Consider the following 57,671-nt stretch of genomic DNA (forward strand, 5'->3'; position numbering starts at 1 on the left):
AACCACATTGGTGCTGATAAGCGGCTGTATAATACCATTGGCATCCGTTTTAGGATAATACGGGTTCATAAGCGTGTAACGCTGGAAGTCGCCATAAGGAGAGTTATCCGCCCGATTGGCGCCTACCGTCAATACGTTACTGAAGGAGAAGTTTTTCACCCTATACAGCAAGTCTATTGCTCCTGAAGTAGTTCTTCTATCAGAGCCCTTCATGGCACCGGTAACATTATTATACATAAGATCAACGCCGTAGCGCAGATAAGCATCGCCGCCTTCGAGTCTTAAAGAGTGTCGTTGTCCAACTCCCATTCTAACCGGTTGTGCGAGCCAATCGGTATTCACTCCCCTTTCGACCAGGGATGCAACTTCGCTACGCCTTTTGAGCAGGCTTGCCTGTTCGGTGGGATATACCGAATAGTAAATATTAGCCGCATCTTCAACCTGCAATTTTTCTGTTGCATTGGTAAGATTATAGCTACTCAGGTCGGGCGCTTCCATATTGAGGCTTCCATTGTAAGTTATCTGCAGCTTACCTGCAGCAGGGCGAATGGTTTCGATAACCACAATACCATTTGCGGCCCTGGCACCGTAGATAGCTTTTGCCGCAGCGTCTTTGAGTATCGTAGCAGATTTCACCCTATATGGATCGAGGTCGATGATCTTTTGAAGGGAGGTTTCAAACCCATCAAGAATAAAAAGCGGCAGATTGGGATTGGTGCCATACTCCCCATTGAGATCGGGGAAACCAGATTGCCCTCTCAACTGAATATCCGGCATACGATTGGGATCGGAACCGAACTGGATGTTATCAAGCACCTGGAATGCAGGGTCCAGGTTTTTAAGACTTTGGATAATATTCTGGTTACTTACTTTTACCAGTTCTTCCTGGCTGAAAGTAGTAGTAGATCCGGTGAAGGTAGATGCCTTCCTGTTATACATACCCGTCACCACAATGTCCTTCATTGATTCAACAGATACCGACAGCTTGATGTTCAGGAAAGTAATTGACCCAACGGTTATTTCGGAGGTAATAAAACCAAGAGACGATATTACCAGAACAGCGCCTGGATTAACAGAAATAGAGAACAGTCCCTGTTTGTCGGTTGTAGTGCCCTGTTTCGCTCCTTTCACTACCACACTTGCCCCTTCGACAGGTTCGGCTGTACGTGCGTCGGTAACCCGCCCTTTGATAAGACTTGCTGCCGCATTGGCAGCGCCATACAAAGCTTCGGCAGTAATGACGGGAGCTTCGCGAACAGTGATTGTTTTGCCCGACACCTCGTATTTATAGCCTTTAGCTTTCAAAAAGCGATCGAGGACTTCATTTACCGGTTTGGCTGTTACATCGATATTGATATTACCGGCTTTGTTCAAGGTTTCTTCGTCGTATTTAAAGAGGTAGCCCGTTTGCCTCGTTATTTCCCTAAAAAGCGCAGTATACCCGACATTATCAGCGTGGAGAGAGACCAGTGTATTGGCACTCAGGAAAACAGTGTTTTCTTCGAGACGATAGAGGATAGGTTGTTCTTTCAATACTTTCGCCAGGAAAGCCTGGAGCGACATATTGGTAACAGAGACGGTAACAGGTCTTGACCTGGCGAGTACATTTACCGGTGCGGCGAAATAGATGCCTGTTTGCCGCTCAACTTCGGTCAAGACTTCCTTCAGGGAAACGTTTTTGACACTCACAGTTACCTCCTGCGCCAATGGTCTTGCGGAAACAGAGAGGCATGCAGCCAGCAGGAAGACACTAAGCAATTTCATAATACAAAAGATTTTGACGCCTTTCGACATTCCTTGCTGTGTTGCCACGGGGTACGTTCTTCCGGAAGCAGGTTGTCCCGGGTAATACAGCTGAGAAAAAGGAACATCATGCTTTAGGCTGTAAGCAGTTTTTAGCATAACTTGGTTCTGTTTTGGTTAAAAAATGTGCACACCATGCCTTGACTAACCAAACGATCGACCGGGAGTGGCGCAATCACTTCCGGTTTTGTTTTTAGTCAATTTCATTGATCCATACGGTTTGAATACTTACATAGCAGTTAGGTTTAGTTATTTATATATTATAGTCAAAAGTTATCAGGGTAATACTACCAAATGCCTGTCCCCATCCATCCTGAAATTAACACCCCATTCTTCCAGAGCATGTAATACCGAAGACAGTTTTACCCGGCGGCTAATTTTACCTGCAAACATGATATCGGGGACGTTTCCTTCATATGTTACTTCTATATCATACCACCGTTCGAGCTGGCGCATTACTTCCCGAAGGTTACTACCTTCGAGATTAAAGGCTCCATTTTTCCAGGCCACGACTGTATTTACATCGATATTATTATTCACGGTGATCTTATCGGGGCTGTGCCGGCTACCGTTCTCTTCCCGGCTTACCTGTGCCTGTTGCAACGGCTTCAACAATACCGTTTGTTCGTTACCGGATAGAGATGCCGTTACCGAAATCGCCCCTTGCAGCAAGGTAGTTCTGAGTGCAGATTCGTTCTGATAAGCATTTACGTTGAATCCTGTTCCAAGGACCTTTATATTTACATTGTCACCTGTTTTAACATAAAACGGTTTACTGGCGTTGGATGTTATTTCGAAATAGGCTTCTCCGGAAAGAACTACCTGGCGGTCACTGCCGGAAAAAGCTGTAGGGAAGGTGAGCGTGCTTGCCGCATTCAGCCACACTTTAGAGCCATCGGGCAATACCAGCTGGAACTGACCACCTTTTGGAGTGGCAAGCGTATTATACTGCAGGCTGTTGGCGCTATTATTAACATCATAGCTGAGCTGCCCGCCCTGCTGCGTCAAGGCCACGCCTCCCTGCAAGAGCGTTCGATGGCCATGTTCATCCAAGACAACCCTGGAGCCATCGGCCAATGTCAGTATTGCTTTATCGGTTCCAGGCATAATATCCTTTGCCATAGCAATAGCAGCCTGTTTGCCCGACGGGGTGGCATCCTGCTTTTTGAAGAGCAATAAAACCACTAATGCCGCCAGCACTGCAGCAGCAGCCGACCAAACAACAAAACGTTTTGCGATACTACGCGTTGCGGAAGCCTTTACCGACTGCCTGGTAATGGATGCGATCATATCCTGCCAATGCTCTTCGCGATACGCTTCAAGTTGCGGCTGCATCAGAGCAAGATCATGTAAAACCTCTACCAGCAGCTCGTTATAAGCAGGGTCATCCAATACCAGTTTTAGCTTCGCTTCCTCTTTATAGGTAAGCTGGTTACTGATATATTGTTTTAATAAATAATATACTTCCTGCCTATGCATTATGCAGATTAGAATTGGTCACTTATATACAACGGAAATTTTAAGAAGAGGGACTGTTCTGTTTACATTTTTTTTTCAAAAAAGCGAATAATCAGCAAAACAGACAAGGAAATTCCTGTTTGTTTATATATGAGTGCTTTGATGAATTTCAGGGATATCACCAACTGATCTTTGACGGTATTAGACGACAATCCCAGACTTGTTGCAATTTCCTTATGATTTAAGCCTTGAGAACGGCTAAGTCTGAAAATTTCCTGTCGTTTTGGCGGCAATTGTGCAATGGCCTGTTCAATAAGTTTTGCCAGCTCTTTTGCGCCTAATGCATCTTCTACTGTTTTTTCGTCATGTTGCGCTATTGCAGACAACTGCTGTAATCCTTGCTGCTGCTTTGTTAGCTGGCGCAAGTGAGAAAGTGATAAATTGGAGGCTACCCGGTATAGCCAGCCAACCGGATTATCCATCCGGGCCACCTCTTCCCGGTTCACCCACAAGCGCAGGAATACCTCCTGGATAATTTCTTCCGCAATGATGGAAGAACGTGTGATATTATGGACAAACGGAAAAAGCTTTTTGTTGTAGGCATGAAAAACCATGGCGAAATCGGCTTCCGTGCCGGAAGCGATCTTTTCAAACAACGCTTTTTCATTTATTACAGTCTCAGTATTCTTATCATTCATGCGCATCAGACATGATAAAGATACGTGGTTCCAGGAGAAGCGTTTAGAATTTGTAAAGCCTGGCAAACGGTCAATCAGTAATCTTCTTAATCATTCCATTAAAAATAAAATAGTGAAATGGCAGTACTGAATACCAGTATAACCTGCCAGCTAAACCCAGGGGGCGGAAGGTGGCGGTTTGAAATACGGTATTGCCTTTTATGTGAAATTCAAGCCAGGCTTCACCCGGGAGTTTCATTTCGGCGTAGAGCAGCAACCGTTTTTCTTCGCGGCTGGCATAGATTACCCGCCAGAAGTCGAGGGTATCCCCTACAGCAACCTGGGATTTGTTTTTACGCCCCCTGGTGAGGCCGACCCCACCGAAGAGTTTATCGAGGAAGCCGCGGAAGTTCCAAAGCCAATCGGCGTAATACCAGCCCGACTGGCCGCCGATGGCGAAAATGCGGTCGGCCGCTCTTTCCGGATCTTTGGTTTCCAATGTCTTTTTATCGGTGAACACACCAAACTGGGGCACTTCTAACTGCTTTTCTATCATGTTTTTGGAATAGATGCTACCCATGGCATCTTTCCAGCTGGACAATACCAGGTTCTGTTCTATTTTATCGAATGCAATCCTTATCGCTTCTTTATAGGGGATCAGTTGCACGTTGCATTTCTGCGGCAGCTCATTAGGCCTGGCCACTACATCTACCCGCATACTATCGACCAGGTTGCGGGCCAGCGGGTAAGAAGTAGAGGTCACAAAATATAGCCAGTAGGATGATAGCCGGGGCGTCATTACGGGCACGGTGACGATACGGCGTTTTAGTTTACGTACTTCTGCAAACTGCAGCAGCATTTGTTTATAAGTAAGGATATCGGGACCATAGATATCATAATGTTCACCGAAACTAAACTCCTGCAATAACACCGCGGACAGGAATTCTATGACATTACGGATAGCAATAGGCTGGCATTTGGTATGCAACCACCTGGGAGCGACCATTACGGGGAGCTTTTCGACCAGGTCGCGGATAATTTCAAAAGAGGCACTACCCGATCCTACAATGATACCGGCGCGTAAGGTAGTAAGCGGCGTTCGGCCTGCGCCCAGCACTTCTTCCACCCTCTTGCGGGACGAGAGGTGACCAGATAACTTTTTCCCGTTGATGATGCCACTTAAGAAGATGACCTGCCGGGCGCTTGTATTATCGATTGCGGTAATAAAGTTGCGGGCCGATTGTTCTTCTTTTTGGCTGAAGGCGCCGGCGGTGCTCATGGAATGCACCAGGTAATAAGCAGCATCGATATCAGCGGGTATATTTTTGAGGGTATCAGGGTTTGAAAGGTCAGCTTCAATTACAGTGATCAGGTTGCCGTTACCAAAACGGCTGGTATTAAACGCGGCGGCATTGCGCACGCAACAAACCACGTGATGCCCTTTCTCCAATAATACGGGCAACAACCGCTGGCCTATATAGCCGGTGGCTCCGGTAAGTAATATTTTCATGTGATGCTATTCCTGCATTGTAACACGCAAAAGCCTGCATTGTTAATAGCAGTGAAAAGTATTTACGATGGACGACCGGGGCACAGAGCATCCGGGGCCCTGGTTTCTATTTATACATTTCAACTTTAATCTGTCCGTCTTCCGTTACTGTGCCGCGGAACATACCCTGGGTATTGAAAGGCATGGCAACATTTCCTTTCCGGTCGAGCGCTATCAGGCCGCCGTTGCCGCCCATTTTACCGATCTTGTCAATTACCGTTTGTGCAGCTTCGGCAACTGGTAATTCTTTGTACTCCATAAGATCAGAAACGGTTTTGGCAGCTACCGTTCTTATGTAGAATTCGCCCCAGCCTGTGGCAGATACGCCCACGGTTTCGTTATTACAATAGGTGCCGGCGCCAATAACGGGAGAGTCGCCTATGCGTCCATATTTTTTGTTGGTCATACCACCGGTAGAGGTGCCTGCAGCAAGATTACCGGCTTTATCCAGCGCTACGCAGCCTACCGTTCCAAACTTGTAGTCGTAGTTGATTGTTCCGGCATTGGGTGCAGTGTTGCCGCTATGTTCCAATACAGCTTTGAGCGAGTCTTCTTTTATCGCTTTCTGCAGGCCTTCCCATCTTTCTTTTGTCCGGAAATAAGAAGTATCTACAATCGTAACACCTGCTTCCTTAGCAAACTTCTCAGCTCCGGGACCGGCCATCATAACATGCCTGGATTTTTCCATTACGGCTTTTGCTGCACTGATAGGATTTTTGATGGTGGTGACACCGGCTACCGCTCCTGCCGCCAAATTGCTACCATCCATAATGGCAGCATCCATTTCGTTACGTCCGTCGTGGGTAAACACGGCACCTTTTCCTGCATTAAACAGCGGGTTATCTTCCAGCACGTGAATAGCTGCCTCTACGGCATCGAGGCTTTTACCTCCCTTTTGAATTATCGCATACCCAGCCTGCAAGGCGCTGGTAAGTCCAGCCAGGTAGGCAGCTTCGGCCTGGGAGGTTATATTCTCTTTCAGAATGGTGCCGGCGCCACCGTGAATGACGAGTACATATTTGGTTTGTGCGTGCAGCGTATCACCTAATGCCAGACACAGGAGCAGGAGCAATAGAACCGGTTTTCTCATACAAGTTGTTTTACAATTATACCTGATGGCAATTGCCTACAATATTAAGTATTGGCAACGTTCGTAACGCACCACTTCGTAAATTTTAAAGCTGTCTGACTAGGCGACAGCGCTTTTCTGCCTTCCGGGTTTATACAGGAACTGCAGGTAGATAAGAGAGAGCAAGGTGATGGCTGTACACCAGTAAAAGACAACCGGGATCATTGCAAAGTCTTCAATAAATAAACTACCGGCAAGCAAAGCGCCCAGGCCAATGCCGGCTTCGAGCGCTATATACATGGTGGCCATGGCTTTACCGCGTTGGGCAGGATCGCTTAGATCGGCCGTCCATGCAGTAGCGGTAGGAGAAAGCATACCGGTAGCTATACCATAGACGCCGGAGGCGAACATGAGTAACCAGGAGGTATTTGCCAGCGCGATCATGAATGTTGAGATGGCCAGCAAGGAAAGAGAGATCTTAAGAATGGGTACGCGGCCATGACGGTCGGAAACTTTACCTGCAACAAAACGTATCAGCAGCGAGGTTAGCGTGAAGACCATAAAAAACAAGCCTTTATTGGCCGTTCCCAGGTGCAGGCTCCAATCGGCGATAACAGTAAGAATAGCACCATAGCTTACATAACTAAGAAAGATGACCACTACAGATGGGATCACTCTTTTATCGAAGATGTCGTTTTTTCCAATTCTCAGATGTGCTAACCTGAAGCGCTGCTTATCGGGCAGCGTATCTTTCATATTGGCAAGAATGACAATTGAAAGCAATGCAAAGAGGGAAGAACAATAAAACAGGATATTTATGGAATAGTGTGCAGTAATGGCGCTGCCGATAGCAGGGCCTATGGCCAGGCCTGTGCTGAAGCATACGCCGTGAATGCCCATAGCTTCTCCCCATTTGGTTGCAGGCACCAGATCGGCGACATAAGCTGCGGTTGCCGTGGGTTTAAATCCTGTAGAGAAACCATGCACCAATCTTAGCAGGAGAAATCCAGCCACAGTAGTCAATACCGGGTACAGGAAGCCACATACAAAACAAACGATGGAGCCTACTGCCATAACCGGCACCCTGCCTATGGTATCGGTTAGTTTGCCACTAAAGGGCCTTGAGCCCCCTGCAGTTAGTGTAAACAAAGCAATGATCAATCCTTTATAAGCTGCACCGCCCATATTCGACAAGTAGGCCGGCAATTCGGGTATCAGCATATTAAAACTCGCCGAGAAGAGAAATGAACTCAAACACACGAGACCAAACTGGAGGGTGTAAATAGTATCTTTATTTTTCAATGCCAACGGAACAATTTCTGAGGAATGAGGGCCGAAGTTAGAAAAAATAACGCTGGCCCTGCCGCTGACCTGCAAAAACAAACTCGTATTTTAACCCGCAGACCAGCTATAATTTCTCTTCATCAGCCTAATTCTACAAACAAAAAGATAACTAAAGGCGAAATTCAACAGGAAGATAAAGACTGAGAGAAGCAGAGACAAGGAAACATATGGCACAGCGGGCAACTTAAAAACTTGCCGCAGCGTATACACAAACAGCCATCCAAAAATATTATGCACGAGGAAAATACCAAATACGGTTTGCCGGGGATTGAATTTCTCTATCCACTTTACCGGACCAATTTTACATAGCCCGACAAATACAACCAACGCGTTCATGAGATTAGAGACACGCAGCGAAGCATAAGGATCGACGCTTTTATGCATGGAAAGCAGATTTCCTTCGAAACAAGTTATCACCAGCGTTATAAGGTAAAGCGTAATCCAATGCCACCAGGTAATACGGCTACACCAAGCCATCCAACTGCCAAAGTTCTTATGAACATGAATACCCAGCAACATCACTGAAACATAAGCAAGGAATGCGGTGGTATGGCTTGCATTGAACCAGTTGTAATAGAGATTACAATTATAAAAGATAGTAATACACAGAGAGAGTACAAATAACCAGCTGTCATACAATAACCGCTTTAGTATTATCAATACAGATACGGACACGAGGAAGACGGGTATAAACCAAAAAGAATAATGAAAAACCATCATTTTAAGAATGAGCCCCATTTCTTTTACCAGCTTCATGCTGTCGGAAGGCAACAGTACCGACTGGAATACCGGATCAAAGCATGCGTACATAACGGCAAAAAACAGAATAACGGTAACCCATGGCAGGATGGTAGACCTTAACCTTGACTTCATAAACGTGCCTATCGTATATTCCCGGATCTTCCTGTTCAATAAAAAGCCGCTGATCAGGAAAAAAAGTATTGTACCTGTTTTGCCTAATTCCAATGCAACAGAATGAATGATACTATCTGTTGGGGCGAGCGGAGACTGGCTATCAAGCGGCAAATAAGAATGCCCCCATATTACAGAGGATATGGCAACAAATCGTATGGTGTCGATAACCTCATAACCGTTATTAAGGGTAGCGACTGTGTTGGTTTTCTTCAAGATGACCAGGTTTAAAAACGTCTGAATCATGCTGTTAGAGTTGGGCGCCTCGTTCAACAATCTTCCTTTTCAAAGAAGACGAAATAAAAATATCAACTAAAATAAGTGAATAATATGATCTCAATCAACATGGCGATTTTTTTAAAGAAAATTAAATTACGTGTAAACATCGATGGCTAACACTTGAATAATCCATAGTTGCCAGGGAATCCGGTACTTACCGAGTAATAAGTATGTGCGCACATCTTCACCACATCCCTTCACCCCAAAAAGGCAAAGCCTTTGTTTTTTTCATTTAATATTATGACTTTCAAAATAAACGCTATGACTATACCAAAATTCATCCTCGCCGGAGATTTCATCAATTCACCTGACCAGATTTATGTAGTACACACCGCCTATCCCCAATTTGTTGCAGCGAATTCCAAAAACGGCATGAAGCCGGAGATTGTTGCAGATTTTGTTAAAGATGCCAGTGCAAAAGCAAAAGAGGAAGCGCTTTTGGATGCACAGGTATATTTATTCGATAAAAATCTTTTAGGGCCGGCATATGCTCCGATCGAGCACCTGCCTTCCATTATTTTATCTCATACCCAGGAAGCAGATATTCCTTTTTTTGTTATTGTTACGGAGGCTCCTTATGGCATCTTTGGAATAGAAGCTGTAGAATCTCCATTTCCACGACCGGATCATTTTATTGTATCATTAGCTTATGAAGACTATTTCGGCGCCACAAAGGAATCGCAAAAAAATGCTTGTCTCAACAAAGCTATTAATTATTATTCGATGTGCGAACGCAGTTATTTCGCCACAGAAGAAATCACCGAACTGCTGAAAAGCTTAGGCCATAATAAGGCATAGCGAAGCCAGTTATAGTAAGGCCGGCCAACATATGAAGCATATGATGGCCGGCCTTTTTATGGCACAAACCAACAGTTTGCAGGTGCCTGCAACTGAGGAATTGAATTCCCTACACAGGATTGAAGAAAGGGTAAAGTAAATTGGCCTGCGATTTGAGTAAAGAGAACTGTCTTAACAAAACAAAAACTATGAAAACATTACAAACTATTGCATTTGTAGCCGCAATGGGCTTATTAGGCGCCTGCGGCAATGGCTCGAACAACCAGGATAGTGTTGATAGCGCCAAAGAGGCTAACGACTCTATTATCGACAGCCAGGATTCTTTATCTACTATTTCCACAGCCACACCAGCTGATAAAGCATCAACCGACTTTGCAGTGGAAGCGGCTAACGGCGGTATGATGGAAGTGGAATTGGGCAAACTGGCTCAAACGAATGCTTCCAGTCAGCGTGTAAAGGATTTTGGTTCCATGCTCGTTAAAGATCATAGCGAAGCTGGCGACAAGCTGAAAGCCCTGGCCAAACGTAAGGATATTGTATTACCAGACAGCCTGGGCAATGACGCACAAAAGCATGTTAAAGACTTAAGCAAGAAAAAAGGTAAAGATTTTGACAAGGCCTATATGGACATGATGGTAAGTGACCATAAGAAAGATATCAGTTTGTTTGAAAAGGCATCTAAAGATGCAAAAGACCCTGAACTGAAGGCTTTTGCTGCCGGTACGCTGCCTGTGCTAACGAAACACCTGGACTCTGCAAGAGCTATTAGCGGCAAAAAAGACTAGGCGAGCCACTTTTACCTTCCGGCTCAAAAGCGGTCGTATCGGAATAGTAGTGATACGACCGCTTTTTATCGATGATTGAACCCGCTACACAGTTGGGATGGGAATGATTTTTAGGATGATCAGAAAAAAATGTTAACCATGAAACAAAAACAAACAGTTCCGGTAAGCGCTGTAATGCAAACAGATTACAGCTGGATATTCAGAAGAAGGGCTATCAGGGCCCGCATTTTAGCCGCAGTAACTATTTTATCGCTCAGCTCATTTATCTTTTTCCTGTTGCGATAAACTTATCGGCCTCAATTAAGATCTGGCTCTGCCGTTTTACTTTATTGCGGCAGAGCATAGAATATTATTTGGAATGCCTTTATACAAGCAGCCTATAATGCGAAAACACCGATAAAGGCAGCCGGCAAACCGGAAGCCATTATCAGACAACCTGATACACCCAAACGCTGTACGCAGGAAATGATAATGGCAATGAAGGAGACAGATCGGTTTCCGGCAAATTAGTTAATAACAATTTCCATTCTCCTGTGGGCAAGGTATAAGTCAAAGGCTGATCTGAAAAATTGAATAGGCACAGTAAATGTTGTTCTCCCCTATCGTTCTGGCGGTGTAATACCAGACCTTGTTCACCCAATTGCGTTACATAGATATTGTTCTTATCGAGATTGGTTAGTACTGCATGTTCCCGGCGCAGGGCAATGAGTTGCCTGTACCAGTTGAGCAGGTTGCGGTTGCTGCCGGTATTACGTTTATGCCATTGCAGTTTGCATTCGAGGAAGACATGGGGATCGAGCGCATCTTTGGGTTCCATATCCCAATGAAACGCTTCAAACTCTTTTTTACGACCCTCGCGCAGGGCTTTTCTCAATGATTCATCGGAATAGTCGGCAAAGAAATAAAAGGGAGCGTCTTCGCCATACTCTTCGCCCATGAACAACAGGGGAACATAAGGAGAAAGTATTACAGCTGCAGCAGCCAGCTGCAATTGCGGAAACGAAAGAAGTACAGACCAGCGTTCGCCTCCCGGCCGGTTGCCAACGATATCATGGTTTTGGCTAAAGACGAGGAACTGTTCGCCGGAGATACCTGCAGAAGAAGCGCCATGCCTGCGCCTGCGGAATTTTACATATTCACCGCTGTGAACGAACCCTTCCTTATATGCTTTCGCCAGCTGTTGCATACGTCCGAAGTCGACGTAATATTTTATTCCTTTTTTATCGAGCAATACGTAAAGTGCATGATGAAAATCATCGAGCCACTGCGCATTAAATCCCCAGCCTCCTGCTGACGGATGCTTTACTACATGGGGGCTGTTAAAATCGCTTTCGGCCACGAGATACAACTGCTTACCCAGTTGCTGCTGCCATTGCTGCACCTGCTGGTGACAACAGACCCAGAAATGTGGGGTTTCCCTATCGTATACTTCATGAACGGCATCGGCCCTGATACCATCGATATGATAGTTTGCGAACCAGTGATAAAGGTTATCTGCAAAATAGTGGCATACTTCATCGCTGCAGGGACCATCGAAATTGATGGCATCGCCCCAGGGTGTACGGTATTTGCCGGTAAAGTAAGGAGCGAACTTACCGAGGTAGTTGCCTTCGGGGCCAAGATGATTATATACCACATCGAGAAATACGGCGATGCCTTTCTGGTGGCAGGCATCGACCAGTTTTTTTAATCCCTCCGGGCCGCCATAAGAATTTTGTACCGCATAAATGTACACGCCATCGTAGCCCCAGTCGCGGCTACCGGGGAATTGGTTTACGGGCATCAACTCCAGCGCATTGATGCCGAGCTCTACAAAATCATCGAGCCTTGGAATAATAGCTTCGAAGGTTCCTTCGGGCGTAAAAGCGCCTACGTGCAGTTCATAAAATATAAGGTCTTTGAACGGCAGGCCATGCCAGCCGGCATCGTTCCATCGATAGCTTTGATGGTCTACCAGTTGCGACGGTCCGTGTACCCCTTCGGGCTGGAAATGCGAGCGGGGGTCGGGCGTATCGGATCCGCCTTCGGGGATGTAGTAATAGCGGAGGCCCTGTTCTGCATGGGGAACGCTGGCATGGAAGTAGCCACGTTCGTCTTTCTGCATATCGATCTTTTGCTGTATAGGGTGTACGATGTTAAGGATCATAGATTCTTTCTCAGGCGCCCATACAGAGAAAGAAGACAGTTGTTTTTTCATAGGTAGCACAATTGAAGATTATGGTTCCAGTTCAATAATTATGCCTTCGTCGCCCGCGAGGTTAACAGCATCGGCGACCTGCGTTCCTTCCAGCTCAGGCGAGGTTGCCAATATGATGCGGCCTTTACAAGGCTGCTGCCATGCTTTAAAATAACAGGGACGATGACTAAGATTAAGAATGATCATAAAAGAAGGAGCGTCTTCAGCTTTACGGATATAGGCCAGTGCCTGGGTATCGGCGTGTACGGGTATGTAATTACCGCCGTACAATGCTGGAGATTGCTGCCTTAGCTTAATCAGGCGCTTATACAAATGGAGCATAGAATAAGGGTCCTGTTCCTGGCGTTGTACGTTAATGCGGGAATAATCGGCGGCCAGCCTAAGCCAGGGACGTGCTGTTGTAAAGCCCGCATTAACACTGTTATCCCATTGCATGGGTGTACGTGCCGGGTCGCGGCTAAGATTTTTGTCGGGCATATTCAGTCCCTGCGGGTCCTGCACTTCTTCGAACGGGATAGGCACATCGCGCATACCAATTTCGTCGCCGTAATAAATTGTAGGTGTACCACGCAGCGTTAGCAGCATCATAGCGGCTACGCGTGCCTGCTGGAGGCCTACACGGCTGGTAACGCGCGGCTGGTCGTGATTACCCAGCACCCAGTTAGGCCATGCCCGTGCAGGCAGGGCGCCCTCATATTCATCGATGGAAGCGGCTATCTGGCGGGCATCCCAGGGTAATGATAAGAGCATAAAGTTAAACGGCAGGTGTGCACCATTGTTGCCGGCGCCGTAATACATCACCAGTTTGTTGATGGGCAGGTAAATTTCACCTATCATCATACGTTCGTGGTAAGTATCGAGCAGCTGCCGCATTTTTTGAACGAGCTCATGCACTTCGGGCTGATCGGTTGAATATACGGGCAGTACCTGATCGCAAGTGGGCATATGCGGCAGATAGCCGGGGTTGACGGGGTTATCGCGCAGTTGCTGGTCCTTGATCATATGCCACATGACATCTACCCGGAAGCCATCTACTCCCCTGTCGAGCCAGAAGCGCATGACATTAAGCATAGCTTCCTGCACTTCGGGATTACGCCAGTTAAGATCGGGCTGTTCTTTGAGAAAGGCATGATAGTAATACTGCTGAGTAGTTTCATCCCATTCCCACGCACTACCGCCGAAGGCGCTTAACCAGTTATTGGGAACGGATCCGTCGGGACGGGCATCGTACCAGAGGTACCAGTTTCTTTTAGGATTATCGCGGGAAGAACGGGATTCGATGAACCAGGGATGCTGATCGGAAGTATGATTGGGAACCAGGTCGAGGATCAGCTTCATGCCGGCATCATGTACTTCAGCTATCAGCCGGTCGAAGTCGTTCATGTTGCCGAAAAGCGGGTGGATACCTGTATAGTCAGAGATATCATAGCCGAAGTCAGCCATGGGTGAAGCGTAAATGGGCGACAACCATATAGCGTTGATGCCGAGGGACCTGAGGTAGCCAACACGCCGACGAATACCTTCAAGATCGCCGATACCATCGGCATTGCTGTCTTGAAAAGAACGGGGATATACCTGGTAGATGATATCTTTCTGCCACCACAGGAGCGGGGATTGTTGTGCATTCATGGTTTTCATTTCCCTCGTTATTACACCAACCCTATACCAATTTGTAAAGCGCTTATTTGAAGCGTATTATAACTAAAGTGTTGATGCCTGCCGAAAATTATCTACAGCGTTGAGGCGGTGACAGAGGCAGCAGGTTCACATACACATAATGAGCGCGCCGCCGTGCAGCCAGGGTATTTGAAAGCCAGCGACAAGATGGACCGGCGGGTTAAGCTTACCGGGAAGTAAGGGACCGGTTTTTGCAACAACTCTAAAAAAACCTTATGAAATTACTTCCTTCTGTTATCAGCGGATTAGCCGGATCGGTGGCTTTGACCTTATTACACCAGTGTTTTATAAAAAAAACAAAAGATGCCCCCAGGATGGATGAGCTGGGAATGGATGCACTTAGCCAGACAATTGACGCCTGGGACATACCAGCACCTGAAGAAGAAACACTTTATAAAACAACACTGGCCGGAGATATTGCAGGCAACGCCGCCTATTATGCGCTGGCAGGACTGCAACCCAAACATAGCTGTTTAGCGGGTTCGCTACTTGGTGTAGCTGCAGGCAGCAGCGCTATAATGCTTCCGGGAAAGCTGGGATTGAACCCTGACTACAGCAATGCAACGCCCAAAACAAAGGCACTAACATTGTTATTGTACATTACAGGCGGACTTGTTGCCGGCAGTGTGTACAAGTTGATAGATCGCAAATAGAAAAGGTTATTACTTCCTTAATATGACAGCGCCAGCTGCACAAACATGGGTTTATTTTCTCCGCCGCCTTATAGAATGCATCGCGGATACGGTTTCGTATGCCAACTGCATAAAAGCTACACCTACCTTAACGCCGCTTCTTTGAAATTTATGCGACACCTTTTTTCTACATTTGAAGGAGCATTGCAATACTTCAGATCCTATTACTATCTCAAACACTTGATTAAAAACAGATGAACCAAGTATCCCGCACGCTGTTATCATTGCATTACAGAAGCGCGCTTACAACAGACAGGCAGGCTTTAAAAGCACTTGCCTGGCTTTCGTACAGCGAGTATACGCAGTATATGACGCCGGAGGATGCAGTAAAGCTAAAAACCAATATGCACAGTGATGCCGTTTGGGATAGTATTCTTTCTGTTGCACAAGGTTTTGTTTGCACATGCGAGGACAAGATCGTTGGGATGTCGTTTCTTGTTCCCAGCGGGAATGCCTGGGATATTTTTCAGGCGGAATGGAGTTATATAAGAATGGTTGGTGTAGACCCTGATCTCAAGGGATACGGTATTGCCAGCAGGCTAATGCAGCAATGCATTGCTCATGCGAGATCTACGAACGAAACTATTGTTGCGCTTCACACTTCTGAAAAAATGAATGCAGCAAGGCATATTTACGAGAAACAGGGATTCAAAGTATTAAAGGAAATAGCGCCAAGATTGGGCATAAGATACTGGCTATATACGATGCAACTGTAATCATCGCCCCAGGTTGGGGAGCGTTTTATGGAATGAAAATGAAGGCTTTAGGGCAAAGTGTTGAAAATCAAATAAAAGGAGATATACCCAAAATCGAGGGCATAATTTTTTATGTCTTATCTTGGGGGTTCCGTGAATCAACGGACCAGCTTCATACAGATAAAATGAAAACACATCCGCTAACATTGCTTATCGTTATCCTGGCCGCTTTGCCATTCAGCAGCCAGGGGCAGCTAAACCTTATCAAATTAAATGAAGATTCTATTTTCAGCCGGCCGGTTTTTGAAAACTATAAGGCGCCCTGCCTGGTAGAAACAGGCCCGAACGAGCTTATGTTGTCGTTCTGCGGCAGCTCTTCGCAAAAGAGCAAACAAACGGCTATCTGGTTAATGAAATATAGCGGCAAAAGATGGAGCCGGCCCTTCCGGATTGCCGAAGGCAGCAGCAGCGACAGCATCCGGTATATCTGTTCCAATCCTGTGATGTTCAGATGTGGAAGCGGTAAAATGTTCTTATTTTATAAAGTAAGTTCAGATGAAAAGAATTGCTGGGGTATGTTACGCACCTCTGACCGGAAAGGGAAGAAATGGTTTGAGGCAGCCCGTTTGCCGGAAGGCGTATCGGGGCCATTTGCCGGCAAACCTTCGCAGTTAAAGGATGGCACTATCATGTACCCTTTGGTGCGGGAGCTACCCAATAAAAAATGGGGCATTTTTATAGAAAAGACCTGCGATCAGGGTAAGACATGGTCGAATAGCTGTATAGATTCAACGTGCGCCTTTCCGGTTGTTCAATCCAATATACTTTGTTACAATCCGGACAAAATACAGATGATATGCCGCGGCGGCGAAAACTACAATCTTCAATGCCGCTCAGACGACAACGGCAGTACCTGGATGAGAGCCGACACCAATCACCTCCCCGGGCCTTATTCAGAAGCGGATATTATTACCTTACACAGCGGATGGCAACTGATGGCCTACTGCAAGGATGGTCAGCTTAAATTAGCGTCGTCCCGGGATGGGCTGAAATGGCAGGAGGTGGCAGAACTGGAATGCAGCAATCCGTGTAAAGCGGGCTTTCCTTCTCTTCTGCAAACACAGGACGGCAATATACACGTTACCTTCACTAATGATCAACGCAATATTAAGCACATCGTTTTCCAGGAAAGGAGAACAGAAATTGCGGCCCTGTAACAAAGGCTGAATCAGCGCCTTTGTTACAGACCATTTTATCTTTCTACCAGGCACTATAATATTAATCCAGAGAAAGTTTTTCCAGATCGAGATCGGCCGGACCGGTGATCGCCTTACCATTAAAATCGTAGCGGGCGCCATGGCAGGGACAATCCCATGACTTTTCTGCTGTATTCCACTGCACTTCACACTTCATATGCGTGCACACGGGGCTTATTGCATGTAAAGCGCCATTCTCATTTTTATAGAGTGCTATTTTATGATCTTCGTATTTTACGATTTTAGCTTCACCATGCGCCAGTTCTGCCAGCTGGCTGATCTTTTCGCCGGAGAAAAGCTTTCCTAAAAATAATTTTACAACATCTGCATTATGGGAAACAAAGTTGGTAAAGCCAGCAACAGGTTTAATACGATTAGGATCCAGTAAACGTTCAAGCGCCGGCTTCTCTCCCATTATGATGCCTTTAAGCAATTGCGCTGCTACATGGCTATATACCATCCCATTTCCACCATAACCGGTAGCGACATAAATGTTATCCTGCTGACCTGGCAAATAACCTATATACGGAAGGCCGTCAGCAGGCTCGAAATATTGGGAAGACCATCGGTAATTAATTTCTTTTACTTTAAAGTGTTTGCGGATATGACTTTCAAGATGTAGCAGGCACCGATTGGTGTCTTCTTCTTTGCCGGTACCATGATCTTCGCCTCCTGCAATAAGATAGTCATGTCCATTAACATGCTGGGTACGGTAGTAGTGATAAGGATCGTACATATCGTAACTCAAGTCGTTAGGATAAGTGCCGTCTTCCAGGGTTGCTGCTATAGCGTAGGAACGGTAAGGTACGCAGCGCAAATGTAAAAGATTTACTCCCGGAGGAATATGTGTAGCATAGATAAGATGACCGGCGGTAAAATCCCCCCTACCCGTATTAACAACAAGCGGAGAACCAGAAACGACGCCGGTAACCCTGGTATCCTGAAGTATAATGCCTCCTGCCTCTTCGAAAGCTTTTGCAAGACCAAAGACATATTCCAGCGGGTTAAATTTAGCCTGACCAGCAACTTTTATCGCTGCTACAAAAGGCAACGGTACGGGAATGGCATTCGTGTCGTGGATGCTTAAACCTGCGTCTGCGGAGGCTTTTTTTATGTCCTGCAGTTCTTTTTCCTGCTCTTCGTCCTGTGCAAACAAAAACGCATCAGCATCTTCAAATCCGCAGCTGATATGGTAGCGGGCGATGTTTGTTTTTATCAGGTCAATCGCAGTTTTAACAGCTGCAGCTATATTGCGGGAAGCTTCTTCTCCGAAATTTTTGGAGATAACGGTATAGGGAGTGTCGAGCAGCGTATTCAAATGAGCTGTGGTACCTCCCGTTGTTCCAAAGCCAATGTTGGCTGCTTCTATTACAAGACATTTCAATCCCTGTTCCTGAAGCAAAAGCGCAGTACTTAAGCCGGTAATGCCGCCACCCGTTATAATACAGTCGAATATAACATTGTCATTTACCGGATTCACCGGAAAATAGGGTTCAATAGTATGCTGCCATAGGCTAGTGCTGGCTCCATCTCTGTTTATCATGTGTTTATAGTTTAGCAGCTATACCACTTCAAACACCTTGCCGTACTAACCGGGAAAACGCCCCATTCCGGCTGCTTGAACCGGAAAAGGAATATGCCAATAACTTAGAGAAACTCTTCGAATCCATACCGGGCCATACTCCAGAAGGCATCCAGCGCTATGATGCGTTGCTTTAAAAATGAGATCATCGCCGGCCAGTCTTCTTTACGGTGGATACTTACGTTCGCCAGCGTTTTACTAACGGCGTCAATCGTTTTCCCCCATTCATCGGTGAGGTTTTCCTGCCAGTCCCACATCTCTCCCTGTAATTCTTCTTCCAGCATTGCTTTCATCTGGGTAAGCCTTTGATATTGCAGCACGCGGAGGCTGGCATCTTTGTGTGAGCATGTGATGGCAATGCGGGTATGTTTATGATCGGCATCCATTTTAAACTGAATGCCGGGAATACCTGTTTTATAATTCACCCAGCTCACAGCTGTGCCTTCTGCAGATAATACAGGCTGCATATACCGGCCAAAGGTGGTCCAGAAAGCCTGTTTTTGCCGCGATATATCCTCTTTTGTGTACATATGCTGCCTTCTATATTAAACACTCAAATGTATACAAATAAGAAGCCATTCAAAAGGAATTGACTCTTGCAGAATATTTATGCAATTCTTTTATAAGGAGATCTTCCATGCAAGCGTTTAAATTGAAAGAGGCCGTATCACACCTATGATACGACCTCTCTGCTCATTCATTCAAGTTTGCTTATTACTTAGCACTTTCAGGCAACAACACAAAAGTGATATAGTTGCTGGTGTTCAGGTAAAGGGCTGCCGACTGTTTTACCTGTTCGGCTGTTAGTTTATTGATCAGCGCCGACTGCCTGCCGATCATATCCAATGGTTCTTTGTTTTGCAACTGGCTCGATAAATAAGTAAGCCAGAAACGATTGGTTTGAGTAACAGTGCCAAGCGTATTTAACGACTGCGCTTTAAACTTTTCCAGGTTTACGGTAGCAGGTCCATCTTTGGCCAAACGTGCTACTTCGTCGAGCGTTGAGGCGATCAGTTTTTGTACGTTCTGCGGAGAGCATCCGAAACTGATATTGATGGCATACCTGTTCTGCGGGTATTTACTTTGCGCAGCACTTACAGAAGGGGTATACACGCCGGATTCTTCTTCACGCAAACGCTCCAGCAGTCTTATATTCAGCACTTCGGCCACCGCTTCCATCGCCATATTATTCTCTTCAGAATAATTATAAGTGCCATTAAATACCAGGCGTACAGTTGCCTTATCTTCTTTTCCTTTGTATACCTTTTTCTCCAACATGCCGGCAGGTGGGTGAATGCCCAGTTCCCTGACATCCTGGTTGTGATGCGTTGCCGGTAATGCAGCCAGATAGTTTTCCATCAGAGGTTTGAATGTTGTAGTATCTATATTACCTACAAATACAAACGTGAAGGCAGCAGCATCAGCAAAGCGGGCTTTATAGAACTCCAGGCAGGAATCCAGCTGTATCTGGTCGAGCATTTCAACGGAAGGCGCCTTACGACGGAAATGGTAGTTTCCTAATACTACATTCATAGTATCGGAGAAAACACTGTTGGGGTCATTGGCCCTGTTGATGAGCTGAGGACGTGAGCGGTTCAGGATGCTTTGAAATAATGCGGAATCTTTCCGTGGCTGGGTAAAATACAGGTAAATCAATTGCATGGCTGTTTCCAGGTCTTCGGGAGCAGCACTGCCGTTAACGCCTTGCGTCCTGTCGCCGATAAAAGGTTTTACGCCAACCTGCTTGCCGGTAAGATATTTACCTAAAGCAGTATTGTCAAAGTCGCCCACACCTGCGCTTCCTATAATACCCGATGCGTTGACAGCCGATTGAAAGCCTTTATCGGAGCTGAGAGAAGTTCCGCCTGGGGCAAAGGCGCTGAAACCAATTTCATCATTCTTATAAGAGGTAGGCTTTACAACCACTTTCACGCCATTGCTCAGTGTATACATTATCCCTGCAACATCTTTCAGTTGGGTTTGAGCCACTATACGGCCCGGTGCGGGTTTTGCGGGCAACAGCACAGTACCCGCAGCTTCGTCTTTATAAGCAGTAATATTCTCCCTGCTTACTTCCTGTAACCAGCGGCTAAACGTCGCCGAATCGGGTAAGCCGGCTTTATCTTTTCCGGGAGCCATAATAATCACATCCCTGTTGGTGGCTTTGATATAAGTAGCAGGCACTTTGTTCACATCAGCCAGTGTAATACCCGGCAACAATTGTTTAACCAATGCCAGCTCATAATCTATTCCGGGAGCTGCGGCGCTATCCAGAAAATATTGCTGGTATTCTTTCACATAATTCTCAGAAGGAGTTTTACTCTTCTCCTTCCACGACGCGGTGTAACTGGTGAGTACATTTTGTTTTGCTCTTTCCAGTTCCGATTGGGTAAAGCCAAAACGTTTTACGCGTTCTATTTCGCGCCATACAGCTTTCACACCAGTTTCGAGTCCGCCTGTATTATTAACCCTGGCGCTGGCGCTGAAAAGCTGCAATCCGCCCATAAACGGCTGAATACCTACTCCCCCCTGGATGAACGGAGGCTGAGGCTGTTTATAATACTCCGCATAACGCTCGCCCATCATTTGGTTGAACAGCTGCTTTACTACTGCTTTGCGATAGTCAACATCCGTCACCAGCTTTTCTTCAGGCTGCTTCCATAATATTTCAGCGGAGGTAGTAGTATTTTCAGGATCTGTAGCAATCAGGTATTGGTCTTTTCCTGTAAGGGGGATGGTATAACGCGTGCGCTTCTTCAGCGACACAGGATTTTTGAGTGTGGCAAAAAGTGATTTCACCATCTTTTCCGTTTCGGCCACATCAATATCTCCTACTACCACAAGCGCCTGCTGATCGGGCCTGTACCAGTCGCGGTAAAATGCACGCAGGGTTTCAGGTTTACCATAAAGCAATACCGTATCTATACCAATCGGCATTCTATCGGCATACCTGGAATGATTCAGGAGCTGCGACCAGTATTGTTCGCGCATTCTTTCATCGGCGCCTTTGCGAAGGCGTTTTTCTTCGATGATAACGCCTCTTTCCTTGTTTATTTCCGTTTCATCGAGCGTAGCTTCCTGGGCCCAGTCGCGCATGATCCGGAAACCATTTTTTAACAATTCCTTGTCTTTGGTAGGTAAGGGCAACTGGTAAACAGTTTCATCGAACGAGGTGTACGCATTCAAGTCGGCACCGAACCTTACCCCTGATCTTTCGAGATAATCGACCAGCTCATTTTTAGGAAAATTTTTGGTTCCGTTGAAGCTCATATGCTCGATAAAATGAGCCAAACCTCTTTGTTCTTCCGTTTCCAGGATAGAACCAACTTTGTTCACCAGGTAAAGGAGCACTCTTTCTTTGGGCTCCTCGTTATGCCTGATAAAGTAAGTAAATCCATTAGGAAGTTTTCCGATACGAACCGCGGTATCCAGCGGTAATACTTTTGCAACGGGCACTCCGGCTGCTTTGGACGCTGTTTTCTGAGCGAGAACCGGCGTAGAAGCCAATACAAAACCAGACAACATTACAAGCAGAGATCTGCCATGCAGATTTTTTGCATTCATTTGATTAATTCTTTGTACTTGGAACAAATATAGTATTATCACCAATAGTTTCATCCGGGGGCAATACGCAGTTAACATACGGCGTAAGAATACTAAGTTGTAACTTCACCCGTATCACCCCGGAAATAAAACTCCATGCAGCAACAAGGCAGCATTGGTTTTCCGGCAAAAATCTTTGATCATGGAAATACTACACAAGGACGATGGTAAAAGAGGCATGTTTTACATTGAAGCAGACGGCAAACCGGAAGGCATCATAGAATATGTATGGGCAGGTTCGCAAAAGCTTATTATTGAGCATACGGAAGTAGGAGAAAAGCTGAAGGGCCAAAGCGCTGGGAAGAAACTAGTGAACAGCGTAGTAGAATTTGCGAGAGAAAAGCATGTGAAAGTGCAGCCGCTTTGCACATTTGCGCACGCGGTATTTGAAAAGACCCCGGAATACAGCGATGTAAGGTTCTGATAGGGGCATGCGGCTATTTACGATAAGTTTATCTTTACCCCGCAATACAGCGAAAGCGCAACAACAGCCCTACAGGACTTTGTGTCGTATGAACACTTAAAAAATACCCATGGCAGTTCCCACCAGCAAACCGGAGTTAATTCAGGCAATCGTCACTAATTATGACAAGCTCAGAAAAGACCTTTCAGACATTACACCTGAAGCAGCAGAAAAAAAAGAGCTGGAAGGGCATGCAGCCGGTACAGTAATGAGTATCAACAATCTTGTTTCTTATCTGCTGGGCTGGGGAGAGCTGGTATTAAAGTGGAACAGGAAAAAAGACAACAACGAAGCTGTTGACTTTCCGGAAACAGGTTACAAATGGAATGAACTTGGTAAGCTTGCGCAAAAGTTTTATGCCGATTACGAAAAAGAAGATTACAACAGCCTGCTGGTAAAACTGGATAAAAACGTGGCTTCTATTCTTTCTCTTATCGAAAGCAAAAGCAATAAAGCACTTTACGAAGTAAGCTGGTACGAGAAGTGGACATTGGGGAGGATGATACAATTTAATACAGCTTCTCCCTATACCAACGCAAGAGGAAGAGTGCGTAAATGGAAAAAAGCAAACAACCCCGTCTAGCGGGGTTGTTTGAGCAACTTCTTGTTTTACGGATCATTCGTTTTCATTGCCTTCTCCCTGCATGGAAAGCCCGCCCATCATAATGCCCATCAGTTTCATTCCATATTCCATTACATTGCCGCCGGCGAGATCGTATAAGGGTTCTGTTTTGCGAACTGCAAGGGCCGTATCGTTTACACTGGCTTTTTTCACGTCAACCACTTCATATACCATGGCAGGCGTATCATTCTTATCGAAATAGATATCTATGCGCATAACGCCGTTTTTCTCCGGGAGGTAATAAGGGTGAGAAAAGTTGATATCCGCGGGTAATGCCGCGCTGGAATATACCACCAGCTTCTGCAACGTCATGGCAGGCATACCAGGTACAGCAGCTTGTTTATTGGCGCCAGGATTTTTAGGTGTATAAACCGATTTTGTACAAGTATAACCTGCTACCGATACCGTACCAGGCAGTTTTTCTATGATATATTCATCAGCATTCACCAGCTTATCGCCTGCAAACAAAGCGGCGTAACCAGCCGAAGGTTTGTAGGTGGCAGTAGCATTATTGCTGGTGTCGGTAAGTGACCCGGTATAGATATAGGCATCGTCTTTACCCCTGTTATGGTAATGGGCTATTTCATAACCAAGTCCCCTGGTTCTTGCAACCGTTACATCTCCTTTTATGGTGATGGTACCTTTGGGCGGCGTCATCATTATTGCCATGCCCATCATGGGATTTGCTTCGGTAAGTTTTTTCAGGCGTTCCAGGTCTTCTTTCGATAGTTTTTTATAGGCGTCTGTTATTTGCTGTTTAATATCGCCTTTACTGTAGTCGATGTTTTCCGTTATTACGCTCAGATCAACACCTCCTATCAAGACTTTGGTGGTAAGTGTTCCTTCAAAAGGCGGGTCGCCGGCCAAGGCAACCGTAACTGTTATCATAACAAGCAGTACGGCAACAACAATTTTCTTCATCATGTTTCGATATTAATAGATTAAGCAATAAACCCCGGAACCATCCGGAACAGAAGTTTTCGTTTTCTATCAAAATTCAACCCAAAGTGTTGCTGTCTGCGTTTATGCAGGTTAAATATTTTTTACGTTTAAAAGTGAAAATCAGCGGGCATACACATTACACCCGCTCTCATGTACAGTTCTGGTTCCCGGGCAGCCCGGCTTATATAGCGGCGGGAACGGCAGTCTGCTTACGCCTTCGTTGTTTCACTACATATACCACAATTACACCTAGCAATACCGATGCTACAAAGTACCGGAAGGCCATATCGTTTTGCGTGGCAATAACGCCTACGGAAGAGATGAGCACGCTTGAAGCAGAAGTTATCACGTATACCATTCCGCCAAGCAACCCGCCTGCAAGTCCTGCATTTGCCGGGAAATACATCATGGTATCTGTGAAAAAGATATTATACAATAAGCCTGAGCAAATATGAATGAAGAAAGCAAATACTATAAAACAGATAAGGCTCTCACCTATCCTGCCTGCCAGCAATAAGCCTATTATCAGCGCCAGCTGGATCCGGGACGCCAACGCCACCTTCTTTTCAAAGTTCATATTAACCAGCCTTCTGCCGGTAAAGCCTCCTACCATCCAGGAAAAGCCCAGCACCAGCGTACAATAGCCAACCACCACGGCGTTGTAACCAAAGCGTTTCTCCACAACGAACGGCCCGGAGATATTAAATACCAATACCACCGTATAACTCAGTCCCAGGATAATAATCCCCATAATAAACAGCCTGTTGCCTAACATCATACGATACTGGCTGATGACATTTCCCAAACGGAAAGGTTTCTTTTCCGCGATTGTTTCGCCGCTGTATATTAATTCCAGCACCAGTAATATCACCGCATAAAAAGCCAGGAAATAGAAGTTTGCCTGCCATCCGAACAGCTTTTGCAGGTAGCCGCCCAGGAAAGGCGCAACAATAGGACCGCAGGACCATACAATGGTAAAGTAACTGAGGTAATGCTTACGCCGCTCACTATCGTACAGGTCTACAAAAAAAGCACGTTTTGCCACTACCAGTATAGCTGTTGCTATTCCCTGGATAATCCTCAGCCAGTAAATGAGCAGAATGGAGTTGGAAATACTGATCCATAAACTCGATACCACCAATATTCCCAGCGCCAGCAAAGCGGGTTTATACCTGCCAATGCTATCCAGCACACTACCAACAAACAACTGGGCGATGCCATAGCTTAAAAAGAAAAATGTGAGTGTAAGTTGTATATCCTTCTCGCTTCCTCTTAAAGCTGCCGACATGGAAGGCAAGGAAGGAAGATATATGTCGGTAATAAAACCGGAGAGTGGTATTGAAATAAATGCCAGTGTTGTTGCTATTTTCTTTCTTTTCAGCGAAGCCTGTCTTAACATAGTTCAGTTTTAATTGTAATAACCGGTACAAAATTACTGGTAGCAGGCAAACCGCTATTATACAATTCAAACAAGATTATTCATTATTCAAACAAAAATAGCTATTTAACAAATTTTAAAAATAAACAATTCAAACAAAACAACATAACATACGGCTATTATTTCCGTTTGGCGCGCCCCGGGGAGCCCTGCCGGGCAAGTGCGATACAAGTGCGATACAGGTGCGATACAAGTGCGATGCATCTGCGGTTAAGGTACACTCATGGTATACCTTTGGATAGTTGCTCGCCGGTCAAAAGCTATAATAACAAATGGGACCGGCCATTGCAATTGGCCAGTCCCATCTTCAGGCCCGGCGGGTATATAACCGGGCCGGCATTCATTTATCCTGTTCTACTTTTTCTTTTTAGCCCGATATTTTGCGGGGAGCTTTACAGGTTTAACGCCCTCATGCGTTGGTTGTACACGGACAATATGCCCTTGCTCATCAAATTTCATCACATCAATGCACACCTCCCTGTTGTAACCGGCCGAAGGCCCCATCTTAATTCCATCGGGATAAGAAAAGCGGTGATACACGATATACCATTTATCGCTATCGGGCAGTTGAAGTACAGAATGGTGGCCTGTACCATAAATACCTGCGGCGGTATCTTTAGCTATCACCAGGTTATCGTTGGGCATCACTATTTTACCCAGAGGGCCATCGGCAATACCATAATGCACCTGGTAGTCGGGGCTGCGCGTATCGTTCTGTGACCAGGAAAAGTAATATTTGCCATTGCGGTAGAAGACATAAGTTCCTTCGTTATAAGCCCTGCAGGGCGTGAGCAGTTTAGTGGTACCGGGTACCAACGATACCATATCTTCATTCAGTTCGGCACCGGCCATATATCCATTGCCCCAGTAGAAATAGCTTTTCCCGGTTTGCGGATCGGTAAAAACATCGGGATCAATCTGCTGGCCGCGGGTAACACCTTCGGGGAAACCTTCTATCAGGGGCTTTCCACTGTCTACAAACGGGCCGGCCGGATCATCGGCAACGGCAACGCCTATTTTTTTGGCAGCAGTAAAATAGTAGAAGTATTTATAAACGCCATTGATCTTCTTTTCTATAATGCAGGGGGCCCAGGCATTTTCATGCGCCCATGTTACATCTTTTTTCAGATCGATAATCACCCCTTCATCTTTCCAGTCGGTAAGGTCCGTAGAAGAAAATACCTTGAAATAAGTTCCCGACCAGCCAGTAAACCCATCACTGGTAGGATAAATGTAAAACTTGCCTGTTTTATGGGAATATAAGATATCCGGATCGGCATACAAACCTTTTAATGCAGGGTTATGACTGCCAGGTTTTTTAAGATTAACAGTCTGGGCAGAAGCAGTGGTAGCCTCCTGCGCCTGTAACGTGTTCATCCCCCCGCATAAGGCAGCCAGTAATAGTGAGGCAAACAATCTGGGTTTAGTGTTCATGTGCAATCGCTTGATTTTAAAATTAGATTTCAATAGTACCCGGCATCCTCAACTTAAGCACACCAATTACCAGGCATGAAGCTAAGTGTTTTGTGATTCCCGATAAAAGTAAGTGTCATTTTAGGGGGCAAAGGGGGCCTTTTTAGGAATTATAGGGGGACGAAATCACACAGGACGTAAAACCAGCTTAACGGCACCTTTCGTGAGCGGTATTATCCAGTTACCATTTTTAATGCTGTATTTACCTGCAGGTTCATATCCCGTTCTTCCTGTTACACTTGCCGGCTGTTCTATTTTTAAATAGGCGTTGGGTGTGGTATCAGCAGCACCATCCAGGATGATGGTCACCTCTCCGCTCTTGACATTATAAGATACGTTATTGATAGTACCGGCGGCAAACGACAACCATAGTCCTGCCGGCGCCAGGTAAACAGCATTACGCGAAGCGGTTGTGGGAGTCACTTCTACCCTATCTTTATTTTCTTTCAGGTTGCCACCAAAGGCCAGCCAACCCAGTTCTGCATTTTGTGTTATATAGGTAGCGCTGTTAACCGCGTATCCATAGAAACCTGAGCCATAATCGCCCGAAAGGCCGTCGTTCTCCAGCGTATTGGGAAACGAATGGAAGGCACAGGGTGCAAACCCGTCTTCGGTAATGGTTGAGATACCTCCCAGCACACCGCCATAAGCTACCCTGAGCATATACAGATCATTGGGCTTACGCCTGTATTCCTGTAACAACGGGATGGCATTCAGCTCCGAACCGTAGTGATGGATCATGCGCTCGATGCGAGAAAGCTTACCGCCATACAGGAAATCCCAATAGCGGCGGGCATTGCCGTTATAAGCCCAGCTGGGTACCGAGGGGGTATATGCGAGGATGGCCTTAATAGTAACTTCTGCCTTATCAACGAAACCGAAGAACAGCGACCATACATATACCTCTTCCTGTCCCGTAGAATCCCAGGGCATTTCGCTCCCGAAAGGATATTCCAGCTTACTCCAGTGAATCGCTCTCTTCTTCATTTCCGCCTCCAGCGTTTCTGCTTCTTTCGTCATGCCCTCAGCTTTCAGGTCTTTTAAGATCAACAGGAAAACAGAGCCCTCCATCTGCCCGAACTGCGCGTAATAAGGCGCATGTTCTACCATAGCCATAGCAGTATGAAAAGCATTTGACAAATACCAGTTCCAGCTATGGTTTGTGACCATTTGAGTGTGATATTTCGCCAGCCGGTATAATACCCAATGCGCGGCCGCCACATGCGGATAGTTATAGGAACGTTCTATCGATTCCGCTTCTTTACGCGGCCATGCCGACCATGTTTTGAAATTGATATCGGCGCTATAAGTGCCGGGCGGCATCAGTGCAGGTTCGTAGTAAAACAGGCTCTTGCGTACGCCATATTTTTTATCGCCGCTGCTTAATTGTATATGTCCCCAAAGCGTTTGATCTACAAACGACTCCAGCTTACGGACCTGTGTTTTATCGGGCAATACCAATTGCTTCATGGTAGCGCCCAGCCAGCCGCCGGCGCCTCCTTCATCACTTAAACCCGCGATCCATGCACGGTTATCCTGGGTTACCTGCTGTTTCTTTTCATTATCATAACTTATCACGGAAGGACTGCGATGGAAGGTATCGTTATTGTTCACATACCATTGCTGGTTGGTAAGAAAATTACCATAATCACGGATCACTTCTTTTTCCGGTTTAATCACTTTATACTGGATCGTTTGCACCAATCCATCTTCATAAGTTACCGTAAGTCTTGCACGGCCCCAGGCGATCCCCTTTACATCAAAGGCAGTCCATTGCCGATGAGGGGCTTTCGCCGCCTTTACCTGCAAAGCATTTGCAGGGCTCACCTCAACAGATCGTACCCTGGCTTTATATTGCAGGAACAGCCTGGCATTTACATCCTGTGGCAGTACATATCCTGGTATGCCCACTGCCAGCGGACGCTGGTGTGCTGCCAATGCGGCTTCAATATCCTTAGGCCCGCCGCAAAGCACCAGCTGAACGCCATAACTGCGGCTTTCCCCGGGTTTTAAGACAGCGGATGAAGGTTCGTTCCAGGGATTTGTTTTTTTCCATTCCGTTTCTGCATAGGCCTTGCTATGCACCATCCATTCATAAAAACCTTCGAAGACAATGCCACGTGGTGTAGGATCGTCCAATAAGGGATTATATGCTTCAAATGGTGTTTTCCCGAAAGGCAATACCAGTAAAGAGGGCTTTTCGCCACTAAGCCTGGTTACCTGCAAATAACCCGCATCCCTGCCGGTATAGGGGTCATAAAATACATTGCTGGCATGCGCCTGTTCCAGGCTTTTTCCTTCGAGCAGGTTATTGAAGATCATGGGAATTCCTAAAGCTCCTATTTCTACCGTTGCATTTGTTTTATTGGTTAATTCGAAACGAAGTACCAGTACATTATTTTCAAGCTGCCAGTAGCGCTTCACCTGCACAGGAATAGAACCGGGCAGCGTAGCCGACAGATCGGCCGCCGCCAGCACATTACCGCCTGCTGCCAGCGCCTGCACCGGCTTACGATCGGCCGCAGTGGCGTAATTGATCCAGTCACCGCCGCCACTGCGTAACCTCAGGTTCAGGTCTCCCAGATGATACATGCCATTGCTGCTGCGCACCTTTATGCTGTCGCCGGGCGTAAAATCGAAGCCAGGGAGCATAACAGGTTTTAAAGCCGCTACTGTTTGCGACGACTTCACAAGTGACAAAAGAAACGAAGGTGTTTTAAATTCCGTTACCCCCTGCTCCCATCCAAGTGTAGCGGAACGTTGTGCCAGCCGCTGCCAGGGAGATTGCTGTGCCACTGTTGCAACCGGGAACATTCCAATGAAGCCTGCACAGGCTGCAAACACAAGTATTCTCTTTAGTAACATGCCTCTGTTTTTTAATATACAATAGTAGCAAAAGCCATCTTACACGAAACTACCAGAAACATACAGCGGCTGATGAATGATTTTTAATAAGTTCTGGGCTGATATTAACTGATTAATTTATCTACTTCCGCAGCAATGATATTCAGCCACTCTTTACGGTATTTATCTAATCCCGGATCAGGAATGTAACCGCCGATATTAGGGCCATACTCGAAATAGAACTTCCGGTAAGCATCTTCATAAATAATGCAGGCAGTGCTATCGCCGCATATCATTGGCGGCACAAACTTTAATCGTTCTTCTTTTTTTACAGCACCGGTTTTCAGATAATGAGGATATAAAAATATTTTACTGCCACTTAGTTTCCCTTTAGCCATTACACTATCATGCTTTATCAGCCAGTAGACAGTATCCTTCGTATTTTGTACTATTACAATGCTGGTAAAAGAAACTGCCCGGGCCGGCATATAAACAAGCAACCTGTTCCCGTTTCGCTTCACATCTTTTACAATGGTATTCACCGCATGCTGATCGAAGAAGTTTCCGGCTTTTATAAAGCCGGTTTGGCAAAATACATGAAGTGGGAAAAGCGACAGTATTATCAGGCTTTTCATACAATCGTTATTTTATTCACAAAGTTAGCTATTGCTATACAGCCTGATCGTAAGCCTCCAGTGCAGCAGGCAAACAATTTACCACACCTTTCAACCCGCAAACAGTAAGCGTGATAAGAATTGTGTCTTTGATTTCGTCGCGTGTGGCGCCAAGTTTTTTTGCCATCTGCACGTGAAAATAAACGGCTGTAGTTTCGCCCATCGCCGCTTTAATGCCTATATACACCAGTTGTTTTGTTTTGCCATCCAGCCCCTGCGAAGCTTTTAACGATTCTACCAATCCATCAAAGGCTTCGGCCACTGCGGGCGCTTCTTTTTGAAAGAGTTCAATGGGATTCATTTTTTTTGATAAAGCTACTTCAGAAAAAACTTGACGGGGCATTCTTTCTTTCCGTTTGTCCCTATTCCGGCGCCTGGGTTACCCACAAAAAAATACAGATCATTTATATGGGGTCCATTTTTACATGCGCCCACAAAATGATCTGCACTATTTTCCAGCGGGTAGCGTTACCCGCAATTCTATTTTACACGCCGCTAAAAGCAGTGAAGCCACCATCTACGGGCAAAATAACACCGGTAATAAAGCTCGCCGCACCGGAACACAGGAACTGAACGGCGCCATTTAATTCGGAGATATCGCCGAAACGTTTCATCGGTGTTTTGGCCAGCACCTTTATACTTCTGTCGGTATAACTTCCATCGGGGTTAATAAGCACGGCACGATTCTGATCACCGATAAAGAAGCCGGGAGCAATGGCATTCACCCTTACGCCTTCGCCAAATTTCTGCGCCATTTCAGTTGCCATCCATTGTGTAAAAATATTAACGCCTGTTTTAGCTACAGAATAGCCCGGCACACGGGTAATAGCTGAATAGGTAGCCATAGAAGAAATATTGATGATGCTGCCTTTCCCCTGTTTCGCCATCACTTCTCCAAAGGCAAGACAAGGATACACGGTGCCATTGAGGTTAAGATCGGTCACCTTTTCCCAATCCTCTATTTTCATATCGAAAACAGTTTGATCTACCGTTAACGTAGCGCCGGGAATATTGCCACCCGCGCAGTTCACCAGTATATCTATTGAACCCCATTTTTCACTTATTTCAACAGCCAGCTTTTTCAGATTGTCAAGATCCAGTACGTTACCGGCAACACCAATAACATCTTCATGGATCTGTTTCAGCTCCTGCACCCTATTGTCGAGGTTTTCCTGGCGGATATCCATAGCTACCAGTTTGGCGCCTGCTTTCATAAGACTGGAAGAGATACTGCCGCCAAGTACACCACCGGCACCTGTTACCACGGCTACTTTGCCTTTAATATTGAACATCGATTCCATATTGCAAGTTTTTATTGATATAACATTCTTTCAATTCCCATTTCAAGACCTGTGATTTCAGCAAGGCCTTTCATACGGCCTACCAGCGGATACCCGGGATTGCTCTCACGACTAAAATCGTCGAGGATCTTCAATCCATGATCGGGACGGAAAGGCATTCGCAGATCGCTGCGGCCTGCCTCCCTGCGCCGTTTCTGCTCTTCAAGCAAAGCTTTGAGCACTGCATACATATCCACTACCCCTTCGAGATGTGCAGATTCATAAAAGCTTCGGCCACCAAGGCTGATGATATTGCGGAGATGTACAAAATGAATACGTTCGGCAAACTTTTTAGCAATAGCTACCAGGTCGTTATCCTCACGAACAGATAACGATCCGCTGCAAAAAGTAAGACCATTGTTTACAGAGGGACAGGCAGAGAAGATCCATTCAAAATCTTCCATCGTGCTCGCAATCCTTGGCAGTCCCAGTAAAGGGAATGGCGGATCGTCCGGATGAATACACATGCGGATCCCCAGCTCTTCCGCTACGGGGATAATATCGTTGAGAAATAAAGCAAGATGGTTTCTGAGTGTATGTGTGTCAATGGTATCGTAACGCTTCAGGTAGTCGAGAAACACCTGTTTGTAATTATGCACATTGCCAACGGTGCCATTGATAAATCCTTGCGTAACAACTATAATGTTGTAAGCGAGGTTATTCTTTTCTTCTTCCGTCATTTTACCGATCAGTTCCTTTGCCGCAGCCAATACTTCGGGAGCATAATCCTTTTCCGCGCCCGGCCTTTCCAGGATATAAACATCAAATGCGGCAAAGGTTTCGTAGTGAAAGAGCATGGATTCTGCACCGCGCTGGTTTACAAAATGCAGGTCAGTTCTGGCCCAGTCGAGTACCGGCATAAAATTGTAACAAATGGTATCTATACCACATGCCGCCAGGTTCCTCATGGAGGTAATGTAGTTACGTACCAGTTCCTCCCTTTCGGGACCGTTGGTTTTTATGCCCTCCGTAACAGGCAGGCTCTCCACCACGCTCCAGCGCATACCATGTTTTTCGATCTCCTCCTTAACAAGCTGAATTTCTTCTACGGGCCAAACGGCGCCTCCTTTGATATGGTGTAAGGCTGTTACAATACCTTCTACACCAAATTGTTTGAGTTGGGCCAGGGTCACTTTATCGTTTTTACCGAACCAGCGCCATGTTTTTTCCAAAGACATAGACTATTGTTTTATGGCTGAGCAATAAGACACGCCAAATGTAACCGTTTTCATTTTTATTGCAAAATAATATCTCTCAGACGCAGCCTTTCGGCGAAATGGCAATATTAAAAGGGAGAAACAGATACTTTTTAAAATAGCAACCGATTGCAAAAAGTAAATCTCCGAAGAGGGATCCCAGTTTTTGCTTTCCCAATCCGGCAAAGTGGCCGGGCCGACTTACTTAATACATCATTTCTTTGCGTTAAAACGGCCATAACAGCCAGACGTTACACGATTCGCGCCAATTACCGGTGCGGAAGCTGCGGATCGCCCCAACTGATGAGATTTTTGCGCTAAAAGCTTACAGTTGACGGGGAATGCAATAATTTTGGCATATGATCACCTTTATTGCACATACCCAAGTAAGGCCTGAAGAAGAAGAAGACGTTGCAGTACTGACTGATACAGATGCTCCCTGGTCATTGATCGTCTGGAATGATGAAGTGAACACATTTGACTGGGTGATAGAAACGCTGGTTGATATATGCGGACACTCCGAAGAACAAGCCGAGCAGTGTGCCCTTATGATTCACTTCAAAGGTAAATACGCCGTAAAAAATGGCGACTATGATACTTTAAAACCTATGTGCGATGCCATCACCGACAGAGGCATCGGCGCCACTATAGAAACGGTTGCTCACCGTTAAAAATACTGCAGGATGCCGTTGCATGTGTTAGACGATCGTTTATGGTTCCCTCCTGTTGCATCCGCCCTGGAAGACGGATTGCTGGCCGTTGGCGGAGACCTCAGTGAAGAACGCCTCCTTCTGGCTTACCGGAAGGGCATTTTCCCCTGGTTCGAAGGCAGTGTTCCTTTATGGTGGAGTCCCGATCCGCGTTTTGTTTTATTTCCTGAAGCGCTGAAAATCAGTAAAAGCATGAAGGTTTTACTGAACAGAGATGCATTTGAGTTTAAAGTGAACACAGCATTCAATGAAGTGATCCGCAACTGCCAGCAGGTAGAACGCGAGGGACAGGACGGCACCTGGATCACTAATGAAGTGGAAGACGCTTATAACAATCTCCATGAAAAAGGCTATGCACACAGTGCCGAAGCGTGGCTCAACGGCGAACTGGTAGGTGGCCTATATGGCATTAGGATGGGCAACCTGTTCTTTGGCGAAAGCATGTTCAGTCATGTCAGCAATGCCAGCAAATACGCCTTCATCAAATATGTGCAGCTCCTCATAAGCGAAAACGTAAAACTGATCGATTGCCAGGTTTATACTTCACACCTCGAAAGCCTTGGCGCCGTTATGATTCCGCGGGAGGAATTTATCGAGAGCATAGAGGGTTTAACAGAACAGTAAAAGCTATAGGACAATGGCAGTTTACAAAAAAGAGCTGCCCGAACGGGGCAGCCCTGATATGATATTTTAATCTCCTGTGAAACTCTTTCCACTATTCCTGCATCGGCTGTCTGTGCGCTATTTCTCCTGCTATTCCAGCAACTTATACAGCTCGTCGAGCCTGGGACTTAAAATGATCTCCGTGCGGCGATTCCTGCCACGGCCTTCAGGAGTAGCATTGGAATCTACAGGATCGTACTGGCTATGACCTGAAGCAACGACCCTTACAGCATCCACCCTGTATTCATTTACAAGGATACGAACAATGGCGGTGGCGCGGGCGGTACTTAAAGCCCAGTTGTCTTCAAACCTGGCGCCGCGCATAGGAATAGAGTCGGTATGGCCTTCAATATTTACTGCAATATCGGGATTCACATTTAATACCTCAGCCAGTTTACCAAGCGCCAGCTTACCCTTATCATTCACCTTGGCGCTGCCGGAAGGGAATAACAGGTTTTCCTGCAGGCTCACATATACTTTGCCGTTTTTATTGGAGATCGTTAATTCACTGGAACTAAAACCCACCAGCGCATCGGCCATTTTCTTTCTCAGCTCAGCCGCTTTGGCTTTCTGCTGATCTATCAAAGCCTGTAATTGCTCCAGCCTGCGTTGCTGTTCCGCAATCTGCTGCTGGCTGCGCGAAAGCGCGTTTTGCTTTTCAGCCGCATCGGAACTTACTGCCGATAACTTATTTTCCAGGTTGCTGTTTTTATCGCTCAGTTGCCCATACCTGCCTTTCAGATCAGCAAGAGACTTCTCAAGCTGGCTGATACGATTGGCCATCATGGCACTGTCACTTTTCAACTGACGCATTGCGATCTGCGAATCGGTGAACTTCTTTTTAGCGACGCAACTATGCATTGCAGCTACTGCCGCCATTACACCTACCCATTTGATTGCTTTGTTCATTTGGTGTCTGATTTTTCGTTTATCGGATGTTTAAGGATTTCCATTGCAACTAAAACAGCTCTGTCTGACCATTATCTTCCACCGGACGTGCCTTCTGTTCCCAGTCCATTGAAACTGTTTTATTAAAGTCGGCAAGTTTATTCCCTACTGCCTTCCAGCCCATTACTTCTACAAAATCGGCGATCTTCATTTTCTGGATCCTCTGCTGGGCTCCTTTACCGCTTGTAAGTATCAGGATAGGTTGTTTATCGGTAGTAACAGCTTCAAGCCTGTTGTTCTCACCTTCTTTAATGAACAGGAATTTATTGTGCAGCGTGGTAGTTTCAATCTTGAACCGTTTTACGGTGAACTGCAGTTTATCGTTATCGTAATAAACAGCCGTCACCACTTTAGCCGGATCAAACTTTTCGATCAGCATCACCTTTTCAGCATCAAAACGCTGTGTAAGTTCAAGGTCGGTAATTTCGTAAGTACCCTCCTGGTAAATCACCAGCAGTTTCTCTTCGCCTTCAAAACTTCCCAGGTATAACCCTTTTTCCTCTGAGTTCAGACGGCCAAACTTATCATCGAACCAAAGCTTCCTGCCTGCCAGCGTAGATTTACCTGCCTCCTTCAGTTTAACTGAACGGATAGGATACTTGGTAACCTGGTTACCCATGGTACCGCGGCCTTTAATGTCCAGCTCCTCAAAATAGAAATCAAGCTCTTTGATACGGGCAGAAGAATTCGGGCTCAGCAACACTTTTACTACTTCCGCTTCACCATTTGCATTGGCAGTAAAATAATGCACTTTCGATTTATCGGTTCCCTTGGTAAGATCGTATTCTTTGTCGCGGGTGATACCGGTAACATTAAAACGTTTGGCGTACGAAACACCGGTGGCGCCATCTACATAGATCATGTTATAGGTCATCCGGTCATCAGCCTTATCAAACAAGGCCACATGAATGATATCCTTGCCAATAAAGATCTTGTCGGCTACCTTAACGATCTTCATGATACCACGACGCGTGAACACGATAATATCATCAAGATTGGAGCAGTCGAACAGGAACTCATCCTTTTTCAGACCGCTGCCAATAAAGCCTTCTGCTTTGTTCACATAAAGTTTGGTGTTGGCAATCGCTACCTGCTTAGCCTGGATAACATCAAACTGTTTGATCTCGGTTTTACGGCCCCTGTCTTTGCCGTATTTTTTCAGCAGGTTCTCGTAATAGGCAACAGCAAAATCAACCAGGTGTTCCAGGTCGTGTTTTACCTGTTTCATATCCGCTTCCAGGCCTTTGATCTGGGTGATCAGGTCCTGGATATCGAGCTTATAAATACGGCGTACCGGCTTTTCCGTCAGTTTCAGGATGTCTTCCCTGGTAACATCCCGCTTCAGCAGCTTCTTGAAAGGTTCAAACCCTTTATCAATAGCCTCCAGCACCTTTTCCCAGGTAGCATGGCCTTTCTCCAGCTCCTTATAGATCTTTTCTTCGAAGAAGATCTTTTCAAGAGAAGTATAATGCCATTTCTCTTCCAGCTCACTGAGTTTTATCTCCAGTTCTCTTTTCAGAAGGTCTTTTGTACGATCGGCAGAAAGGCGTAATAATTCGTGAACGCTGATGAAGCGTGGCTTGTTATCAACGATCACACAGGCATTGGGAGAAATACTTACCTCACAGTCGGTGAACGCATACAAGGCGTCGATCGTAATATCGGGAGAAATACCTGCCGATAGTTCAATCAGGATCTCAACCTCTTTAGCCGTTTCATCGGTGACCTTCTTAATCTTGATCTTTCCCTGGTCATTGGCTTTCACAATAGACTCCATGAGCGAAGTAGTGGTAACACCATAAGGCACACTCTTGATAGCCAGCGTTTTCTTGTCTACCTCTTCAATAACCGCTCTCACACGTACTTTACCGCCTCTTTTTCCTTCATTATAGTTAGCGGTATCGATCATACCACCGGTAAGAAAATCAGGATAAAGCTCGAATTTCTTTCCCTTGAGGTATTTGATAGCGGCATCACAAAGCTCGCAGAAGTTGTGCGGTAATATTTTGGTAGAAAGACCAACGGCAATACCATCTGCACCTTGCGCCAGCAACAATGGAAATTTCATGGGCAGGGCAATAGGCTCCTGTTTCCGTCCATCGTAGCTAAGCTGCCATTCGGTTGTTTTAGGGTTGAAAGCCACTTCCAGCGCAAACTTCGACAAACGCGCCTCTATATAACGCGGTGCCGCCGCATCGTCACCGGTACGAACATCACCCCAGTTACCCTGGGTTTCAATCAGCAGATCTTTTTGCCCCATGTTCACCAACGCTTCACCAATAGAAGCATCGCCATGCGGGTGATACTGCATACTCTGACCTATAATATTTGCCACCTTATTAAAGCGGCCATCGTCCATTTCCTTCATGGAATGCAGAATACGGCGCTGCACCGGCTTAAGACCATCATCCACACCCGGAACCGCACGCTCCAGGATCACATAGGACGCATAGTCGAGAAACCAGGTTTTATATTGCCCGTTTACTCCCGATTCATTCGTTAAATCAATTTGTTTAGTACTATCCTTCGCCATCTTATATAGTTCAGTGTCTTTTTACAGTTGCCTTCCGCTGTTCTCAGCGTTCATATAATTCCAGCGGCTGCCCGCTGGGGTCTTCAAAAAAGGTAAATTTCTTACCTGAATATTCATCAATCCGTACATCCTGCACCTTCACCTGTTTGCTGCGCAGGTAACTAATCCATGCTTCTACATCATCAACAGCAAATGCCAGGTGACGTAATCCCGCTGCTTCGGGCCATGACGCCCGGGGACGGAAATCAGGAAAACTGAAAAGTTCTATCTGGTATAGCCCATCCAGCGCCAGATCCAGCTTATAGGAATCACGCGCTTCCCGGTATACTTCCTGCACTATTTCAAAACCAAGCAACTCAGTATAAAACTGTTTGCTGGCCTGGTAATCGGCAGCGATGATCGCTATATGGTGTATCCCCTTCAGTTTCATAATGCTTCTTTTTTTGCCTTTGCTTAGTCCTCAGCGCTTGCTCCCGCGGCATTTGCCTCAGCGCTTGCTTCAGCAGCAGTAGCCGCAGCCGCTGCAAAACCTGCGGGCCGCACTACAATCTCCTTCCAGCCCTTCGTCCAGTCGCCCTGCACCTCCAGTTTTCCCTGCTCTGCCAGTTGCCTGATCCGCCATACGAGAAATACATCTCCCGTTTTCGTTTTCATTTTCGACAAAGCCGTGGTTATTACTTTAGGCAGCTTACCATTCCCCTCTCCTTTTACCGCAGCCAGTAATTCCTGGTCGTAATAAGCGTCTTCCTTGCTCACAATTTTTTTACCACCTTCAAGCATACGCACAATGGCATTCTCATTACACAGCTTCTTCCACTCATCCGGATCCACTTCAAACTCACTGGGTGTTATGGTCCTGTTTAGCTTACGCGCTTTCAGGAATTCCCTGGGCTGGATCTCAAACAAATAAGAAGGATAAAAAATGCCCCCCTTTTCGTTGATGAAAGGCAGGTTATTCAGGTACAATACCTGGATCTGCCCCTGGTAATCTTTCAACTGGCTCATCAGCCAATAGTAACCCGATACATCATGAGCGTTCTGCCCCATCCATATCCACAGTATCCTGTCGGCAGTGGAAATAGGCGCTTCGTCCTCCTCATTTTCTTTACCAGATAAATACTTGATCAGGTTATGCACCGTCAGTTTATCATCTACCAGCGCCAGCTGTTCTGTGTACGGCGAGAACTCCAGCAGGGTCTCCCACCACGCCTTACGCTGCTGGTAGCCTTCGGTTTCATATATTTTTTCAATAGGACCAACAGCAAAGTCGTCCTTTATCACAATGATCTCACCTTCCAATGTTTCGTCCAGTTCAATTGCCTTTTGCAGTACTTCTGCATCTGCCGGCTGGAAAACAACATGCTTCATTTATTCGCAATTAATATCAAATAAAAACTAGGCTACAGCGCCTTCTTCCACAGCATCGAGCTCTACCTTCAGGTTGTTGATGATAAACTCCTGCCTGTCCATCGTATTCTTACCCATATAATATTCAAGCAGCTGCTGAATATGATCGCCCTGCTCCAGTATTACCGGCTGTAAACGCATATCGGCGCCAATAAAACGCTCAAATTCGTTGGGAGAAATCTCACCAAGTCCCTTAAAACGGGTGATCTCGGGTTTATTGCCCAGCTTCTTGATGGCAGCCTGCTTTTCCACTTCATCGTAACAATAAATGGTCTGCTGTTTATTGCGCACACGGAATAACGGCGTTTCAAGAATATACAAATGCCCTCTCTTCACCAGCTCAGGGAAGAACTGAAGGAAGAAAGTCATCATCAGCAAACGAATATGCATACCATCCACATCGGCATCGGTAGCCATCACCACCCTGTTATAACGCAATCCTTCCAGTCCGTCCTCGATGTTTAATGCATGCTGCAGCAGGTTGAACTCCTCGTTCTCATATACCACTTTTTTAGTAAGGCCAAAACAGTTCAATGGCTTACCTCTTAAGCTGAAAACACCCTGGGTCTCAACCTGGCGCGCTTTTGTAATAGAACCACTCGCACTATCACCTTCGGTGATGAACAAAGTTGTTTCCTTCTGCTTCATCAACACCGCCTGCTTATCCTTTCCGCCGGGCTCATCATTATAATGAAAGCGGCAGTCACGCAGTTTTTTATTATGAAGATTGGCCTTTTTAGCCCTTTCGTTCGCTAGTTTACGAATACCGCTCAGTTCCTTCCGCTCCTTTTCACTTTGTTCGATACGCTTTTTAAGCGCTTCCGCCACCTGGCTGTTACGATGCAGGAAGTTGTCAAGCTCCTTCGCCAGGAAATCGTTTACAAAATTCTTCATGCTCGGACCGCCTTCATACACATACTGGCTGCCCAGTTTGGTTTTGGTCTGGCTTTCGAACACCGGCTCCTGTACTCTTACAGATACAGCCGCTACAATGCTTTGCCTGATATCGGCCGCCTCGTAATCTTTTTTGAAGAAGTCACGAACGGTTTTCACGAACGCCTCGCGGAATGCCTGCTGATGGGTACCGCCCTGCGTAGTATATTGGCCGTTTACAAAAGAAAACAGGTCCTCACCATAATCATTGTTATGTGCCAGCGCCACCTCAATATCTTCTCCTTTCAGGTGAATGATCGGGTAACGCAGTTCATCTTCATTCGTTTTACGCAGTAACAGATCCAGTAACCCGTTTTTAGAGACGTATTTCTTATTGTTGAAATTTATCACCAGGCCTGCATTCAGGTAACAATAGTTCCACAGCTGGTTATCGAGATATTCATGTATGAAATGAAAATTGCGGAAGATGCTGTCATCGGCAATAAAGCTCACCATAGTACCATTCGATTCCGAAGTGGCCGTTTCTTTATGCTCTTTTATCAGCACCCCTTTTTCAAATTCGGCAACTTTCATTTTGCCGTCGCGCACACTCTGCACTTTAAAATACTGGCTTAAGGCATTTACCGCTTTAGTACCCACACCGTTCAAACCCACACTTTTCTGGAAGGCTTTACTGTCGTATTTCGCCCCCGTATTGATCTTGCTTACAACGTCAACCACTTTACCCAATGGAATACCACGCCCGTAGTCACGGATGGTCACCGTTTTCCCTTCTATCTCCAGGTCGATATGTTTACCATAACCCATGGTATGTTCATCGATACAGTTGTCCATCACTTCCTTCAGCAATACATAAATACCATCATCAGGGGCCGATCCATCGCCGAGTTTACCAATATACATACCTGGACGCAGGCGGATATGCTCACGCCAGTCGAGACTTCGGATACTATCTTCGGTATACTCAACCTGTTGTTTTTCTTTGGGTTCTGCCATATCAAAAAATTTAAAGTTCTCCTTACTAACCAACACCCCCAGGGGTATGCCACTGTACACCACTAACTTTTTTAGCAATAGGTGCTGCCGGGCAAATATAGGGCAAATGCAAATAGCACAAAGCGGCAGGACTTTTGCACTACTGTGAATAAAAATAGGAAGCATCCTTATTTTTCGTACATCCCTTAATAAAACTGGTTATTCGTTTTAAGCTATGGAACAAGATGCGAAGCGTAAGAAATATGGCATACTGACAGTTTTAGCGCCACTCGCCGGCGTATTGACAATCATACCGCTGGCCCCTTTCATCTGCCGTTTTATTCCACCTGTCATGATCGGAGAATGGAACTTCGACCTGGTAGTGGCCGGCCTTATTGCAGTGATCATAGTTCGTCTTATCATCTGGCTGGTGAAACCACTGATGGTTCCCGCCTGCTTAGTATTGCTGGGTATACTTACTTTCAATCAGTTCCGCGACTCCTACAGCTTCGACGAAATATTTAATGATTATAAAACACTCGCCTACCAGAACTGGATGATCCGCGACAACAAACAGTCGGATGTACTGAGCTTAAACCCACGGATATTCGAGAACAACACCGACAAAACAACCCGTTTGGTAAAGGCAAAAGTGAATTACACCGATTCGCTGGTCCGCAATTTTGCAGTAAAACATTCCCTGGAGTCTTTTGGCGATTATGAAGCCAAATACGGAATGATCACCCGCTATTTCTCCCTGTTTCAATACATCAATACCCGTTTCAAATACGTTCCCGATGCTTTGCGCGACGAATACTTCGCTTCTGCCCGCGAAACCATTCAAAACGGACTGGGCGGCGACTGCGACGACCACAGCATTTTGATGGCAGCCTGCCTCATGTCCATTGGCGCCCGCTGCCGCCTCGTAATAATACAGGGACATATGTATCCCGAGATCTACGCCGGCAACAAAAGCCAGTACGACATCATGCAACAGGCCATCGTTCAGTTATTCCATAACCAGAACATAGATCGCATTTACTACCACGAGCACAACGATGAATTCTGGATCAACCTCGACTATACCGCCCGCCATCCCGGCGGTAAATATTTGAATGATAACGTGAAAAAGGTAATTGAATTGTAAAAAGCAAGCCCTGGCCATGTGCCCGTCATCTATCCCTCATACAAATCCCTCACCACCACACTCGCAACCATACAACCAAATACAGCCGGCATATAACTGATCGTACCTATCAGCGACTTCTTGGGAAAAGCTTTCTCCGTAACAATAACCCGCTCCTGGTCTATTTCCTCCGGGCTGAAAACGACTTTTATACCGGTATATATCCCCGATTCATGCAGCCGTTTGCGTACATATTTCGCAAGTTTGCAATCGTGCGACTTGCTTATATCAGCGATCTCTGCCTGTAATGGGTCGGTTTTACCACCTGCGCCCATCGCACTCACCACAGGTACCCCTTTCTCCACCGCCGCCTTCAGCAACGCCACCTTAGGCCCCAGCGTGTCGATACAATCCACCGCATAACTGAAATGACTGCGGGCAAGCAGCCCCTCCATTTCGGTATCCTGGTGATAAGCGGCAATCACTTCCAGTTTCAGTTCCGGGTTAATATCCTTCAGCCGTCCGGCCATGACTTCTGCTTTCAGCTTCCCAGCCGTACTGTGCAGCGCCGGGATCTGGCGGTTACCATTACTTAGATCAACAGTATCACCATCTACAATGGTCATGGCGCCCACTCCCGCCCTGGCGATCATTTCGGCGCAAATGCCGCCAATGCCACCCAATCCTACCACAAGCACGTGACTATTTACCAGCTTTTCAAGTTTCTCTTCACCCAACAATAGTTGTGAACGGCTCATCCAATAAGGGAACATGCAGTCTGTTTTTATATTTTTACGATGCAAAAATGTTGTACTCATGCCGTTTGTGAAAATATTTTTAGGACTGGCCCTGTTCGTGGCTTCCCATGCAACACCATTCCACAACGCCGTTTTAGCACAGGATAGCCTTAAACCCAAAAACGCAATAACGATCCTCGATTCCGGCAGGCAGGTAAGCCTGCGCGGCCTGTCGGTAGTAAGCGACCAGGTGATCTGGGCAAGCGGCAGCAACGGCATGGTAGCCCGCTCCACCAACGGAGGTGAGCATTTCGAATGGACGCAGGTTCCCGGGTATGAGCAACGCGACTTCCGTGATATAGAAGCGTTTAGCGCAAAAACCGCCCTCCTCATGGCCATTGCAGCACCCGCAGTGATACTGCGCACAACAGATGGCGGCAAAACCTGGAAACCCGTTCTCACCGATTCAACACCCGGCATGTTCCTCGATGCCATGTATTTCGATGGCGCAAACGGAACAGTGGTTGGCGACCCTGTCAACGGTAAAATATACCTCGCCAACACCTCCGATTCAGGTAAAACATGGACAAAACAAACAGAACAACTTCCCGATACCGATGAGGGGGAAGCCTTTTTTGCCTCAAGTGGCACCAACCTGCACAGTTTACGTAATAACCGTTATGCCATGGCATTGGTTACCGGAGGAAAACGCGCCCGTTTGCTTTTATTGCCACATCACCGGCAGGAAACAACCGTAGCCCGCCCCCTTCCCCTTTTGAAACAAGGCGCCGAAAGCACGGGCGCCAACTCAATAGCCATCGCAGGCCTGCAGGCAGTTATCACGGGAGGCGACTTTATGCACCCACAGGATACCACCGGTAATTGCATTTTTACCGAAAATGGCGGCGATCACTGGAAAAAACCGGCCATTCCACCGAATGGCTACCGCAGTTGTGTAATATATTATGATTTTAGACGTTTACTAACCTGCGGCCTCAACGGAGTAGACATATCCATCGATGGCGGCCAGCATTGGCAACCGGTAAGTAAAGAAGGATTTCATGTAGCACAGAAGTCCCGCAGTGGGAAAATGGTGTTTTTAGCAGGAGGACGGGGCAAAATTGCAAGATGGATGCCCTGAAAAAAAATATTTTAAAAAAATCTTATCCTCGATTAAACCTTTTCGTTCGACCGTTGTCTTAACATCAGTTCAAAGAGAAAAACAAGCAGGAAACTTCCTGTTTACAATATATTGATCTTAGTTTTTTATGCAGCAGGGTTAAATAGGGGGTTCTGTTTCGACCAGAACGCCCTCTTTTTTTTAAAGCCCCTACCCGTTTTTCTTCTCTATCTTTATTGCTTACCAGCCTCCATCATCTAACGTAAACATTCCCATCCTTCCGATCTGTAAAAAGAACGCTTTATATACGGGCCATAAACGAGAAATGGACGAACAACAGACCATCTAAATTATTTCCCTTCCACTCCCAACGTCATCACCGGAACATGTGATTTCAGCACCAGTTCCCTGGTATGACTTTTCTGCGTCAGCATTTCCAGGATATTATGTTTTTTGGGCAGCACAACCAGCAGATCCAGGTGCTGTTTCGAAGCAAACTCTATAATGGCCGCATCAATATTGTCGTTTTCCACAAAATGATATTCAGGGTTCGCCACCTGCAGCTTTTGTTCAAGCTGCGCATGTTCTTTTTGAACTTGCTGCTGGTTGGCGCCTTTATGCCGCACATTCAGCACATGCAGTTTGGCCTCGAACATTTCCGAAAACTTAGCCAAAGCTTCTGCCGGCAGTTTATCGGCAACATGATTGAAATCGCAGGCCAGCCCTATATTATGGATCTCCGCTTTATCGGCACACAAAGGAACAGTGATAAGCGACCAGGGTAAATGTTTCATGGCATACACGGTATGTCCGCCAAAAACAAAACGTTCGGTAACGGTAGTACCCTGACTGCCCATTACCACCAGGTAGGGACGAATGTTATCACAAGCCGTTTTAAGCTCATTAAAGAAAGTACCTGTTCTTATTAAAGTGTTGATGCACAGTTTACCTTTCGATCTGCGGCGAAGTTCATCTTTCAACTGATCGAGTTCCTGCTGCGCATCGCGGTTCAGTTCATCGATATTGAGATTCAGGGAAGCTTCGCTGAAAGCAACCTGTAAAACCACGATATGAAGCAACAACAACTCTTTCTTAGCCGTCACTGCCAGGTCCGCCGCATAGGCAGCAGCGTTCAGCGAAGCTTTTGAAAAATCAGTTGCAACGATAATGGTTCCGGGATTTGAATAAGAATGCGTTTCCATAAAAAAGAGATTAGACGTGAACAATCGTGACAGCGTCAATAAATAGAGAAAACCGGGGGCTGCTCAAGCACTAATGCCATACCTTGATACTGGCCCAAACAACCCGCAGGCAGCGAAACAACTGCTCCACCGGCAGCCTCTACCCTCCCGATAATATCCTCTGTAATATTCTTAAGGGAAGAAACTTCTCCGGTTACAACCTCGTTTGCTGCAACACAGATATTCTCCATATCAACATGCCATGCCAAACATACAAATCCTTCTTCTACCAGCAACACCAGCGGCTCATTGTGCCAGAGCTGCTTCCAGATTTCATGAACACCCACTACCAGTGTTCCTGCCTTCGCCGTCTGTTCCAGTAAACCGGGAATGATATCCAACTCAACGGTTTCAAAAACAGCAGCGGGCATGATGGGATCAATGGTTCTCATTACCTCACTAATTTGATGTAACCCGAATTTCCGTAATCAACAGCTTACAAACAGTGAGTAGTATCAGAATCCAATATGAGAATTATCATATGTTTCGGGACCATTGAAGCCTACTTTTGCGGAAAGAAATTGCATTAACCCCGACTCCTAAAAAAAAGAACGATTGCCGCTGACCGCTTGGATCTTATTCAGGCGGTTTTTTTTGCCTAATATTGGGCCTTCAAACCGAAACCGGAGTATGAAAAAAGTGCTTTTATCGGGCCTGCTGGCCGGCGTCCTCTTATTTATAGCCAGTTATGGCGGTTTGTACCTGGCCATCAGGTACCTGCCCATCATCTTTGTCGATTATAATAACCCGCTGTTCAACTCAGACGGCAGCCGCGATGTGCTGTTCTACACACACGCCTTTGTTATAAGCCTCGCCTTATCCTGGTTCTGGGAAAGAAGTAAATCGGTATTTAAAGGAAATTTCCTGCTGCGCGGAATAGAATTCGGACTGGTATACGCCATCGTAGGACTGCTCCCGGTAATGTGGATCACCTTCAGCTCAATGGATATCACTTTGTCGATGGTAGGCTCCTGGTTCATCTACGGCCTGTGCCAGTCCGTACTGGCAGGCGTGATCTTCGCGAAGATCAATCCATAAGCCTCAGGGCACTACCCTGAAGTTGATCCGGAACTCCACATCCAGCTCATTATTGGCGCGGATCATCCCTCCCAACTTTCTCGGAGGCGTAAGGTTGAAGTCTGAAAAAAGCACGGTTTGTGTACCTATCAGGTGAATGATCTTTTGATTATCTGCCGATACGCTGTAATTCACTTCCGTTCTCTTATTAACACCCGCCAGCTCAATATTCACAATCCCCTTGATACGTTCAGGATTCGCCTGCAGTGCAGGATATTTATCCAGCGATACAAACGTAATACGCAAATGAGGAAATTCTTTTGCCTTAAGCGTTTTACGCAGGTCGCTCGTCATCATCGCATTATTACAGTCGAAGCTGCTCACCGATAAAGCCAGCTTGCCAGCCATCGCCAGCGGCATAGCCGCATTATTACTGAAAGCCAGCGTATCCGAATTCGGATAACCATTAATACTGCAACTGAACTTGTTGACGTTGGTGCTGCCATTCACTTTTACCGAACAATCTTTTAAGATCACCCACCTGGCCTTGTAAGCGCCCTGGTAAAACCCGGCGAACAAGACCCAGGAGACCAGTGCCAGTGTCGCTGAAAACATCCTGCTTTTTGTGATACGCATAAGAATCCCGGTTAAAAAAAACCAGGATGAAATTTCATCCTGGCTTCATGACAAAAATAAGAAAGAATGGGAACTATAGATACATTAGAAGCCTACGACTGCTTCAATAACATATCCGTTGAATTTACCACCCGCACGGTAATCAGCAGGAGGAAAATCTTTGTATTTCTGAATTACATATTCACCTTTCAGCAGCACGTTGGGAGTTAAGAACCAGCCACCGGCAAAAGCAACACGGTCAACTTTCACTTTGTTGGCAATACCACGCAGCTCAGCAGATACAGCATTGTAACGGCCACCTACAAACAGTTTTTCATTTTGCAGGAACCTGTAGATCACGTCAACTGCATATTGATTGAAGTTGCGGTCTTTGGTTTCAGCAGCAGTACGTCCGGCAGCAGTTTCATAAGTACCAAACACTTCCAGGCCTTGATATTTTACCAAACCGTTGAACATAAAGGCATTCACTTTTTTACCGAATCCTGGATCCAAACGGCCTGAAGCCAGGAACGCACTACCTTGTGTACCGGAAGCATTGTTCATGTTTTTCTCCATTACATTCTGATAGTTGGAACCACTACGGTCGCCTGAATACAGTGTGCTTGCACCACTGCTTTGGTTGCCATAATAAGAACCGCTTACACGAACTCTCAGGTCCTGGCTCAGTTTTTTATCGAAACCGGCTTTCAGGATGATAGAAGGTTGTTTTTTCAGTTTACCATCAGGGTTGCTCGCAGCAAACAGTGAGTCAACACCACCTCTCAGCAAACCATTGGTAACAGCCACCATACCGAAAAGGCCATTTTTACGGAGTAACACTTCACCACCGATCTCAGTAGAAAACGCATCGATGATATTATTTTCCATGAAGGGGTTCCAGAGAGCCTGACCACCATCGGAACGACGATAGTGCGCATCACCATAGTTAACTTCATAGTGACCCACTTTAATGGTAGCGATCTTCATCAGATCGTCCCAGAATTTACCTTCGAAAGGCAGTTTGTCAAATTGAATAAAACCACCTTTTACCCAGAATTCATTGTGGTGCTTACTTGACATGTAAGAAGTCACATTCAGGCGGATACCATCAGCTAACTGCGCATCCATAAACAGGTTGGCCTGCGCCAGCTGGAAACCTGAAGTAATAGGCCTGAGCTTGTTACCAACGATGGTAGTACCGGGGTCAGCAACATACTGACCTACGTTGTTGTTCAACGCATCGGGGTTTTTATGCTTCAGGTTCTGGAATTGCTGTGTAAATCCGGCACCCAGCCTGAAACGGATACCTTCAAAGGGAGTAGTAACAGTATCTTTAGGATCTTCAAAAACATTGATACCTTGTTGACCATAGCTGCGCATGTTGTCAATTTTAGGCAGCACCTGGGCGTTCAAAGCAGCTGGCAAGAGTCCGATAGAGAGCACCAGCAGAGCGCTGAGGCTTTTCTTTTGCAGTTTCATAATAGAAATTTTAATTGTGTGTGGTTTACGTGTCTATTCTATTGGTCTGTAAATTATTTCTTCAGGGTTACGCTGAATGTCAGGGTAATGTCGTTACCGGTTTTAATAGTACCCATCATAAAGCTGGGAGGATCTATCTGGTAATCTTTCATGCTTATCTTTTTGGTACCTGTAACAGTTAATGTACCGTCGGCATTCGCTTTCAATGTAGCTACCAGGTCAGTTTCCTTGGTGAAACCGGCAAGGGTAAGTTTACCCTGGCATTTAATAACATTACCGGTGATAGTAGCGGAAGTAAGGGTATAGGTAAGGTTGGGCGCCTTGCTTGTTTTTAAGGATTTGTAAGCGTTTTTGTCCATACCGCTTTTCTCACTTTTCAGCGCTTCAGCAGGCGTAGTGAAAGTTAAAGCAGAAAGATCAGTGATCTGTCCGTTGGCGGCCACTACGAATGTAGCAGAAACATCACCTTTGCTCGATTTCATGGTCCAGTCGTGCATGGTAGAAGTACCGGCAACAGTTAAATTAAGATTGTCTTTAGACTGATATTTTACTTGTGCCATCGCCGCAAGTGTGATCAATTGAATACCTGCAAGCAAAAGGATTTTTTTGAGGGGTGTGAAACAGTGTGTCATATAAAAATTTTTGTTATTGATAAAAAGCTCATTTACTAATGCAAAAATAATATGAGAAATTAGAGTTAAAGAATGACGCTTATCACTTAAATACGTGATAACTGTCATAAGGGACTTACATCCATTCCGCACAAAAACGGCTGAACGGCTGCCTTAATTCAAGGACTAATTTTTCTTCAACTATATATTGTTGCTCCAGCTGATCCATTTTAACAGGCAAGTGATCATCGCTGTCAAATCCACTACGCTTTGCTAACTCTTTACGCGTAGCGGCGATATTCGCCTTTATGTCGTTTAAAAGATTTTCTATTACCTCCGTATGAAGGCTAAACTGGTTTTCGTAATGTTCTACTTCAGCCAAAACTTCCTGGGCAGCATTCTTAGAAGCCACTTCGTTGAGCCTTTGCCGTAGTATCAGGATCTCTTCTTTGTAAAACTGTAGCGCACGAACCCAGTCGTTGTGCGTACTGTTCAGGTGGCGAATATTCATATTTCTGTCATTTAGAGCACAAAGAAACAAAGCAATCAAACGTTAGGCAATGATCAATATCTGCCTGATTATAACACACATCAGTATAAGGAATGATGGTAATCATTTATAAAGGCAATTGCCTCCACTACTTTTGTGTAAGTTTTTGATCTCATCCTGCTACCACAGCCAACTGTAGAAAGGATGTAAGAAAACACACATAAACAATGATTATAGTCACTATTTGTAATGATTTTAAGCAGATTCTTGCAGATAGGGCCGCTTTACATTTGAAGATTACTCAGGATGACAAACCGCATAAACAATAAAGAACCAGCTCCGATAGAAGCCAAGCAGTGGCTTGTCATATTGGATGAACTAAGGCAGGTGAATATATTGCTTAAGAATAGGCTGGTACATGCGCTCAAGCAGGATGTAAGCCGGAATTTCATAGAAACAGCAGAATACTATCACCAGAAATTCATAGATAAAGACCAGTTGATCAGACTGTTACGCCACGATATCACCAGCCTCCTCGAAGAGCATATCGATGCACAGGACGATAGTGCACCCTGGTTAAGCCGTTTCTTTACCCTGGAAAAAGATATGCAGCGCATCATCTCCGAATTCAGCGGAATGAAAGCTGCCTTTGAAACCTATTTATCAGAGAAACAAGATGTCCGTGCCACCGGCTCCTAGTTCAGCATGTTTTCGAGCTTGGTATAATTCAACACCTGGATTTGACTACCCTGAATACTGATCATCCCTTCTTCCTTAAACTCACTCAAAGTCCTGATCAGTGACTCCTTGGCAACACCCGCAATGGCCGCAAGGTTCTCGCGGGAAAAATCGATGGTAAAGGCGCTGTTTTTAGTAGGATTGTATTTTTTATAAAGGGCGACAAGCGTGTCTGCCACTTTTTTACGAAGAGAATTGTAGGCGATATTTAATAACTGGTCCTCTTTTTCATTGATATTCTTAGCCAGAATGCCAATAAATTTCTTCATCACCACCGGATTTGAGCCAAGTAACTGCTCAAATTCGGAACGGGGTATCATAGCCAGCTCCGTTTCTTCAAGCGCTTCGGCATTCTCACGATAAGTCCTGCCCTCCAGTAAAGCCATGTATCCAAGAAAATCACCTTCGGCATATAGGTTGGTTATCAACTCTTTACCGTCGTCGTTCCGCTTGTAACACTTTACTTTCCCCTTGATAATATAGTATAAACGCGAAGGATGGTTCCCCTCGGCATAAATGAGTTGCTTTTTCCTGAACTTATCGGTGCTGCGGTCTTCCTTCAAAGCTTCCAGGTAATCTTTACCCGACGAAATATTGATCAGCTCGTCAACACCGGAAATATCTTTCGCAAATTCCTGCCTTAACAGGCTCGCCTTACGCAAACGGCTTTCAATAGCACTGAGCAGCTCCGCCCCCTCAAAAGGTTTGGTGATATAATCATCAGCCCCCATTTCCATCCCCTTTCTTATCTCAGAACGTTCCGATTTTGCAGTAAGGAATATAAAAGGAATGTTCTGAAGCGCATTATTACGTTGCAGCATGTGCAGCACGCCATAACCGTCAAGTACCGGCATCATAATATCGCAAATGATAAGATCAGGCTTGTGCTGTTGCGCCAGCGCCACCCCCTCTTTTCCATCTGCAGCCGCTACCACCTCGTATCCTGCGAGCTCCAGGATCTCCGTCATATTCTCCCTGATTTCCGTATTGTCTTCGATAAGTAAGATCTTCTGCATATCTGTAAAGTTATTGCGGATTTTGAATTTGGAAAACAACTTCAAAGGTAGTACCCTGATTTAATTCACTGTGACAGCTCACGGTACCATTCATAAGTTCAGCATATTTGGCAATGATATGCAGCCCCAGCCCCGTACCCTGTATATTGGTGACATTGGCTCCCCTGAAAAAACGTTCGAACAGGTGCTGCTGGTCCTCTTTCGATATACCCAGCCCCTGGTCTTTACATGTAATGGTTAACGTGTCGTCGGTCTTCCTGCTGGTAAGATAGATCTCCGCTTTTTCCGGCGAAAACTTGATCGCATTCGACAGCAGGTTCATGACAATATGTTTCAGTAAGCTCGCATCGAGCGTTACCAGTAATTCGCCTTCATGATTGTAAACGATCTTTTGCTCTTTCTTGAGCAAACCGTTCATCTCGGGTATAATATGCTGTATATGCTGCGGTACGTCGAAAGAGGTATAACGCACCTGGATCTTACCCTCTTCAATTCTTCCCACAGAAAGAAAATCATTCAATATATCGGTAAGCATATTAACGGAAGAAACAATACGTGAAACGTGTTTCTCCCTTTTATGATGGTCAACAGCCTCCACATACTTCGAAATAAGATAGGCAGAAGACAATACCGTGCTCAGCGGCGTCCGGAACTCATGCGAAGCAAGCGATACAAAACGCGATTTCAGCTCACTCAGCTCTTTCTCCTTCTCCAAAGCCATCCGCAGGTCGGTTTCAGCCTGGGCCAGCTGCTCTACCGTACCGGTGAGCGACTGTGTACGCTCCGCAATTTTCTCTTCCAGTTGCTCATTCAGTCGCTTCAGCGCCTGCTCCGCCTCCTTGCGTTTCGAAATATCACTCAGGAATGCAATGACAAAACGGCCGTTTTCGGTTTCATGATTACCAAGACTCACCTCTACAGAAAACTCTTCCCCATTCTTTTTAATGCCGAAAAGATCCATTCCCAACCCCATGGGCCGGCTTTTGGGATGCTCATTGTAATGCTGAACATGATCCTTATGCCGATGATGAAAACGGGCAGGGATCAGTTTCTCGATAGGCTGACCTACCAGTTCTTCCTGCGTGTACCCGAATTGTTTCAGGAGGAAAGGGTTGACCATAACGATCAAACCTTGCTCATTAGCCACCAGTATGCCCATAGAGGCATGATCGAAAAGCACACTGAAGCTTACATTCGTATCCTTGTCCATTATTCCGTCGTTGAAATTTGTAGAGTGCAACAAATGTATATTTTTTCAATACTTAAACGCCACGTTTACGGTGCAAATTTAATCCTTGTATTTTCTTTTTCGCTGTGGGATAAGCATTTGTTGTTCTTCGGCAAGCGCTTCGGGGGTAGGATTGCTGGTAACCTGAACGGCAATCTGGAACAGGGCCAACAGCATTAACACCGAGCCAAGCGCCTCACCCCAGGTGATCCAATACCCCCACCACCTGTAAACCTGTGCTTTCTGCGGAGAGGCTTCTTCATAGATCACACGTGTACGCTGCCCCTCCTTCCATTGCCTTCCCGGGTAATGCGCAGCAACCTCATACCTGTCTTTTCCAACCGTAAAAACCGCCACAGGAATGGTATTATCGACACTGTCTTTTGTAAAATGAATGGTCGCCGGACTCAGCACTCCGTCGAAATAGTCCGGCTGCCTCGAAAACAGCACATAAAGACCAAAACACACAAAATAAAGGACAGCTACAATTTTATACACAAATCAGATTTACAGCTTTCAGGGTCGTTGTTTTAATCGGGGATCACATGCTGCGCACCCGGCTGTACTTAGTTACTCAAACTTCTGAAGTCAACCGGCACCAGTTTACTTACCCCGGGCTCCTGCATCGTTACCCCATAGATAACATCCACAGCACTCATGGTAGTTTTGTTGTGCGTTACAATAATGAACTGGGAATTTTCACTGAATCGCTGGATCATTTGCGTGAATTTACCCACGTTGGCGTCGTCAAGCGGCGCATCCACCTCATCGAGGATACAGAACGGCGCAGGCTTGATCAGGTAGATCGCAAACAACAGGGCAGTAGCCGTCAGCGTTTTCTCACCACCGCTCAGCTGGGTGATGGAAGAAGGCCGTTTTCCCTTGGGCTTCGCAATGATATCGATACCCGTTTCAGCCAGGTTCTCAGGGTTTATAAGCACCATATCCGCCGTATCTTCTTCCGTGAACAGCGCCTTAAATACCTTCTGGAAGTTCTCACGCACCTGGTTGAATGTATCCAGGAACTGCTGGTTGGCCGTAGCCTCTACCTCCTGGATGGTTTGTAAAAGACTGTCTTTGGCGGAAACCAGGTCATTCTTCTGCTCCAGGATGAATTCATAACGTTTCTTCATCTCCTGGTAAGCTTCAATGGCCGTAGGGTTCACCTCACCCATATTTTCCATCCGCTTTTTCATACGGTCGGAGGTAGCCTGCAAGTCTTCCAGCGGAACATCCGTCGTACGCGGCTGGTCGATAATATCGTCAAGATCGATACGGAACTCTACATTCAGCCTTTCCTTCATGCCGGAAAGCTGTAACTTAAGTTCGTTGAGCTTATCCTTTACTTCGCTTAGCAGGTGATCGATCATTTCGCGGCTCTTGATCTTCATCCTAAGCTCGCTTTCCTTTTCCTGCAATGCGTTACGAAGGTTATAATAGGTTTGGTCGGCTTCGTTCAGTTTTCTTTCCTCTTCTTCTTTTTTACGCATCATTTCCAGCAGCATCTCTTCGGAGCCAACAAGCGCTTTCTGGCCTTCCGCAATGCTTTCAGAAGCCTCTGCCAGCTGGTGGGTGTTGCTGGCTACCTGGTCGTGCAGTTCTTTCAGTTGGTTTTCTTTAAATACCAGCTCCTGCTTCAGCGCACCGATCTTACTTTGCTGGCGCGTAAGCTGCAGATTACTTTCGTTGAATTGTGCCGAAGCAAAATTGTACTCCTGCTCGGCCTGGTAATAATCCTGTTCCACCATCTTCAGCGATTCGCTGGTCTCCTGGAGCTGATCATTCAACGATTGCAGCACCTCCCGCGTATCGGCAATAGCATCCTGCTCGTCCTGCATACGCAGATCGGTATCCTCGAGGCGCTGTTGCGCCTGCTGACGGGCAGCCTGCAGGTTTTCTATCTTATTGCGGGTGGCAAAAAGCTGGTTGGTCAGTTGGTTGATCTCCGATTCCGTTTGGCGGATCGCACTTTCTTTCAGCTGTTCATTAAAGGCAATTACCTGGTTGTGCAGGGCCTGGATATCGGCTTTCAGCTTGTTTACCACAGCATCCTGTGCAACAATTTCTTCGTGTAATTTTTCGAGGTTCTTGGCGCGGCCTATCTTCTTACCCTCGAAAAGACCAACACTACCACCGGTAAGGGTGTATTTCCCTTTAACGTATTTGCCGGTTTTCTCCAGCACTACGGCGCCGTTGCTGTTGCTCAGCGCTTCCTCGCTCTCCGCGATGTAAACATTGCCCAGCAGGTATTCGGCAAGCTGGCGGTACTGCGCATCTACTTCAATTACATCCATAGCACTGAAGCTATGGGCGGGAGCAGCGCCTTCCACTTTAATACCGCGGAACTGGTCGAGCATGAAGAAATTGGCCTTACCCTTTTTATGGGCGTCCAGCAGGTGAACCGCCTGAAGCCCTTCTTCCAGGTTATTCACCACGTAATAGTTCAGGTAAGGCTCCAGCACGTTTTCTACAGCGGCACGGAACTCCTCCTTTACATAAATGATATCGGATAAAATAGGCGCGGTATGATTCCACTCCTTATTGTTATGCAGGAATTTAACACTCTCGGGATAACCTTCCATGCTGTCGATCAAACTCTTCAGCAGGTCGTGCTCATTACGCTTTTTATCGAGCGTACGGGTTTCTTCCGCAAGACTGTTGCGCAACGCCTCCATCTGCGACTGGGCAGTTAAGATCTGCTCCTTGGTACGCTCCTGGTGCTCCTGTAATTGCTGCAAATCGATACGTTTGCCTTCCAGCACCTCTTCTTTTTCCTGCAGCTCACGCTCCAGCTGTTGTACCTGCAGATCGCGGTTTTGCTGTTCTTCGTTCAGTTGCGCGAAAGAACGCTGTAAGTTCTGGATAGAGGTATCCGCTACCGCCACCTTTTTCTCCGCTTCAAACTGGTTACGCTGGATCTGCTGGTATTGCGCCCGTAAAGCATCTACACCGCTGCGTTTTTCATCGAACAGGCGGCGTTTGTCTTCAATATCCATCTTAGCCGTTTCTACCTTGTCCTGTAAATCGGCAAGACGCGACTGCTCTTCTCCCACCTGGATCTGGGTGTACTGGATGGAGTCTTCAATATTTTTAACCTGTCCCTCTGCTTTCTGCAGAAAATCTCTCAGGCTGTTTTCTTTTTCACGGAGGTATTGCAGCTTTTGGGTAGCCAGGTTCTTTTCATTTTCCTTGGTCCGCACCTGCTGCTGTAACTCGTTGAATTCGTATTGTTTGGCTTGTAAAGCGCGTTCTTTTTCAATGAAACCAACCTTCTCCTGCTCTATAGCGGCGTCTTCAGTCGCTATCTCAGCTTCGAGACGGAGCTTTTTATCGGTTTCCGTATCGTGCTGTTCGTTGAGTTCCTTGTAAGTGATGTTAAACCCTTCGAGAGAGGCCTTGGCCAGCTCTACGGCAATCTCCTTGTATTCTTTTTTGATCTCGTAATACTTCTCCGCCTTTTTAGCCTGGTTTTCAAGCGTCTTCAACTGGTTGTTGATCTCGAATAACAAGTCCTCGATACGGTTCAGATCCTGCTCCGTAGCATCGAGTTTAGATTTCGCTTCCTTTTTACGGGTTTTATAAATGGTGATACCAGCCGCTTGTTCCAGCATACGCCGGCGGCTGTTTTCCTTGTCCTTGATAATATCGTCAACCATGCCCAGCTCAATGATGGCATAGCTGTCCGTGCTAACCCCGGTATCCATGAACAGGTTGTGGATGTCTTTCATACGACAGGCCACATCATTCAGGCGGTATTCGCTGTCCCCGTTTTTATAGAAACGGCGCGTAATGGTAACGGTACTGAACTCCGTAGGCAGCAGGTTCTTGGTGTTCTCGAAAGTGAGGCTTACCTCCGCAAGCCCGCTGGGACTGCGTGTTTTACTTCCGTTAAACACCAGCGCCTCCAGGTTCTCGCTTCGCAGGGCCGAGATCTTCTGCTCCCCTATCACCCAGCGGATAGAGTCGATAATATTGCTTTTCCCACAGCCATTGGGACCAATGATTCCGGTAATACCTTCATCAAAGTTCACGACAGTTTTATCGGCAAAACTCTTGAAACCTTTAATTTCTAATTGTTTTAATCTCACAATTACCCATTTTAGCAACTGCGAACATAAGCGAAAAAGGCAAAAAAACGGGTTTTCAGTTGCCGATTGTGGACAATTGGTGCGCAGGCGCTCCATCCGACACCTATTTTCAGTGGTGAATCCGTATTTGTTTTCCTACCGTTTTAGCCCTTATTTTTGCCGGCGAATAAACAAAGTGTAGTAAACCATATATGAGACGAGTTGTAGTTACGGGGATCGGCGCATTGACGCCCTTAGGAAATAACGTGAATGACTTCTGGGCAGGATTAATAGCTGGAAAAAGCGGCGCAGCGCCCATCACACGTTTCGACGCTTCCAAATTTAAAACCAGGTTCGCCTGCGAGTTGAAAAATTTCGACCCGCTTAACCATATCGAAAAAGCAGAAGCCAGGCGCTATGATCTGTTTACACAGTATGCCCTGATTTCTACTGAAGAAGCGATCAAAAACGCCAATATCGACTTTTCAACGCTGAATAAAGACCGTATCGGCGTTATCTGGGGCTCCGGGAACGGCGGCATCAATACCTTCCAGGACCAGGTAATGGAATTTGCGAAAGGAGACGGCACTCCCCGTTTCAACCCTTTCTTCATTCCTAAAATGATCGTGGATATCGCTTCAGGTATCATTTCCATTAAACACGGCCTGCGCGGGGTAAATTTTACAAC

General features: G+C 46.1%; 51 protein-coding genes (2 of these 51 running past the window's edge). 15 read left to right on the forward strand and 36 right to left on the reverse strand.

What is annotated here, in order from left to right:
* The 7 genes from ESB13_RS08975 to ESB13_RS09005 form a co-directional block, all read right to left on the reverse strand.
* On the reverse strand, positions 1–1,764 hold the 5' portion of the coding sequence (locus tag ESB13_RS08975; protein ID WP_164974145.1) for a SusC/RagA family TonB-linked outer membrane protein. Its footprint begins 1,866 nt before the window's first position; the window shows 1,764 of its 3,630 coding nt (coding positions 1–1,764); its start codon is at positions 1,762–1,764; its stop codon lies beyond the left edge, outside the window.
* A gap of 315 nt (positions 1,765–2,079) precedes the next feature.
* Positions 2,080–3,282 carry a FecR family protein gene (locus ESB13_RS08980; RefSeq protein ID WP_129002654.1) on the reverse strand — a complete coding sequence of 401 codons (1,203 nt, stop codon included), beginning with the start codon at positions 3,280–3,282 and terminating at the stop codon, positions 2,080–2,082.
* A gap of 62 nt (positions 3,283–3,344) precedes the next feature.
* Positions 3,345–3,959: an RNA polymerase sigma factor gene (locus tag ESB13_RS08985; protein WP_164974146.1), complete on the reverse strand. Its 615-nt coding sequence runs from the start codon at positions 3,957–3,959 to the stop codon at positions 3,345–3,347.
* A 70-nt stretch (positions 3,960–4,029) separates the two neighbouring features.
* Positions 4,030–5,448, reverse strand: coding sequence for an SDR family oxidoreductase (locus ESB13_RS08990; RefSeq protein WP_129002656.1), 1,419 nt, complete (start codon positions 5,446–5,448; stop codon positions 4,030–4,032).
* Positions 5,449–5,554: 106 nt separating this feature from the next.
* Positions 5,555–6,577, reverse strand: a complete 1,023-nt coding sequence (locus ESB13_RS08995) for an isoaspartyl peptidase/L-asparaginase family protein (RefSeq protein ID WP_129002657.1) — start codon at positions 6,575–6,577, stop codon at positions 5,555–5,557.
* Between the two features lie 99 nt (positions 6,578–6,676).
* The gene (locus ESB13_RS09000; RefSeq protein ID WP_220399586.1) at positions 6,677–7,858 is read right to left on the reverse strand and encodes an MFS transporter; all 1,182 of its coding nucleotides are present in this window, start codon (positions 7,856–7,858) and stop codon (positions 6,677–6,679) included.
* Positions 7,859–7,948: 90 nt separating this feature from the next.
* Positions 7,949–9,058 (reverse strand): acyltransferase family protein, encoded by a 1,110-nt coding sequence (locus ESB13_RS09005; RefSeq protein WP_129002658.1) that lies wholly within the window; start codon positions 9,056–9,058, stop codon positions 7,949–7,951.
* Between the two features lie 294 nt (positions 9,059–9,352).
* Here ESB13_RS09005 and ESB13_RS09010 point away from each other — a divergent pair, with 294 nt between their 5' ends.
* The 3 genes from ESB13_RS09010 (at position 9,353) to ESB13_RS23760 (ending at position 10,959) form a co-directional block, all read left to right on the forward strand.
* Positions 9,353–9,889: a hypothetical protein gene (locus tag ESB13_RS09010; protein WP_129002659.1), complete on the forward strand. Its 537-nt coding sequence runs from the start codon at positions 9,353–9,355 to the stop codon at positions 9,887–9,889.
* Positions 9,890–10,077: 188 nt separating this feature from the next.
* Complete coding sequence (locus tag ESB13_RS09015; protein WP_129002660.1) at positions 10,078–10,674, forward strand: DUF4142 domain-containing protein; 597 nt, start codon at positions 10,078–10,080, stop codon at positions 10,672–10,674.
* A 138-nt stretch (positions 10,675–10,812) separates the two neighbouring features.
* A complete protein-coding gene (locus ESB13_RS23760; RefSeq protein WP_164974147.1) occupies positions 10,813–10,959 on the forward strand; it encodes a hypothetical protein in 147 nt (48 codons plus the stop codon).
* Positions 10,960–11,101: 142 nt separating this feature from the next.
* On the opposite strand, the gene treZ is transcribed toward ESB13_RS23760, so the two are convergent.
* The gene (gene treZ / locus ESB13_RS09020) at positions 11,102–12,871 is read right to left on the reverse strand and encodes a malto-oligosyltrehalose trehalohydrolase (protein WP_129002661.1); all 1,770 of its coding nucleotides are present in this window, start codon (positions 12,869–12,871) and stop codon (positions 11,102–11,104) included.
* Positions 12,872–12,889: 18 nt separating this feature from the next.
* Positions 12,890–14,509 carry an alpha-amylase family glycosyl hydrolase gene (locus ESB13_RS09025; RefSeq protein ID WP_246022478.1) on the reverse strand — a complete coding sequence of 540 codons (1,620 nt, stop codon included), beginning with the start codon at positions 14,507–14,509 and terminating at the stop codon, positions 12,890–12,892.
* A gap of 254 nt (positions 14,510–14,763) precedes the next feature.
* Here ESB13_RS09025 and ESB13_RS09030 point away from each other — a divergent pair, with 254 nt between their 5' ends.
* From ESB13_RS09030 to ESB13_RS09040, 3 genes are all read left to right on the forward strand, one after another.
* Positions 14,764–15,201, forward strand: a complete 438-nt coding sequence (locus tag ESB13_RS09030; RefSeq protein ID WP_129002662.1) for a hypothetical protein — start codon at positions 14,764–14,766, stop codon at positions 15,199–15,201.
* Positions 15,202–15,434: 233 nt separating this feature from the next.
* Entirely contained in the window at positions 15,435–15,956 is a 522-nt protein-coding gene (locus ESB13_RS09035) for a GNAT family N-acetyltransferase (protein WP_129002663.1), read from the forward strand.
* 164 nt (positions 15,957–16,120) lie between these two features.
* On the forward strand, positions 16,121–17,152 hold the full coding sequence (locus ESB13_RS09040; RefSeq protein WP_164974148.1) for an exo-alpha-sialidase: 1,032 nt from the start codon (positions 16,121–16,123) through the stop codon (positions 17,150–17,152).
* A 61-nt stretch (positions 17,153–17,213) separates the two neighbouring features.
* Here ESB13_RS09040 and ESB13_RS09045 read toward each other — a convergent pair whose 3' ends face one another.
* From ESB13_RS09045 to ESB13_RS09055, 3 genes are all read right to left on the reverse strand, one after another.
* Positions 17,214–18,734 carry an FAD-dependent oxidoreductase gene (locus ESB13_RS09045; RefSeq protein ID WP_129002665.1) on the reverse strand — a complete coding sequence of 507 codons (1,521 nt, stop codon included), beginning with the start codon at positions 18,732–18,734 and terminating at the stop codon, positions 17,214–17,216.
* A gap of 104 nt (positions 18,735–18,838) precedes the next feature.
* Positions 18,839–19,303 carry a DUF4268 domain-containing protein gene (locus ESB13_RS09050; RefSeq protein ID WP_129002666.1) on the reverse strand — a complete coding sequence of 155 codons (465 nt, stop codon included), beginning with the start codon at positions 19,301–19,303 and terminating at the stop codon, positions 18,839–18,841.
* A gap of 184 nt (positions 19,304–19,487) precedes the next feature.
* Positions 19,488–22,337, reverse strand: a complete 2,850-nt coding sequence (locus ESB13_RS09055) for a M16 family metallopeptidase (RefSeq protein WP_220399588.1) — start codon at positions 22,335–22,337, stop codon at positions 19,488–19,490.
* A 181-nt stretch (positions 22,338–22,518) separates the two neighbouring features.
* Here ESB13_RS09055 and ESB13_RS09060 point away from each other — a divergent pair, with 181 nt between their 5' ends.
* Positions 22,519–22,800 carry a GNAT family N-acetyltransferase gene (locus ESB13_RS09060; RefSeq protein WP_220399589.1) on the forward strand — a complete coding sequence of 94 codons (282 nt, stop codon included), beginning with the start codon at positions 22,519–22,521 and terminating at the stop codon, positions 22,798–22,800.
* A gap of 109 nt (positions 22,801–22,909) precedes the next feature.
* Positions 22,910–23,422 carry a ClbS/DfsB family four-helix bundle protein gene (locus ESB13_RS09065; protein ID WP_129002667.1) on the forward strand — a complete coding sequence of 171 codons (513 nt, stop codon included), beginning with the start codon at positions 22,910–22,912 and terminating at the stop codon, positions 23,420–23,422.
* A 33-nt stretch (positions 23,423–23,455) separates the two neighbouring features.
* On the opposite strand, the gene ESB13_RS09070 is transcribed toward ESB13_RS09065, so the two are convergent.
* The 8 genes from ESB13_RS09070 to uxuA all read right to left on the reverse strand — a co-directional run bounded on the left by ESB13_RS09070 (position 23,456) and on the right by uxuA (position 33,350).
* On the reverse strand, positions 23,456–24,385 hold the full coding sequence (locus ESB13_RS09070) for a hypothetical protein (RefSeq protein ID WP_129002668.1): 930 nt from the start codon (positions 24,383–24,385) through the stop codon (positions 23,456–23,458).
* Between the two features lie 199 nt (positions 24,386–24,584).
* Entirely contained in the window at positions 24,585–25,802 is a 1,218-nt protein-coding gene (locus tag ESB13_RS09075) for an MFS transporter (protein WP_129002669.1), read from the reverse strand.
* Positions 25,803–26,195: 393 nt separating this feature from the next.
* Positions 26,196–27,275, reverse strand: coding sequence for a family 43 glycosylhydrolase (locus ESB13_RS09080; RefSeq protein WP_129002670.1), 1,080 nt, complete (start codon positions 27,273–27,275; stop codon positions 26,196–26,198).
* 165 nt (positions 27,276–27,440) lie between these two features.
* Positions 27,441–30,179, reverse strand: a complete 2,739-nt coding sequence (locus ESB13_RS09085; protein WP_220399591.1) for a DUF5695 domain-containing protein — start codon at positions 30,177–30,179, stop codon at positions 27,441–27,443.
* Between the two features lie 104 nt (positions 30,180–30,283).
* The gene (locus ESB13_RS09090; RefSeq protein WP_129002671.1) at positions 30,284–30,793 is read right to left on the reverse strand and encodes a hypothetical protein; all 510 of its coding nucleotides are present in this window, start codon (positions 30,791–30,793) and stop codon (positions 30,284–30,286) included.
* Positions 30,794–30,827: 34 nt separating this feature from the next.
* The gene (locus ESB13_RS09095; protein ID WP_129002672.1) at positions 30,828–31,133 is read right to left on the reverse strand and encodes a carboxymuconolactone decarboxylase family protein; all 306 of its coding nucleotides are present in this window, start codon (positions 31,131–31,133) and stop codon (positions 30,828–30,830) included.
* A 184-nt stretch (positions 31,134–31,317) separates the two neighbouring features.
* The gene (locus tag ESB13_RS09100) at positions 31,318–32,133 is read right to left on the reverse strand and encodes an SDR family oxidoreductase (RefSeq protein WP_129002673.1); all 816 of its coding nucleotides are present in this window, start codon (positions 32,131–32,133) and stop codon (positions 31,318–31,320) included.
* Positions 32,134–32,144: 11 nt separating this feature from the next.
* Entirely contained in the window at positions 32,145–33,350 is a 1,206-nt protein-coding gene (uxuA, locus tag ESB13_RS09105) for a mannonate dehydratase (RefSeq protein WP_129002674.1), read from the reverse strand.
* A gap of 377 nt (positions 33,351–33,727) precedes the next feature.
* Here uxuA and ESB13_RS09110 point away from each other — a divergent pair, with 377 nt between their 5' ends.
* A complete protein-coding gene (locus tag ESB13_RS09110; RefSeq protein ID WP_129002675.1) occupies positions 33,728–34,039 on the forward strand; it encodes an ATP-dependent Clp protease adaptor ClpS in 312 nt (103 codons plus the stop codon).
* 12 nt (positions 34,040–34,051) lie between these two features.
* Positions 34,052–34,702: a leucyl/phenylalanyl-tRNA--protein transferase gene (gene aat / locus ESB13_RS09115; protein ID WP_129002676.1), complete on the forward strand. Its 651-nt coding sequence runs from the start codon at positions 34,052–34,054 to the stop codon at positions 34,700–34,702.
* Between the two features lie 129 nt (positions 34,703–34,831).
* On the opposite strand, the gene ESB13_RS09120 is transcribed toward aat, so the two are convergent.
* The 5 genes from ESB13_RS09120 to ESB13_RS09140 are packed head-to-tail and all read right to left on the reverse strand — an operon-like array spanning position 34,832 to position 41,519.
* Positions 34,832–35,650 carry an OmpA family protein gene (locus tag ESB13_RS09120; protein WP_129002677.1) on the reverse strand — a complete coding sequence of 273 codons (819 nt, stop codon included), beginning with the start codon at positions 35,648–35,650 and terminating at the stop codon, positions 34,832–34,834.
* Positions 35,651–35,699: 49 nt separating this feature from the next.
* Complete coding sequence (locus ESB13_RS09125; protein WP_129002678.1) at positions 35,700–38,222, reverse strand: DNA gyrase/topoisomerase IV subunit A; 2,523 nt, start codon at positions 38,220–38,222, stop codon at positions 35,700–35,702.
* 43 nt (positions 38,223–38,265) lie between these two features.
* Positions 38,266–38,652, reverse strand: a complete 387-nt coding sequence (gene gloA2, locus ESB13_RS09130) for an SMU1112c/YaeR family gloxylase I-like metalloprotein (RefSeq protein ID WP_129002679.1) — start codon at positions 38,650–38,652, stop codon at positions 38,266–38,268.
* Between the two features lie 23 nt (positions 38,653–38,675).
* On the reverse strand, positions 38,676–39,590 hold the full coding sequence (locus ESB13_RS09135) for a DUF1835 domain-containing protein (protein WP_129002680.1): 915 nt from the start codon (positions 39,588–39,590) through the stop codon (positions 38,676–38,678).
* 27 nt (positions 39,591–39,617) lie between these two features.
* Entirely contained in the window at positions 39,618–41,519 is a 1,902-nt protein-coding gene (locus tag ESB13_RS09140) for a DNA topoisomerase IV subunit B (protein ID WP_129002681.1), read from the reverse strand.
* A 214-nt stretch (positions 41,520–41,733) separates the two neighbouring features.
* Here ESB13_RS09140 and ESB13_RS09145 point away from each other — a divergent pair, with 214 nt between their 5' ends.
* Positions 41,734–42,645: a transglutaminase-like domain-containing protein gene (locus ESB13_RS09145; protein ID WP_129002682.1), complete on the forward strand. Its 912-nt coding sequence runs from the start codon at positions 41,734–41,736 to the stop codon at positions 42,643–42,645.
* Between the two features lie 29 nt (positions 42,646–42,674).
* Here ESB13_RS09145 and ESB13_RS09150 read toward each other — a convergent pair whose 3' ends face one another.
* On the reverse strand, positions 42,675–43,397 hold the full coding sequence (locus tag ESB13_RS09150) for a tRNA threonylcarbamoyladenosine dehydratase (RefSeq protein WP_129003364.1): 723 nt from the start codon (positions 43,395–43,397) through the stop codon (positions 42,675–42,677).
* 43 nt (positions 43,398–43,440) lie between these two features.
* Between ESB13_RS09150 and ESB13_RS09155 the strand changes: the two genes are divergently transcribed.
* Positions 43,441–44,502 (forward strand): sialidase family protein, encoded by a 1,062-nt coding sequence (locus tag ESB13_RS09155; RefSeq protein WP_246022480.1) that lies wholly within the window; start codon positions 43,441–43,443, stop codon positions 44,500–44,502.
* Positions 44,503–44,831: 329 nt separating this feature from the next.
* Here ESB13_RS09155 and ESB13_RS09160 read toward each other — a convergent pair whose 3' ends face one another.
* The gene (locus tag ESB13_RS09160) at positions 44,832–45,683 is read right to left on the reverse strand and encodes a universal stress protein (RefSeq protein WP_129002683.1); all 852 of its coding nucleotides are present in this window, start codon (positions 45,681–45,683) and stop codon (positions 44,832–44,834) included.
* A gap of 35 nt (positions 45,684–45,718) precedes the next feature.
* Positions 45,719–46,114 (reverse strand): hypothetical protein, encoded by a 396-nt coding sequence (locus ESB13_RS09165; RefSeq protein WP_129002684.1) that lies wholly within the window; start codon positions 46,112–46,114, stop codon positions 45,719–45,721.
* A 238-nt stretch (positions 46,115–46,352) separates the two neighbouring features.
* Between ESB13_RS09165 and ESB13_RS09170 the strand changes: the two genes are divergently transcribed.
* A complete protein-coding gene (locus ESB13_RS09170) occupies positions 46,353–46,760 on the forward strand; it encodes a hypothetical protein (RefSeq protein ID WP_129002685.1) in 408 nt (135 codons plus the stop codon).
* Positions 46,761–46,763: 3 nt separating this feature from the next.
* On the opposite strand, the gene ESB13_RS09175 is transcribed toward ESB13_RS09170, so the two are convergent.
* The 4 genes from ESB13_RS09175 to ESB13_RS09190 all read right to left on the reverse strand — a co-directional run bounded on the left by ESB13_RS09175 (position 46,764) and on the right by ESB13_RS09190 (position 49,955).
* Positions 46,764–47,375: a YceI family protein gene (locus ESB13_RS09175; protein WP_129002686.1), complete on the reverse strand. Its 612-nt coding sequence runs from the start codon at positions 47,373–47,375 to the stop codon at positions 46,764–46,766.
* Between the two features lie 84 nt (positions 47,376–47,459).
* Complete coding sequence (locus ESB13_RS09180) at positions 47,460–48,833, reverse strand: hypothetical protein (RefSeq protein ID WP_129002687.1); 1,374 nt, start codon at positions 48,831–48,833, stop codon at positions 47,460–47,462.
* A 53-nt stretch (positions 48,834–48,886) separates the two neighbouring features.
* The gene (locus ESB13_RS09185; RefSeq protein WP_164974150.1) at positions 48,887–49,465 is read right to left on the reverse strand and encodes a YceI family protein; all 579 of its coding nucleotides are present in this window, start codon (positions 49,463–49,465) and stop codon (positions 48,887–48,889) included.
* 115 nt (positions 49,466–49,580) lie between these two features.
* Complete coding sequence (locus ESB13_RS09190) at positions 49,581–49,955, reverse strand: hypothetical protein (protein ID WP_129002689.1); 375 nt, start codon at positions 49,953–49,955, stop codon at positions 49,581–49,583.
* 285 nt (positions 49,956–50,240) lie between these two features.
* Here ESB13_RS09190 and ESB13_RS09195 point away from each other — a divergent pair, with 285 nt between their 5' ends.
* On the forward strand, positions 50,241–50,633 hold the full coding sequence (locus tag ESB13_RS09195) for a hypothetical protein (RefSeq protein ID WP_129002690.1): 393 nt from the start codon (positions 50,241–50,243) through the stop codon (positions 50,631–50,633).
* On the opposite strand, the gene ESB13_RS09200 is transcribed toward ESB13_RS09195, so the two are convergent.
* The 4 genes from ESB13_RS09200 to smc all read right to left on the reverse strand — a co-directional run bounded on the left by ESB13_RS09200 (position 50,630) and on the right by smc (position 57,004).
* Positions 50,630–51,688, reverse strand: coding sequence for a response regulator (locus tag ESB13_RS09200; protein ID WP_129002691.1), 1,059 nt, complete (start codon positions 51,686–51,688; stop codon positions 50,630–50,632). The two genes, ESB13_RS09195 and ESB13_RS09200, sit on opposite strands and share 4 nt — an antisense overlap.
* Before the next feature lie 10 nt (positions 51,689–51,698).
* Positions 51,699–52,931, reverse strand: a complete 1,233-nt coding sequence (locus tag ESB13_RS09205) for a PAS domain-containing sensor histidine kinase (RefSeq protein ID WP_246022482.1) — start codon at positions 52,929–52,931, stop codon at positions 51,699–51,701.
* A 45-nt stretch (positions 52,932–52,976) separates the two neighbouring features.
* Positions 52,977–53,414: a hypothetical protein gene (locus ESB13_RS09210; protein ID WP_129002692.1), complete on the reverse strand. Its 438-nt coding sequence runs from the start codon at positions 53,412–53,414 to the stop codon at positions 52,977–52,979.
* Between the two features lie 68 nt (positions 53,415–53,482).
* Positions 53,483–57,004: a chromosome segregation protein SMC gene (gene smc / locus ESB13_RS09215; RefSeq protein WP_164974151.1), complete on the reverse strand. Its 3,522-nt coding sequence runs from the start codon at positions 57,002–57,004 to the stop codon at positions 53,483–53,485.
* A gap of 191 nt (positions 57,005–57,195) precedes the next feature.
* Here smc and fabF point away from each other — a divergent pair, with 191 nt between their 5' ends.
* A protein-coding gene (gene fabF / locus ESB13_RS09220) for a beta-ketoacyl-ACP synthase II (protein WP_129002694.1) crosses the window boundary here: on the forward strand, positions 57,196–57,671 show its 5' end (the start). It continues 769 nt past the right edge of the window; 476 of the gene's 1,245 nt are visible here — the first part of the coding sequence; the start codon lies at positions 57,196–57,198; its stop codon lies beyond the right edge, outside the window.

This window comes from Filimonas effusa (assembly GCF_004118675.1).
Classification (GTDB): domain Bacteria; phylum Bacteroidota; class Bacteroidia; order Chitinophagales; family Chitinophagaceae; genus Filimonas; species Filimonas effusa.

Excerpts from the sequence above, each read along its gene's own strand:
- ESB13_RS08980 (WP_129002654.1), bottom strand. The coding sequence starts at position 3,282 with ATGCATAGGCAGGAAGTATATTATTTATTAAAACAATATATCAGTAAC.
- ESB13_RS08985 (WP_164974146.1), bottom strand. The coding sequence starts at position 3,959 with ATGAATGATAAGAATACTGAGACTGTAATAAATGAAAAAGCGTTGTTT.
- ESB13_RS08990 (WP_129002656.1), bottom strand. The coding sequence starts at position 5,448 with ATGAAAATATTACTTACCGGAGCCACCGGCTATATAGGCCAGCGGTTG.
- ESB13_RS08995 (WP_129002657.1), bottom strand. The coding sequence starts at position 6,577 with ATGAGAAAACCGGTTCTATTGCTCCTGCTCCTGTGTCTGGCATTAGGT.
- ESB13_RS09005 (WP_129002658.1), bottom strand. The coding sequence starts at position 9,058 with ATGATTCAGACGTTTTTAAACCTGGTCATCTTGAAGAAAACCAACACA.
- ESB13_RS09010 (WP_129002659.1), top strand. The coding sequence starts at position 9,353 with ATGACTATACCAAAATTCATCCTCGCCGGAGATTTCATCAATTCACCT.
- ESB13_RS09015 (WP_129002660.1), top strand. The coding sequence starts at position 10,078 with ATGAAAACATTACAAACTATTGCATTTGTAGCCGCAATGGGCTTATTA.
- ESB13_RS23760 (WP_164974147.1), top strand. The coding sequence starts at position 10,813 with ATGAAACAAAAACAAACAGTTCCGGTAAGCGCTGTAATGCAAACAGAT.
- treZ (WP_129002661.1), bottom strand. The coding sequence starts at position 12,871 with ATGAAAAAACAACTGTCTTCTTTCTCTGTATGGGCGCCTGAGAAAGAA.
- ESB13_RS09025 (WP_246022478.1), bottom strand. The coding sequence starts at position 14,509 with ATGAAAACCATGAATGCACAACAATCCCCGCTCCTGTGGTGGCAGAAA.
- ESB13_RS09030 (WP_129002662.1), top strand. The coding sequence starts at position 14,764 with ATGAAATTACTTCCTTCTGTTATCAGCGGATTAGCCGGATCGGTGGCT.
- ESB13_RS09035 (WP_129002663.1), top strand. The coding sequence starts at position 15,435 with ATGAACCAAGTATCCCGCACGCTGTTATCATTGCATTACAGAAGCGCG.
- ESB13_RS09040 (WP_164974148.1), top strand. The coding sequence starts at position 16,121 with ATGAAAACACATCCGCTAACATTGCTTATCGTTATCCTGGCCGCTTTG.
- ESB13_RS09045 (WP_129002665.1), bottom strand. The coding sequence starts at position 18,734 with ATGATAAACAGAGATGGAGCCAGCACTAGCCTATGGCAGCATACTATT.
- ESB13_RS09050 (WP_129002666.1), bottom strand. The coding sequence starts at position 19,303 with ATGTACACAAAAGAGGATATATCGCGGCAAAAACAGGCTTTCTGGACC.
- ESB13_RS09055 (WP_220399588.1), bottom strand. The coding sequence starts at position 22,337 with ATGAATGCAAAAAATCTGCATGGCAGATCTCTGCTTGTAATGTTGTCT.
- ESB13_RS09060 (WP_220399589.1), top strand. The coding sequence starts at position 22,519 with ATGGAAATACTACACAAGGACGATGGTAAAAGAGGCATGTTTTACATT.
- ESB13_RS09065 (WP_129002667.1), top strand. The coding sequence starts at position 22,910 with ATGGCAGTTCCCACCAGCAAACCGGAGTTAATTCAGGCAATCGTCACT.
- ESB13_RS09070 (WP_129002668.1), bottom strand. The coding sequence starts at position 24,385 with ATGATGAAGAAAATTGTTGTTGCCGTACTGCTTGTTATGATAACAGTT.
- ESB13_RS09075 (WP_129002669.1), bottom strand. The coding sequence starts at position 25,802 with ATGTTAAGACAGGCTTCGCTGAAAAGAAAGAAAATAGCAACAACACTG.
- ESB13_RS09080 (WP_129002670.1), bottom strand. The coding sequence starts at position 27,275 with ATGAACACTAAACCCAGATTGTTTGCCTCACTATTACTGGCTGCCTTA.
- ESB13_RS09085 (WP_220399591.1), bottom strand. The coding sequence starts at position 30,179 with ATGTTACTAAAGAGAATACTTGTGTTTGCAGCCTGTGCAGGCTTCATT.
- ESB13_RS09090 (WP_129002671.1), bottom strand. The coding sequence starts at position 30,793 with ATGAAAAGCCTGATAATACTGTCGCTTTTCCCACTTCATGTATTTTGC.
- ESB13_RS09095 (WP_129002672.1), bottom strand. The coding sequence starts at position 31,133 with ATGAATCCCATTGAACTCTTTCAAAAAGAAGCGCCCGCAGTGGCCGAA.
- ESB13_RS09100 (WP_129002673.1), bottom strand. The coding sequence starts at position 32,133 with ATGGAATCGATGTTCAATATTAAAGGCAAAGTAGCCGTGGTAACAGGT.
- uxuA (WP_129002674.1), bottom strand. The coding sequence starts at position 33,350 with ATGTCTTTGGAAAAAACATGGCGCTGGTTCGGTAAAAACGATAAAGTG.
- ESB13_RS09110 (WP_129002675.1), top strand. The coding sequence starts at position 33,728 with ATGATCACCTTTATTGCACATACCCAAGTAAGGCCTGAAGAAGAAGAA.
- aat (WP_129002676.1), top strand. The coding sequence starts at position 34,052 with ATGCCGTTGCATGTGTTAGACGATCGTTTATGGTTCCCTCCTGTTGCA.
- ESB13_RS09120 (WP_129002677.1), bottom strand. The coding sequence starts at position 35,650 with ATGAACAAAGCAATCAAATGGGTAGGTGTAATGGCGGCAGTAGCTGCA.
- ESB13_RS09125 (WP_129002678.1), bottom strand. The coding sequence starts at position 38,222 with ATGGCGAAGGATAGTACTAAACAAATTGATTTAACGAATGAATCGGGA.
- gloA2 (WP_129002679.1), bottom strand. The coding sequence starts at position 38,652 with ATGAAACTGAAGGGGATACACCATATAGCGATCATCGCTGCCGATTAC.
- ESB13_RS09135 (WP_129002680.1), bottom strand. The coding sequence starts at position 39,590 with ATGAAGCATGTTGTTTTCCAGCCGGCAGATGCAGAAGTACTGCAAAAG.
- ESB13_RS09140 (WP_129002681.1), bottom strand. The coding sequence starts at position 41,519 with ATGGCAGAACCCAAAGAAAAACAACAGGTTGAGTATACCGAAGATAGT.
- ESB13_RS09145 (WP_129002682.1), top strand. The coding sequence starts at position 41,734 with ATGGAACAAGATGCGAAGCGTAAGAAATATGGCATACTGACAGTTTTA.
- ESB13_RS09150 (WP_129003364.1), bottom strand. The coding sequence starts at position 43,397 with ATGTTCCCTTATTGGATGAGCCGTTCACAACTATTGTTGGGTGAAGAG.
- ESB13_RS09155 (WP_246022480.1), top strand. The coding sequence starts at position 43,441 with ATGCCGTTTGTGAAAATATTTTTAGGACTGGCCCTGTTCGTGGCTTCC.
- ESB13_RS09160 (WP_129002683.1), bottom strand. The coding sequence starts at position 45,683 with ATGGAAACGCATTCTTATTCAAATCCCGGAACCATTATCGTTGCAACT.
- ESB13_RS09165 (WP_129002684.1), bottom strand. The coding sequence starts at position 46,114 with ATGAGAACCATTGATCCCATCATGCCCGCTGCTGTTTTTGAAACCGTT.
- ESB13_RS09170 (WP_129002685.1), top strand. The coding sequence starts at position 46,353 with ATGAAAAAAGTGCTTTTATCGGGCCTGCTGGCCGGCGTCCTCTTATTT.
- ESB13_RS09175 (WP_129002686.1), bottom strand. The coding sequence starts at position 47,375 with ATGCGTATCACAAAAAGCAGGATGTTTTCAGCGACACTGGCACTGGTC.
- ESB13_RS09180 (WP_129002687.1), bottom strand. The coding sequence starts at position 48,833 with ATGAAACTGCAAAAGAAAAGCCTCAGCGCTCTGCTGGTGCTCTCTATC.
- ESB13_RS09185 (WP_164974150.1), bottom strand. The coding sequence starts at position 49,465 with ATGACACACTGTTTCACACCCCTCAAAAAAATCCTTTTGCTTGCAGGT.
- ESB13_RS09190 (WP_129002689.1), bottom strand. The coding sequence starts at position 49,955 with ATGAATATTCGCCACCTGAACAGTACGCACAACGACTGGGTTCGTGCG.
- ESB13_RS09195 (WP_129002690.1), top strand. The coding sequence starts at position 50,241 with ATGACAAACCGCATAAACAATAAAGAACCAGCTCCGATAGAAGCCAAG.
- ESB13_RS09200 (WP_129002691.1), bottom strand. The coding sequence starts at position 51,688 with ATGCAGAAGATCTTACTTATCGAAGACAATACGGAAATCAGGGAGAAT.